The sequence below is a fragment of the Sinorhizobium sp. 7-81 genome (assembly GCF_030124405.1).
GTDB lineage: Bacteria > Pseudomonadota > Alphaproteobacteria > Rhizobiales > Rhizobiaceae > Sinorhizobium > Sinorhizobium psoraleae.
This window is the reverse complement of record NZ_JASKLT010000023.1, coordinates 1-48816: the sequence shown is the minus strand read 5'-3', so window position 1 is coordinate 48816 and position 48816 is coordinate 1. Positions and strand designations below refer to the sequence as shown.

The 48816-nt window shown below is 57.0% G+C and carries 38 protein-coding genes and 12 pseudogenes; 27 read left to right on the top strand and 23 right to left on the bottom strand.

Features of this window, described 5'->3' with window-relative positions:
- Both QN224_RS31220 and QN224_RS31215 read left to right on the top strand, forming a co-directional pair.
- Positions 1 to 182, top strand: a 182-nt coding sequence (locus tag QN224_RS31220; RefSeq protein WP_283979822.1) for a hypothetical protein, incomplete at its 5' end; no start/stop codon positions are given.
- On the top strand, positions 182 to 478 hold the full coding sequence (locus QN224_RS31215) for a hypothetical protein (protein ID WP_283979821.1): 297 nt from the start codon (positions 182 to 184) through the stop codon (positions 476 to 478). The genes QN224_RS31220 and QN224_RS31215, both read left to right, overlap by 1 nt.
- A 448-nt stretch (positions 479 to 926) precedes the next feature.
- Here the strand turns inward: QN224_RS31215 and QN224_RS31210 are convergent, their stop codons facing one another.
- From QN224_RS31210 to QN224_RS31185, 6 genes are all read right to left on the bottom strand, one after another.
- On the bottom strand, positions 927 to 2465 hold the full coding sequence (locus QN224_RS31210) for a PLP-dependent aminotransferase family protein (RefSeq protein ID WP_283979820.1): 1539 nt from the start codon (positions 2463 to 2465) through the stop codon (positions 927 to 929).
- A gap of 219 nt (positions 2466 to 2684) precedes the next feature.
- Positions 2685 to 3869, bottom strand: a complete 1185-nt coding sequence (locus QN224_RS31205; protein ID WP_283979819.1) for a CoA transferase — start codon at positions 3867 to 3869, stop codon at positions 2685 to 2687.
- Positions 3869 to 5014 (bottom strand): acyl-CoA dehydrogenase family protein, encoded by a 1146-nt coding sequence (locus QN224_RS31200; protein ID WP_283979818.1) that lies wholly within the window; start codon positions 5012 to 5014, stop codon positions 3869 to 3871. The genes QN224_RS31205 and QN224_RS31200 overlap by 1 nt, the downstream gene beginning before the upstream one ends.
- 7 nt (positions 5015 to 5021) lie before the next feature.
- Positions 5022 to 5867 (bottom strand): carbohydrate ABC transporter permease, encoded by an 846-nt coding sequence (locus tag QN224_RS31195; protein WP_283979817.1) that lies wholly within the window; start codon positions 5865 to 5867, stop codon positions 5022 to 5024.
- Positions 5864 to 6823 carry a sugar ABC transporter permease gene (locus tag QN224_RS31190; RefSeq protein WP_283979816.1) on the bottom strand — a complete coding sequence of 320 codons (960 nt, stop codon included), beginning with the start codon at positions 6821 to 6823 and terminating at the stop codon, positions 5864 to 5866. Before QN224_RS31190 ends, QN224_RS31195 begins: the two co-directional genes overlap by 4 nt.
- Before the next feature lie 37 nt (positions 6824 to 6860).
- Positions 6861 to 8105: a sugar ABC transporter substrate-binding protein gene (locus QN224_RS31185; protein ID WP_283979815.1), complete on the bottom strand. Its 1245-nt coding sequence runs from the start codon at positions 8103 to 8105 to the stop codon at positions 6861 to 6863.
- A 110-nt stretch (positions 8106 to 8215) separates the two neighbouring features.
- On the opposite strand from QN224_RS31185, the gene QN224_RS31180 reads away from it, so the two are divergent.
- The 9 genes from QN224_RS31180 to QN224_RS31140 all read left to right on the top strand — a co-directional run bounded on the left by QN224_RS31180 (position 8216) and on the right by QN224_RS31140 (position 16287).
- A complete protein-coding gene (locus QN224_RS31180; RefSeq protein WP_283979814.1) occupies positions 8216 to 9025 on the top strand; it encodes an IclR family transcriptional regulator in 810 nt (269 codons plus the stop codon).
- 70 nt (positions 9026 to 9095) lie between these two features.
- Positions 9096 to 9848, top strand: a complete 753-nt coding sequence (locus QN224_RS31175) for a 3-deoxy-manno-octulosonate cytidylyltransferase (protein WP_283979813.1) — start codon at positions 9096 to 9098, stop codon at positions 9846 to 9848.
- Positions 9845 to 10651, top strand: a complete 807-nt coding sequence (locus tag QN224_RS31170) for a fumarylacetoacetate hydrolase family protein (protein WP_283979812.1) — start codon at positions 9845 to 9847, stop codon at positions 10649 to 10651. The genes QN224_RS31175 and QN224_RS31170 overlap by 4 nt, the downstream gene beginning before the upstream one ends.
- A 59-nt stretch (positions 10652 to 10710) precedes the next feature.
- On the top strand, positions 10711 to 11787 hold the full coding sequence (locus QN224_RS31165; protein WP_283979811.1) for a sn-glycerol-3-phosphate ABC transporter ATP-binding protein UgpC: 1077 nt from the start codon (positions 10711 to 10713) through the stop codon (positions 11785 to 11787).
- 165 nt (positions 11788 to 11952) lie between these two features.
- Positions 11953 to 12702, top strand: coding sequence for an electron transfer flavoprotein subunit beta/FixA family protein (locus QN224_RS31160; protein WP_283979810.1), 750 nt, complete (start codon positions 11953 to 11955; stop codon positions 12700 to 12702).
- Between the two features lie 12 nt (positions 12703 to 12714).
- Positions 12715 to 13653, top strand: a complete 939-nt coding sequence (locus tag QN224_RS31155) for an electron transfer flavoprotein subunit alpha/FixB family protein (RefSeq protein WP_283979809.1) — start codon at positions 12715 to 12717, stop codon at positions 13651 to 13653.
- A 108-nt stretch (positions 13654 to 13761) separates the two neighbouring features.
- Entirely contained in the window at positions 13762 to 14592 is an 831-nt protein-coding gene (locus QN224_RS31150) for an IclR family transcriptional regulator (protein WP_283979808.1), read from the top strand.
- Positions 14593 to 14621: 29 nt separating this feature from the next.
- Complete coding sequence (locus QN224_RS31145) at positions 14622 to 15455, top strand: sugar phosphate isomerase/epimerase family protein (RefSeq protein ID WP_283979807.1); 834 nt, start codon at positions 14622 to 14624, stop codon at positions 15453 to 15455.
- Between the two features lies 1 nt (position 15456).
- Positions 15457 to 16287 carry a ThiF family adenylyltransferase gene (locus QN224_RS31140; RefSeq protein ID WP_283979806.1) on the top strand — a complete coding sequence of 277 codons (831 nt, stop codon included), beginning with the start codon at positions 15457 to 15459 and terminating at the stop codon, positions 16285 to 16287.
- A gap of 49 nt (positions 16288 to 16336) precedes the next feature.
- Here QN224_RS31140 and QN224_RS31135 read toward each other — a convergent pair whose 3' ends face one another.
- Complete coding sequence (locus tag QN224_RS31135) at positions 16337 to 16948, bottom strand: iron-containing alcohol dehydrogenase (RefSeq protein WP_283979805.1); 612 nt, start codon at positions 16946 to 16948, stop codon at positions 16337 to 16339.
- Positions 16912 to 17043 (bottom strand): hypothetical protein, encoded by a 132-nt coding sequence (locus tag QN224_RS34165; protein ID WP_369292625.1) that lies wholly within the window; start codon positions 17041 to 17043, stop codon positions 16912 to 16914. Before QN224_RS34165 ends, QN224_RS31135 begins: the two co-directional genes overlap by 37 nt.
- Before the next feature lie 83 nt (positions 17044 to 17126).
- Between QN224_RS34165 and QN224_RS31130 the strand changes: the two genes are divergently transcribed.
- A complete protein-coding gene (locus QN224_RS31130; RefSeq protein WP_283979804.1) occupies positions 17127 to 17384 on the top strand; it encodes a hypothetical protein in 258 nt (85 codons plus the stop codon).
- Positions 17385 to 17834: 450 nt separating this feature from the next.
- Here the strand turns inward: QN224_RS31130 and QN224_RS31125 are convergent, their stop codons facing one another.
- A complete protein-coding gene (locus tag QN224_RS31125) occupies positions 17835 to 18194 on the bottom strand; it encodes a hypothetical protein (protein ID WP_283979803.1) in 360 nt (119 codons plus the stop codon).
- 41 nt (positions 18195 to 18235) lie between these two features.
- Between QN224_RS31125 and QN224_RS31120 the strand changes: the two are divergent.
- Positions 18236 to 18631 (top strand): annotated as a pseudogene (locus tag QN224_RS31120) (ATP-binding protein); the annotation flags it as partial.
- A gap of 36 nt (positions 18632 to 18667) precedes the next feature.
- Here the strand turns inward: QN224_RS31120 and QN224_RS31115 are convergent.
- The 5 genes from QN224_RS31115 to QN224_RS31095 are packed head-to-tail and all read right to left on the bottom strand — an operon-like array spanning position 18668 to position 23804.
- On the bottom strand, positions 18668 to 19726 hold the full coding sequence (locus QN224_RS31115) for a Gfo/Idh/MocA family oxidoreductase (protein ID WP_283979802.1): 1059 nt from the start codon (positions 19724 to 19726) through the stop codon (positions 18668 to 18670).
- 55 nt (positions 19727 to 19781) lie between these two features.
- Positions 19782 to 20927 carry an ABC transporter ATP-binding protein gene (locus QN224_RS31110; protein WP_283979801.1) on the bottom strand — a complete coding sequence of 382 codons (1146 nt, stop codon included), beginning with the start codon at positions 20925 to 20927 and terminating at the stop codon, positions 19782 to 19784.
- Positions 20928 to 20964: 37 nt separating this feature from the next.
- A complete protein-coding gene (locus QN224_RS31105; RefSeq protein ID WP_283979800.1) occupies positions 20965 to 21777 on the bottom strand; it encodes an ABC transporter permease in 813 nt (270 codons plus the stop codon).
- Positions 21778 to 21779: 2 nt separating this feature from the next.
- Positions 21780 to 22688, bottom strand: coding sequence for an ABC transporter permease (locus QN224_RS31100; protein ID WP_283979799.1), 909 nt, complete (start codon positions 22686 to 22688; stop codon positions 21780 to 21782).
- A gap of 30 nt (positions 22689 to 22718) precedes the next feature.
- The gene (locus QN224_RS31095) at positions 22719 to 23804 is read right to left on the bottom strand and encodes an extracellular solute-binding protein (protein ID WP_283979798.1); all 1086 of its coding nucleotides are present in this window, start codon (positions 23802 to 23804) and stop codon (positions 22719 to 22721) included.
- A 391-nt stretch (positions 23805 to 24195) separates the two neighbouring features.
- Here QN224_RS31095 and QN224_RS31090 point away from each other — a divergent pair, with 391 nt between their 5' ends.
- From QN224_RS31090 to QN224_RS31080, 3 genes are all read left to right on the top strand, one after another.
- Positions 24196 to 25524 carry a PLP-dependent aminotransferase family protein gene (locus tag QN224_RS31090; protein ID WP_283979797.1) on the top strand — a complete coding sequence of 443 codons (1329 nt, stop codon included), beginning with the start codon at positions 24196 to 24198 and terminating at the stop codon, positions 25522 to 25524.
- 227 nt (positions 25525 to 25751) lie between these two features.
- A complete protein-coding gene (locus QN224_RS31085) occupies positions 25752 to 27092 on the top strand; it encodes an aspartate aminotransferase family protein (RefSeq protein WP_283979796.1) in 1341 nt (446 codons plus the stop codon).
- Positions 27093 to 27531: 439 nt separating this feature from the next.
- A complete protein-coding gene (locus QN224_RS31080; protein ID WP_283979795.1) occupies positions 27532 to 28050 on the top strand; it encodes a GNAT family N-acetyltransferase in 519 nt (172 codons plus the stop codon).
- A gap of 177 nt (positions 28051 to 28227) precedes the next feature.
- On the opposite strand, the gene QN224_RS31075 is transcribed toward QN224_RS31080, so the two are convergent.
- Positions 28228 to 28632: a zincin-like metallopeptidase domain-containing protein gene (locus tag QN224_RS31075; protein ID WP_283979823.1), complete on the bottom strand. Its 405-nt coding sequence runs from the start codon at positions 28630 to 28632 to the stop codon at positions 28228 to 28230.
- 1319 nt (positions 28633 to 29951) lie between these two features.
- On the opposite strand from QN224_RS31075, the gene QN224_RS31070 reads away from it, so the two are divergent.
- Complete coding sequence (locus QN224_RS31070) at positions 29952 to 30770, top strand: IclR family transcriptional regulator (RefSeq protein WP_283979794.1); 819 nt, start codon at positions 29952 to 29954, stop codon at positions 30768 to 30770.
- Positions 30771 to 31139: 369 nt separating this feature from the next.
- Here the strand turns inward: QN224_RS31070 and QN224_RS31065 are convergent.
- From QN224_RS31065 to QN224_RS31050, 4 pseudogenes are all read right to left on the bottom strand, one after another.
- A pseudogene (locus tag QN224_RS31065) lies at positions 31140 to 31370 on the bottom strand (YecA family protein); the annotation flags it as partial.
- Between the two features lie 11 nt (positions 31371 to 31381).
- A pseudogene (locus tag QN224_RS31060) lies at positions 31382 to 31816 on the bottom strand (IS66 family transposase zinc-finger binding domain-containing protein); the annotation flags it as partial.
- A gap of 47 nt (positions 31817 to 31863) precedes the next feature.
- A pseudogene (gene tnpB / locus QN224_RS31055) lies at positions 31864 to 32181 on the bottom strand (IS66 family insertion sequence element accessory protein TnpB).
- A gap of 19 nt (positions 32182 to 32200) precedes the next feature.
- Positions 32201 to 32577: pseudogene (locus QN224_RS31050) on the bottom strand (transposase); the annotation flags it as partial.
- A gap of 410 nt (positions 32578 to 32987) precedes the next feature.
- On the opposite strand from QN224_RS31050, the gene QN224_RS31045 reads away from it, so the two are divergent.
- Positions 32988 to 34652, top strand: a complete 1665-nt coding sequence (locus QN224_RS31045; protein ID WP_283979793.1) for a N,N-dimethylformamidase beta subunit family domain-containing protein — start codon at positions 32988 to 32990, stop codon at positions 34650 to 34652.
- Between the two features lie 678 nt (positions 34653 to 35330).
- Here the strand turns inward: QN224_RS31045 and QN224_RS31040 are convergent.
- On the bottom strand, positions 35331 to 36134 hold the full coding sequence (locus tag QN224_RS31040; protein WP_283979792.1) for a shikimate dehydrogenase: 804 nt from the start codon (positions 36132 to 36134) through the stop codon (positions 35331 to 35333).
- Entirely contained in the window at positions 36131 to 38098 is a 1968-nt protein-coding gene (locus QN224_RS31035; protein ID WP_283979791.1) for a VCBS repeat-containing protein, read from the bottom strand. The genes QN224_RS31040 and QN224_RS31035 overlap by 4 nt, the downstream gene beginning before the upstream one ends.
- 182 nt (positions 38099 to 38280) lie before the next feature.
- Between QN224_RS31035 and QN224_RS31030 the strand changes: the two genes are divergently transcribed.
- The 5 genes and pseudogenes from QN224_RS31030 to QN224_RS31010 form a co-directional block, all read left to right on the top strand.
- A complete protein-coding gene (locus QN224_RS31030) occupies positions 38281 to 39288 on the top strand; it encodes a PfkB family carbohydrate kinase (protein ID WP_283979790.1) in 1008 nt (335 codons plus the stop codon).
- Positions 39289 to 39486: 198 nt separating this feature from the next.
- The gene (locus QN224_RS31025) at positions 39487 to 39825 is read left to right on the top strand and encodes a hypothetical protein (protein ID WP_283979789.1); all 339 of its coding nucleotides are present in this window, start codon (positions 39487 to 39489) and stop codon (positions 39823 to 39825) included.
- A gap of 101 nt (positions 39826 to 39926) precedes the next feature.
- A pseudogene (locus QN224_RS31020) lies at positions 39927 to 41582 on the top strand (electron transfer flavoprotein-ubiquinone oxidoreductase).
- A 23-nt stretch (positions 41583 to 41605) separates the two neighbouring features.
- A pseudogene (locus tag QN224_RS31015) lies at positions 41606 to 42255 on the top strand (biotin carboxylase N-terminal domain-containing protein); the annotation flags it as partial.
- 559 nt (positions 42256 to 42814) lie between these two features.
- Positions 42815 to 43141, top strand: a pseudogene (locus tag QN224_RS31010) (type VI secretion protein); the annotation flags it as partial.
- A 171-nt stretch (positions 43142 to 43312) separates the two neighbouring features.
- On the opposite strand, the pseudogene QN224_RS31005 reads toward QN224_RS31010, so the two are convergent.
- Both QN224_RS31005 and QN224_RS31000 read right to left on the bottom strand, forming a co-directional pair.
- Positions 43313 to 43711 (bottom strand): annotated as a pseudogene (locus tag QN224_RS31005) (reverse transcriptase domain-containing protein); the annotation flags it as partial.
- A gap of 699 nt (positions 43712 to 44410) precedes the next feature.
- Positions 44411 to 44906 (bottom strand): annotated as a pseudogene (locus tag QN224_RS31000) (IS66 family transposase zinc-finger binding domain-containing protein); the annotation flags it as partial.
- Positions 44907 to 44918: 12 nt separating this feature from the next.
- Between QN224_RS31000 and QN224_RS30995 the strand changes: the two are divergent.
- From QN224_RS30995 to QN224_RS30980, 4 genes and pseudogenes are all read left to right on the top strand, one after another.
- Positions 44919 to 45498 (top strand): annotated as a pseudogene (locus tag QN224_RS30995) (ISNCY family transposase); the annotation flags it as partial.
- 398 nt (positions 45499 to 45896) lie between these two features.
- Positions 45897 to 46718: a DMT family transporter gene (locus QN224_RS30990; RefSeq protein WP_283979788.1), complete on the top strand. Its 822-nt coding sequence runs from the start codon at positions 45897 to 45899 to the stop codon at positions 46716 to 46718.
- Positions 46719 to 46827: 109 nt separating this feature from the next.
- Positions 46828 to 48159, top strand: a complete 1332-nt coding sequence (locus tag QN224_RS30985) for an aspartate aminotransferase family protein (RefSeq protein WP_283979787.1) — start codon at positions 46828 to 46830, stop codon at positions 48157 to 48159.
- Positions 48160 to 48350: 191 nt separating this feature from the next.
- A pseudogene (locus QN224_RS30980) lies at positions 48351 to 48716 on the top strand (site-specific integrase); the annotation flags it as partial.
- Positions 48717 to 48816: the final 100 nt, after the last annotated feature.

Sequence of the window (48816 nt, the reverse complement as noted above, 5' to 3'; positions counted from 1 at the left end):
CGGGCGAAAACCCATCGAGGCTCGCGGCGCTGAACATCGAGCCGCATGAAGAAGCCGGATATACGTCAGCAGTTGTGACCATCAACCGGATTCAGCCAATCTGTTGCAATCGGGCGGGGTCCATATACGTCCACATATGGAATTGGTCACCTGTTGCCGTCATCTGCGCCGAGGCGGCATGATGGCAACAGTCACTTATGTCCGCACCATCAAATATGTTGCCGAAATTCTTGGCGAGGATCCAGGGCTTCTCCAGGCGATCGTCAGCAATGATGACAACCTGACCTACGGCAGTATCACCAGCGTCTATAACGGTGAGGACGAATCCATCACCGCCCTGACAGACGACGGCATGGAGGAGTTGGAACAGATGCTCTCCTATGCTCGCCGCTCAACTCAGGAATGGAACGACTTCCTCAACAGCTTTGTCGACGACGAAGAACTCATCGCCCGCATCAAAGCAAAATCTCCGCGGTAGCAATCGGCCGGTTACCCTTGACAAGTCAGGAGGCCGCTGGAATTGGTGAGGTGCAAATGGTGTTATGGCGAACGGTCGAGCCGGAATCGGACAAACCCGATCAGTGGGTACCGCTTGAAAGCGCGTTGACCTGTCTGGGATCCGATCAGCGGACTACATCAGGGCCAGCGGCATGAACAAGCCGCAATCAAAGGCCGAATACCTGCTTCCGCGAGGGCTTGCGCACACGCCAAACCGATATTTCTTCCGCCTCCTGTCACGACGGCTGTGCGGCCTGTCAGGTCAAATTGCTTCCCATAGAATCCTTCGAGCGGCCGAGGTTTAGGTGTCTTCTTTGCGTCCGAAATCATGCCGCACTTTCCCAATGGTGTTGTCCCGCCAGTTTATTCTTGGTACAGTTCACGGGACAGGGCCGCTTGGCACCGTTGCAGGAGGCCAATTCGGTTTTTTACGCAACCGAATCTTGAGAGAGGAAGAGTCGAGCAAGCCGCGAGGCACTTAGTTTTATCTCGATCTCGCTAAACCCTGCAAACGCAAGCAAAAGGCCTCGGACGTCTTTCCGTTTGATACACATTGGACTGACAGGCTTAAGCGCCACGCCCACGTCCGCTGCTCGGCGACAAAATTCGACATCGTCAATCCGCTCGTCTCTTAGGTGCGCAAATAACTGGGTACCTTGGACTGCTGGCAATATTTCAATGTGCTCGCTCAAGAAGCGATAAATGATCTCGAAAACTTGGTCGCGGGCCTCGCGGTAAATCCTACGCATTCTGGAAAGGTGGCTCGATAGATGTCCTTCGGCTAGGAAGTCCGCCATCACCAACTGCTGAAACATGGGGGGCTGCCGGTCCGCCAGAAAACGGGCGGCAAGGAATGCCGGCATCAACCGCTGTGGCACCACGGCAAAGCCTACTCGTAGGCCAGGCATGAGCATCTTAGAGAACGTCCCTATATAGATCACCCTTGAGGCTTCATCCAGACCCTGTAGTGAAGCCAAGGGTCGGCCCTCGTAACGTATTTCACTATCGAAGTCGTCTTCTATGATCCAGCTATTGTTCTCACGCGCCCAACGCAGAAGTTCTATCCTGCGCTGTAGTGAAAGGGTCACACCAAGAGGGTACTGATGCGATGGCGTAACGAAGGCCAAACGGGCGTTCGTGCACTCAGCTACACCGAAACCTATGTCCATGCCGTCACTATCCACGGCGACGGGAAAAATCCGGCCTCCGACGCTCTCGACTGCTGCGCGTGTCGTCATGTAGCAGGGATCTTCGAGCCATATGTAATCACCCTTGTCGACTAAAACTTTGAGCGCCAAGTCGACTGCCTGCTGTGCTCCACTGACAACTACGATATTGTCCGCATCGCATCGTACTGCTCGCGCAGCTCGAAGATAGACCGCTATTTGCTCCCGCAGTTGGGGGAGCCCTTGAGGATGCGAATAGGAGGCGTGTGTTTCGCCTAGCGTTGTCAAGTGACGTTGTGCCAGTCTCCGTAGAGTTTGCAGACTTCGCGCGTCGAGGGCGCAAACGCCAGGATTGAATGGCTGCCGGCCTCCGAGCGGAAGCGACGGCCACCAGCGCTCGGCGATTTGTCCCAACTGAGACATGTCATTGGGGGGACAACTGGATCGTTCTGCGGCATCGCGGCGCTTGTCCGGATGAAATAATTCGGTCGATACGTCGGCTACAAACGTTCCCGACCCAATCCGCCCACAAATGTATCCTTCGGCCATCAGTTGCTCATATGCCTGGGTGACCGAGTTTCGTGAAACGTGGAGTTCTTCTGCGAGGGCACGCGTCGACATGAGCCTAGACTCTGTCTTCAGCCGACCGCCAATGATCGCCTCGCGCAATGCGAGATAGATCTGGCGGAAGATGGGAACGTCAGAATCCCGGTCCACCGCTAGACCGATCAATTCCGCGATAGAACCCCGCGGAGAGTATATCTGTTTAGCAGACGCTCTCGGCAAACCGGACCGGTCCATGCGGCAAACCTCTTCGCCTCTAGTTTGGCCTTAATGTCTTCGGAGCGTGATCTTACAACACGCTGGTGGCATCTTCGATTCTTGATCAAAGATTGCTGATTGCTGCACATGGCAGGCTCTCGCCGGCCACGGCCACGGCACAGCTCGGCCTTTGTCCATAACGTCGCCGACTCAGCAGATATGACGTCGCCGAGCCAGCGACGTTTTGCTTGCGGCGGTTCAGCCGACAGCCTTCACTTCGTGCGACAGGCTAAACTCAGCCAGCACCTCCTGCGTGTGTTCCCCCAAAGCGGCTGCAGGCCGGAGTGAGACGAGAGGAGTCTTCTCCATTCGGAGGGGCTCCGCGATGACTTTGTATTCGCCGCCATAAGGAGTTTTAACATCTTGGATGATGCCGGTTTCGACCACTGCAGGATCCGCTAGTGCCTCGCGAAGTGTGCGGACGGGTGCAGTCCAAGTTCCGGTCGGTTCAATGATCGACATGGCCTCCGCTTTCGTCATCGGTGCGAGGCGAGCTGCGATTTTATTAGCAATCTCATCCCGATTGAACCGGATCTTCTGCTCTGTAATGTCATCTTCCGAAAAATCTTCGATCTGCAGTGCAGCCAACAGCCTTTTCACCATAGGCACGCCACCGAACGTCGAAAGCACGATTGCCCCATCTTTTACTTGGTAGACGCCATAGGGAGCCGACTGGTTTACATGAGCAATGCCGGCGCTGCTCCGCTCGGGATTCGGATTGACGTTGAGTATATAGGACGCCTCTTGCGCCATCAAATACAACGACGACGACATCATGTCGGCGCGCAAAGCTTGGCCTTCGCCGGTCGCATCACGGTGGCGAAGAGCGGCAAGAATACCCACAAGCACCTGCATCGCTGTGAACCCGTCTATAATGTAGGCACCCACTGGAATTGGTGGCCCGTCGCCGCGCCCCGTGAGGCTCGCGATACCGCTTAGAGCTTGGATCAAGAGATCCTGCCCCGGGCGGTCGCGTGCCGAACCCTCGGGGTCGTAAGCGGAGATAGATGCGTAGATGATGCGAGGATTGATCTTCTTGACTTCTTCGTATCCGAGGCCGAGCTTTTCCATAACGCCGGGGCGATAGTTTTCAATCAGTACATCGCTCGTTGCGATCAACGCTCTTGCGGCGGTCATGCCATTCTCTGTTTTGAGGTTCAAACACACATTGCGCTGATTGCGATTCGTTACGACAAAATAGGGGCTGATGCCCTGGAGACGGCCATCCGGATCGCGCAACGCGTAGCGGTTGACGTCTTGAGCAGGGCTCTCAACCTTGATGACATCGGCACCAAGTGATCCCATATATTGGGCAGCAATCGGGCCGGCAGCGAAATGCGTGAATGCCGCAACGCGGATTCCGTCGAGTGCAGTCTTAGGCATTATGCAGCCTCTTTCTTAAGGTGACGTGCAATGATCATTCGTTGCACTTGATTGGTACCGTCCCAGATCTGGTGTATCTTGGCGTCCCGGAAGAGCCGCTCGATCGGATATTCCTTCGAATAGCAGTAGCCGCCGAAGACCTGCATGGCGTTGGTCACGTTGCGCATGCACATGTCACCAGCAAAGGTCTTTGCGAGGGAGGTCGCGTAGGTAAACGGTTGGCCTGCGTCCCTAAGCGCTGCCGCCTTGTGCATGAGAAGCCTCGCAGCTTCGATCTCGATCGCCATATCGGCAAGCATGAATTGAACGGATTGGAAGTCGAAAACAGGCTGCCGGAACTGTTGACGTTCAAGCGAATATTTGAGTGCTACATCCATGGCAGCCTGAGCGACTCCCACCGCCATTGCGGCGGCCCCCAACCGACCAGCTCCGTCAAGGCCGTGCATGACCGCGCGAAAACCTTCATCGCCTCCAAGCTGTTGGCTCTTTGGAATTCTGCAGTTATCGAAGAACACGGGGGCAGTTGCGAAGCCTCTGATGCCCATCAAATCCAGCTTCTCACCAAAGGACAGTCCTGGCGTGCCCCTTTCGACGATGTAGGTGCGAATGCCTTTGGAACGCTCTGATTTGTCGACCGTGGCCACAACGATGAAGAAATCGGCGACAAGAGCGCCCGAGATCCACATCTTCTGGCCGTTGAGAATCACGTCATCCCCATCGATGGTTGCCGTCGTGGAGACGGAGGCGGCATCGGAGCCGGCATTGGGTTCGGTCAGGCAAAAGCTGCAGAGGGATTCGCCGCTGGCAAGTCGGGGCAGATACTTCTTTTTTTGTTCCTCCGTACCCATGGCGACAAGGTAGTGCACCATCGACTCCGTGAGAGTGACGCCGTTCGCCACCGCTGAGGACGCTTTTGCGATTTCTTCAACGACTATGCACCAGGTTACGGTGTCAGCGTCGCTACCTCCGTACTCGGAGGGTGCTGTCATACCCAGCAGCCCGAGCTCTCCCAATCTCTGATGAAGAGCGCAGTCAAAAGTAGAGGTCTCGTCGATCTGGCGCGCCTTTGGCGCGATCTCTTCGCTGGCAAAGCGTCGCGCCATGTCGCGGATCGCCTCTTGTTCGGGGTTTTGTGTTATCTGCATGTTGCAATCATCCCTTTACTGCACCGGCACCAAGTCCAGCCATGAAGTGCTTTTGAATCAGGAGGAAAAGGATCACAGGCGGCAGAGTGAAGATCGTGGCTGCAGCCAGAATTTGATCCCAAGGTGTGACGTAGATCCCAATGAACGAAGCCAGCCCTACGGTGCCCACCCATTTTTCGGTCGCCGTAACGACGGTGCGTGCGAACATGAATTCGTCCCAGCCATTGATGAAAGTGAAGACGGAAACCGCTACCAGCCCTGGAAGTGCGATCGGCAGAGTGATGCGGGTCATAATGAAGAACCAGGACGCCCCATCGACTCGCGCGGCCTCTTCTATCTCGACGGGTATCGTGTCGAAGATCGACTTCATCATCCAGATTACAACGGGCAGCGAAAACGCGAAGTTGCCAATGATGAGGCCAAAGAGCGTGTCCGTAATGTTCAAACCGATATAGATCGTGTAGATCGGAATAATGAGTACAAGAGGCGGCATCATTTGAGTGGTAAGAATCACCAGCGCGAGTGTGGACTTGCCGCGGTATCGGAAACGGGACAGCCCGTAAGCCCCGGAGACGCCCGCCGCCAATGCGAGTACTGTTGATCCAACCGAAACCACGAACGAGTTCCAGAGCCAGAGAGCGATGTCCGTGTTGTTTATGACATCGGCATACGCATGAAAATCATACGACTGAGGCAGCAGCTTGGGCGGATACGTAAATAGCGCTCCGCCGGAATCCATGGACGTTTTGAACATCCAATAGAATGGGAATAGAACAGCAAGTAAAAGACTGGCGAGAATTACATAGAATGCCGCTGACCAGAGCAGCTGCTGTGCTTTGTTGGCGCTGATCATTGTTGCCTTCCTTTGCGGTAAACTAGGGCAAGATACGCTGCGGAGAATGTCAGCGACAGAAGCAGAACAATTGTGCCAATTGCGCTTGCTGTGCCTACGCGGAAGAACTTGAATGCCTCCAGGTAGCTGCGCACCACGATGGTTTCCGTGCAGCCGGCTGGACCACCCTCGGTTAAGAGAAAGATCGCCGTGAAACTCCATCCAAAGCTCCATATGGCGATAAGCAGCGTGAGCATGACGGTAACACCCCGTAGGCCCGGCAGTGTGACATACCGGAACGCTTGAATGGGCCCGGCGCCGTCAATTTTTGCTGCTTCGTAATATTCCGAAGGGATAGTCTGCAGACCTGCCAGGAACATCACTGTGCCAAAGGGGACGAGCTTCCAGATCGACAAGGCGCCCACGCTATAGAAGGCTGGCGGGCATGCCGTGAGGAAGTTGATTTTATCTGATGCAAGCCCGGTCGCATGGACGAGGTAGTTCAACACACCAAACTCATAATCATACATCCAGCCCCAGACGATACCTGCTGCTACGTACGGCACGGCCCAAGGCAGAAAGAATAGCGCGCGAACAAGACCACGCCCTGGAAAATTCCTGTCTAGCATGAGAGCAATGGCAAGCGACAAGCCGCATACAAAAACGACATTGCCAACAGTCCAGGCCACCGATGTTTTCATCACAGAAGGGAACCAGTCGCTGGCGATGATGTCGCGATAGTTCTGCCAGCCGATAAATCGCGCAGCACTCCCGATATTGTTCGAATAGAAGCTGATTACGATTGCGTGTATCATCGGGTAGAAGAATACGACCGCCAAGGCGAGGAAGCTCGGTAGAAGAAAGGTGTAAGGCACCATCGCCTCGCGCCTTTGATATCCAAACCAGGGGCGGATTTCTTCGCCCTCAGGGCTTAATGCAGCCACTTCGAGGCCGCCTCTTCGCATGTTGATATCCATTTCGTTTCCCCTGGGAAGTTGTGGTTCTCAGCAGGTCTCACTTCTTTGTCCCTATGAAATCCGTGAGTTTCTGTTGAAGGTTGTTTGCTGTTTCTTCTGGCGAAACACCCTGGAAAAGCATGTTCTCCAAGCCTTCCGAAACGATCTTGATGATTTCCGGTCCATATTGCTCCACACCTTCCGGCGCATACGAGTGAGCCGTAAGGGAGGCGGTTTCGAAAGCCTTGAACCAGGGATTCTGATCGAAGAACTTGGCGGGCAACATGTTCACGCGACCCGGATAAGCCTTACCGATCTGAGCGATCTTCAACTGAAAGTCACTTTTGAGCATGCGCATGAGCACGGCAGCAGCAGCATCCTTGTTCTTGGCGCCTTTTGGTATGCCGAGGAAGACGGTGACGGAAACCGTTTGACCACCAGGGAACGGCAAGGGGATCGCACGCAAATCCTTGTAAACTTCCTTATCGGCGCCCTCGACAACGCCGGCGATGAAGGAGCCGGCTGCGTACATGCCCACTTTTCCGTGAGCAAACATGTCTCGGTAGACGCCAGTATCGACGCCGCGCGGTATTAGGTTTTCATCGAAGAGTTGTTTGTAAAGACTAAGGGCAGCAATAGTTTCCGGCGAGTTGGCACTTGGACGACCATCCTTGAAGAACCCGCCTCCGAAGCCACCAATCAGAGGTGAGATCTCGATGAAGTTCAGGCTAGCGTTGCCCGGCTTCGAGGCAGTGGCATATCCGAATTGCTGCGCTTCTGGTTTGCGCAGCTTCTTGGCCGCTTCCAGGAACCTCGCGGCATCCTTTGGTGGTTGCATGCCGGCATCACGGAAGAGCTTGTCATTATAGAAAAGCGCACGTGCGTTAACGACAATAGGTACGGCATAAACATGGCCGCCCTTCTGACCCAGCGACGCCGTCGGCACAAAGCTGGCGCGATCGATGCCTGCAGTACTCAGATAGTTATCTAAGGGTTCGAGAAGACCTTGCTCAATGTAGGCGCGGACGTCCGGATCATAGAAAGTACCGATGTCTGGCGGGTTCCCGTTGCTGACGTCCGCAAACTGCTTGTCCCAGAACGTCGCAACCGGAATGAGCACATTGTTGATGTGGTTCTGAGGGTTGTCCTGCTCATATGTGCTTTTCAGTTCCTTCAGTGCCGGGGCCAAGCCGGGGTCCTTCCAAAGGAAGCTCGGCCATTGGATATCTGCTGCGTGACTTACAGTGGATGATGCGAGCACGAATGCCAGCGTCAGTGCTCGTGTGCGGAATGCAGCCTTCATATGGACTTCCTCCCAAAGTCGTTTCGTATGCGATTGAATGAATTGGTTGACCGATACGGAAAAGCAGTCTACGCTGAATATAGTTTCTAATAGAATGGTATTCCACGATCATGAAGGTTGTCAACTCACTCATTGAAAATTGCTTTGCAATCCTGGAACTCCTGGCCACCGAAGCCCAAAGTATGCGGCTTTCGGACCTTGCTGACAGACTCGAGTTACAGCGAAGCGGAGCCCATCGCGTCCTGACAACCCTTGTGGGGCTTGGTTGGGTCGAGCAGGACGACGCTACGGACTTTTACAGGCTGTCTCTGAAGCTTCCGGCCATCGGATATCGCTTTATGCAGGCGGCGTCGATGCCCGACGTTCTGCAGCCGATTTTGGATAAGTTGGCTAAGGACAGCCGAGAGCTCATTCGTCTGGCTGCTCTTGCCAGCGAAAACCTTACGACGATTGCGCACGCACAGGGGGCTCAGGGTAGCCTGATCTGCCGGTCCCGAACATTTCCTGTGTTGCCTCTGCATGTTAGCGCGAGCGGGAAGGTCTGGCTGGCAACGTTGCCGCGCGAGGAGGCCCTAAAGCGCGCGCTGGAGTCGGGACTAGGAAAGCCGGGCGTTTATGGCCCGCGAGAAATCAAGACTGTCGATGAGTTCATGTCCGAGCTCGATCGCACAACCACTCGCGGCTGCGGCATTGCCCTTGAGGAGGCAGAGGAGGCGGTCGGGGCAGTAGCAGCCCCCATCATTACCGCCTCAGGTCAATTCGTAGGGGCGCTCGCTATTGTCGGCCCGGCTTTTCGGCTGAGCGAAACCCGTTTGAGCGAGCTCGGCGAACAGGCCAAGGCTAGCGCAGCGGAATTGGCACTGGTGTGGCCGCTGCGCTCCGTCGCTGGCCCCGATGCACGGGATGGCGACGCAGCATGAAAAATCGGATCTCTAATCGTTTGTGCTCGGCAGTGGTCGTCCGCGGCTCCAGAGAGCAGGGGCCAAAAACATGAAGCCGGTCGTGATTATCCCTGCGCGCATGAACTCCAGCCGGCTCTACGGAAAGCCGCTTGCCGACATTCATGGTGAGCCGATGATCCAGCATGTTCTCCGCAGAGGCTTGGAAGCGGATTTGGGCCCTGTTTTGGTCGCGGCAGGAGATCCCGAGATAGCAGAAGCGCTGGCTCCGACGGGTGCCCACGTCATTGTAACGGACCCTAACCTCGCTTCAGGGTCCGATCGATCGCACGCGGCATTGGCGAGTTTCGACCCGGACCGCATTTACGATGTGATCGTCAATCTGCAGGGTGATATGCCAACGATTTCACCTCTACTGTTGCGTAAGGCAGTTTCTGTTCTCGATGATCCTACGTTTGACATCGTCACCCTGGCGACACCAATATCTGACCCACTGAACGCAGATCGAACAGCTGTAGTCAAAGTTGCGGTGGAGCCCGCGTCGGAGGATTCGGTCCCTGGCAGAGCCGTTTACTTTAGCCGCTTGCCCATTCCGCATGGCGCCCAGCCGCTTCTTCATCATATAGGACTTTACGTCTATCGACGCGAAGCACTTGATAGATTTGTCGCGGCGAAACCATCTCGACTCGAGCGCCTCGAAAGACTCGAGCAACTAAGAGCGCTGACCCTGGGTCTGACCATCGGGGTCTCCGTTGTTGATGCGTCACCCCTTGGTGTGGACACATACGAAGACTTGGAAGAAGCGCGCCGCCAGTTGGGCCTTGATGCGGGATCGGCGTCATGAACAAAGCTCTGCATGATGCTGCGCTGCGACTGGTGGCGAAGCGAACAAGGCCTTGTTGTGGCGAGGTGAGACTCACGGGCATCGATACGCTATCGGGAGCTTACGAGGTACAAGAACATACGCGCCGGCTACTGGATGCGAGGGTGGTGGGTTGGAAAGCTTCACTGCAACCCGACGACACCCTGTTGTCAGCGCCTGTTCTTGATTGTGACACCTTTAACACAGGATGCACGGTATCTGTGCCAGGGCGAATTGAGCATGGCTTGGAATGCGAGCTCGCGTTCTTGATCGACAGTTCACTCCCGCCTCGACCCAGCCATGGCTATAGAAAATCTGACGTTGCACCGCATGTCAGCGCAGCTATGCCGGCGTTCGAGATGCTCCAAAGCCGTTTAGCGGACGCGTTCAGATCACCTCAAGCGCATGTAGTGGCCGATAGCCTTGGTAATGGCGGGGTCGTGCTTGGAGTTCCCTCGTACGATTGGCAACACAGCAACCTTTGCGAACTCGGCATTACTCTCCACATCCATGGGAAGGTGATCACGTCGAAACGGTACTCACATCCCGCAGGAGATCCGTTCGATGTCCTGGTGGCCCTAGCAAATCATCTGGCCGAACGGAAATCGGAGCTCAAGCCCGGTCAGTTCGTCATCACAGGATCGTACACGGCTGCGCAGAAGGTTCCGCCGGGTTCCCACGTCACGGCTACTCTCGACGGCTTCCAGCCAATCAAGGTGCGAGTTGCGGCCGACCATGAGTCTCTGACACATTCACTGGCTGGGCAGTTTACCAGTTCGTCATGACAACCCGGCTGAGATCACTGCAAAACATCAGTACGCGACAAAAGGAAGGGAACATAACAATGGCCAATCTGAAGATAGCAAATCTGCGCAAGGCGTACGGTATTCATCCCGTCATCCACGGAGTCGACATCGACATCGCGCACGGTGAATTCGTAATCCTAGTAGGGCCGTCTGGCTGTGGAAAGTCGACGTTGCTTCGCATGATCGCTGGCCTCGAAACCATCACCTCGGGCCAGATCCGCATTGCCGATAAAATCGTCAACGACATCTCTCCAAAAGAGCGTGACATCGCGATGGTGTTTCAGAACTATGCGCTTTATCCCAATATGACGGTCGCGCAGAATATGGGTTTTGCGCTAAGACTTCAAAAGGCTCCAAAAGCCGACATAGACCAGCGGGTATCGAACGCCGCGGGCATCCTGGGGCTTGAAAAGCTGCTCGATCGCTATCCTCGTCAGCTGTCGGGCGGTCAACGCCAGCGCGTCGCGATGGGAAGGGCGATCGTTCGAAACCCCAAGGTATTCCTGTTCGACGAGCCTTTGTCCAACCTGGATGCGAAGCTGCGTGTTTCGATGCGCTCCGAGATCAAAGCCCTCCATCAGCGGCTGGGCAGCACGATTGTGTACGTGACGCATGATCAGATCGAAGCCATGACGATGGCGGATAAGATCGTCGTCATGCACGACGGCATCGTCGAGCAGATAGGCACTCCATTGGACCTCTACGACAATCCGGCCAATCTGTTTGTGGCAGGATTCATTGGCTCACCATCGATGAATTTCATTGAGGGAACGATGTCTGTCACCGGCATGAAAGATGAGAGCGGAACGATCTGGAACGTTGGTGAAGGGCACAGGGCCAGTGCCGGCAGGCCTGTTACACTCGGAATTAGACCGGAGCATATCCGGATTGATCCTCATGGATATAAAGCAAGGGTCTATGTCGTCGAGTCGACAGGCTCTGAAACACAGATCATCGCAGACGTAGGACAGGCTCGACTGACATGCCTCATCCGAGACCGAGTGGATATCAGGGTCGGCGACGAGATCGGGATCACCTTTGATCCTACGCTTGCGCACCTTTTTGATCGCCAAAGTGGCGACCGTATCGTGAGGATGGATCGGTTAGCAGCCTAGCGAAATTCGGACGACGCCCGTGCTCGCGGATCGACCGTCTGCTGATGACTTCAGCGGAGAGACGAGAGCCTGTTCGAGATTAACGTGCAGCGAGCCCGTCCGATACAGCTCGCTCAATTCGTACCAGCCGCTATTGATGATGGATAAGGACAAGAGACGTTACCGATGAAGCTTTTTGTGTGCGTAAAGCGGGTGATCGACTTCAACGTCAAGATCCGGGTGAAGCCAGATGGATCTGGCGTTGAATCGGCAAACATCAAGACAGCGATGAATCCGTTCGATGAGATCGCTGTGGAGGAGGCCGTGCGACTGAAGGAGCAGGGGAAAGCCGCAGAGGTCATCGCTGTCTCCATCGGTCCTGGAGAGTCCGCCGATACGATCCGCGCAGCACTTGCAATGGGTGTCGATCGCGGAATTCATGTTAAGACCGCTGAGCTTGTCGAACCCCTATCCGTAGCCAAACTTGTCGCTCGCCTAGTGGCGAAAGAAGCTCCGGATCTTGTTCTCATGGGCAAACAAGCCGTCGATGACGACTGCAGTCAAGCTGGTCAGATGCTTGCAGGCTTGCTTGACTGGCCTCAAGCCACCTTTGCCTCGGAACTCCTCGTCGATAATGGAACGATCAATGTTACGCGAGAGGTAGACGGCGGCCTACAGACATTGTCGCTGGACCTTCCGGCGGTTGTCACGACTGACTTGCGCCTCAACCAGCCCCGCTACGCGTCGCTTCCCAATATCATGAGAGCCAAGAAGAAGCCCATTGAGGAGACTTCGCCGGAAGCACTCGGGATCGATATAAAGCCTCACCTCAGGATTCTCAAGACGACTGAGCCGGCAACCCGCAACAGCGGCATCAAAGTTGGATCAGTCAGCGAGTTGATTGCACTGCTGCGGGCCGAACCCGGTTTGCTTTAGGAGAACAAGAACGTGTCTACGCTGCTTATCGCCGAGCACGAGAATGCTGAGCTCAAGGAGAGCTCGCATCGGGCTCTTTCCGCGGCCACCGCACTTGGGGCGCCTGTTCACATCCTGATTTCTGGTCTGCATGCCCGGCCAGCGGCCGAAGCGGCCGCGCAGTTCATCGGCGTGGAAAAGGTCCTGCTCGCCGACGATCCGCTTTACGAACATCAGCTTGCCGAGCCGATGGCGGAACTCGTCCTTTCGCTTTCTGCGTCTTACGATGCATTCGTCGCGCCTGCGACCACCACCGGAAAAAGTCTCATGCCGCGCATTGCGGCACGGCTGGATGTGATGCAGGTCTCAGACGTGATCAAGGTCATCTCTCCAGACATTTTCGAACGACCCATATATGCCGGCAATGCGATCCAGACGGTCCAGACAACTGACGCAAAGAAGGTGATCACCGTGCGCACGGCTGCTTTCCCGCCCGCGCCCCGCGGCGGCGCGGCGAGCATCGAAACGATTTCAGCGTCCGGCGATCCGCAACATTCTCGCTTCGTGCGCCAAGAGATTGCTGAGAGTAGCCGACCCGAATTGACAACGGCGCGGATCATTATTTCGGGGGGGCGTTCACTCGGGAGTGCCGAGAACTTCACCCAATTGTTGGCGCCGGTAGCCGATCAATTGGGTGCGGCTATCGGTGCGTCTCGAGCAGCGGTTGATGCCGGCTACGCTCCTAATGACTGGCAGGTTGGCCAAACCGGAAAAGTCGTCGCGCCTGATCTTTATATTGCGGTCGGAATTTCTGGAGCAATTCAGCACTTGGCCGGAATGAAGGACTCAAAAGTGATCGTCGCGATCAACAAAGATCAGGACGCCCCGATCTTTCAGGTAGCCGACTACGGTCTCGTGGCCGATCTGTTCGAGGTTCTTCCGCACCTCCAGCAGCAGCTTGCAACAGTCTAACAGTGGTTACGGGGCTGCCGTCGACAGCAATGGATTTCGCACCTTCACAATGGTATTGGAAATGAATTCCGTTTCGGAAAGATCATTGTGAAGAGCGGAGAATATCAGATGACAGTTGCGGCGGTATCGAGATGCCTATCGTTGTTGGAAATCCTGGCTGGAGAGAGTGAGGCCGTTGAACTTTCAGAACTGGCCGATCGACTTGATATGCCGGCAAGTGCGGTGCACCGGCTGCTTGCCACTCTGACAGGTCATGGTTGGGTGGTACAGGACGCTGCGAGCCAAAAGTATGCTTTGTCCTTGCGGATGAGCACGCTGGCATTTCGCAATCTCGATGCACGAAACGTTCCGGACGTTGTGCAGTCTATCCTGGATCGGTTGGCGTCACAAACTCGGGAGTATTGCCGGCTGGCCATACTTGAAGGTCAGGATCTCGTTTGGGTCGCGCGGGCGCAAGGTGCCGCCCACGGTCTGAAGTATGATCCCGACATGGGGCAGGAGATAATCTTGCACGCGACGGCGAACGGTAAGGCGTGGCTTGCGACCTTACCGGAAGAACAAGCAATTTCGATCGCATATTCGCGGGGGTTCGGCGGTGGTCGGAAGCTCGGGCCGAACAGCGCGCGCAACATCGATGCACTGCGCGTTCGGCTCGCGGAGACCCGTCGCCAAGGATTTGCAACTTCGGTGGAGGAGGCCGAAGCCGGCACCGCAGCAATTGCTGTTCCTTTTCGCGCGAGCGCCGACAGCAGTGCCGGAGTCGCTGGAACCATTTCGGTGGCCGGACCGCTAGTTCGGATAACGCCGGACCGGTGGGAAGAGCTGGCGAGCGCACTTCATCGTGCGGCCGCTGAGCTCAGCGAGATCTGGCCACTCCGCAGCCGTCAACGCGACGCAGCGCGACCCAGAGAGCGTGTGCCGTCGATGATCTCCGGCTGATAAGTGACCACCGCTGACAGATGGAGGTTATGGTCGGCATGTCCGCGAGTAAAAGCGTTTGTAGATCTATTGTCATCAATCATGCCACGGTACGAGATCGTGCTGATATGCCGACTTTCGTGCGTCTATGCGCCGAACGAGGCATCGAGACTGTTTCCATTTGGGGGGATGAGATTGAAAGGGTTGGTGAGGCCACGGCGCTTGCCGCGCTTCGGACGCATGGCATCGCCGTATCAGGCTACAACCGGATTGGCCCTTTCACCGACGAAGGTTTGGCCCGGGCGCCCTTTGAACTCGAGCGCGCAGCAAGGTTTGGCGCTGACCACGTCTTCCTGTTTACCGGCGGCCTAGCAGAGACGGAGCACGATCTTTTCGCCGCTCGAAAGCGTGCTGAAGACAGGATTGCCCAATTGCTTGAAATGGCAAGGCGCGTGGGGATCAAGCTCGCGATCGAGCCCCTTCACCCAATGCTTGTCGGCGATCGTACCGTGATTGCCAGCCTTTCCCACGCAAACAAACTTTGCGAAGCGCTCGGCTCAGGCATCGGAGTCGTCGTGGACGTCTATCATGTCTGGTGGGATGAACGGCTGGAAGCGGAGATCCTCCGTGCTGGCCAAGCTGGCCGGCTCTTCGGCTTTCATGTCAACGACTGGCTCGTCCCGACAAGACACCTTCTTACCGACAGAGGCATGATGGGTGATGGGATCATCCATCTCGCTTCCATCGACCGCATGATGCGCCAGGCAGGGTTCGAGGGCCCTGTCGAAGTGGAACTCTTCTCGACCGATTGGTGGGCGCGCGATCCCGCTGAAGTCCTGGATATCGCCCTCAGCCGTTGTCAGCGGATCTTCCGGAGCAATTAGCATGAAACACATACCCAATCTCGACGGCCGTTCGCGCGTATATGCGGTTTTTGGCGATCCCATCGCGCAAGTGCAGACGCCGCACCTCATCAATCCCATCTTTGCAGCAGCCGGCGCCAACCTTTACGCGGTGCCCTTTCATGTTACGGCTGAACATTTCGACGGTGCATGGAATGCATTTTCCGCGATGTCCAATCTCGCTGGAATTGGCGTGACGGTCCCGCACAAAGTAGCCGCGTGCGCGCGCTGTGCAACTTTGACCGCCACAGCAAAGGCGGTTGGCGCAGTCAACGCGGTCCAACGCGGCGCTGACGGGCGCATGCACGGAGCGCTTTTCGACGGGCAGGGCTTTGTCGACGGCTTGGGCGAAGCGAAGAGCCGTTTGCGCGATGCCCGGGTGCTCATGGTGGGCGCAGGCGGCGCTGGCCGTGCCATCGCGTTTGCCCTTGCAGCGGAAGGTGTCGGTCAGCTCGACATCATCGATCCCATGGGGTCCTCCCTTGTTTTTACGCTTGAGATGTTCAACGCCGTTCGAGGAAGAGAATGCGCGAGAGCGGCCGACGTTTCGGGAGGTTGGGACTACGACGTAGTCATCAATGCTTCGCCTATTGGAATCAAAGGTTCAGCACAATTTCCGATGCCGGAAGCATCTCTTCACGCCGACCTCCTTGTGGCAGATATCGCCAGTTTAACCGCCCAAACGCCCTTACTTCGCGCAGCTCGTGCCGCCGGGGCTACGACCTCCGACGGTAACGATATGCTTTCTGCTCAAATCAAGCTGATCGCGGGGTTTGCCGTCGGCCTGCCGGCAGGTACCCCTCTCGGGCAATAAGTGATCGACCCACGTCAATTTGGATCTGCCGGATGTGCCTGCAGGCATCCTATCGTTGAATTGCGAGTGGACGTCCTTGTTCCAGCGGCTGTTCAGCCTTAAAATCACGCGCAGGATTACCTTTGCGTGCATCCCACTCTTCGATTCGACGGATGCTGATTGCAATATCAGCCGCAAGAACTGGTCGGGCGACATTGCGCAGATGAGGGCTTCGGAAGCAAGCTCCTGCCAAGTCATCGATCTCTTCCGACGTAGGCGAGTCGAGCCCCATGTCGGCGAGCCGTGCAGGCAGCCCGATCTGCTGAAAGAATTCCGTCATATCGTCGAGTTCATCCTCACTGCAGCCTTCTACGGCGAGCTCAACAAGAAGTCCGTAGGCAACGTGTTCGCCATGTTGGGCATGTCGCGTTCCGCGCGTAACGAGAAGGCCAAGCATCATGGCATGGGCTATCGAGAGTCCGCCATTTTCGAAGGCAAGGCAGCTCAGGAGAACAGCGGCCTCAACTGCGGCCTCCACGTCTGCAGTGACTTCCCCGCGCTCTACCGCGCGCATTGCGGCCACACCATGAGCCCGGATCATTTTGTAGCAGCCCTCGGCAACAATCAATGCAGAACGCAGCGGCTTCAACCCGTGCTTGTTGACACCGGTTCCAGCAAACATCCGTGCGCTTCGAAGGACTTGGTTATTGCATCGCCGATGCCAGCACAAAAAAAGCGGGCCGGCGCGGCCGTGATCACGGCCGTGTCGACGATCACGCAATCAGCTACGGTTCATATGCTCAACTGCCACGAGCCGATGGTGATCATCATAGACCCCCAGTCCGCATTCCGGCAAGAAGGTGCCGATCGTCGATCGCAAGACCGGCGACATCCGCGAGGCGAAGCTGTTCCTCGGCGTTCTCGGTGCGTCGAGCTTCACTTTCGCCGAGGCCACCTGGACCCAGACCTTGTCGGACTGGATCGGTTCGCATGTGCGGATGTTCACCTTCTTCGGCGGCGTGCCCCGTCTGGTCGTGCCCGATAATCTGAAGTCCGGCGTCAAACGGGCCAGCTTCTACGATCCGGAGATCAACCGCAGCTACCGCATGATGGCTTAGAACGGCGTGCGCTTCGCCCAGTGCAGCCGATAACCAAATGAGACGCGATCTCAGCCAGATTGTCGCTCTACAGCCCAGAGCTGCATTCTCGGTCGGCTGCGCAAGCAGACGTTCTTCTCGCTCGCCGAGGCCAATGCCGCGATTGCCGACGTGCTGGAGCGCATCAACAATCATGTCATGCGCCGTTTGGGTGTCAGCCGTCGCCATCTCTTCGAGACGGCGCGCGGCGCTCGCAAGCTTGCCCGCCGACGAGTACGAGTTCGCCGAATGGCTTTGCGCGGGTCTCGACCGATTACCATGCCGAGTTCAAGACCTTCTTCTATTCCGTCCCGCACGCGCTCATTCGCCAGCAGGTCGATATCGCGATATCGGGGCGACCGCGCGGATGATCGAGATCTTTCATCGCGGCAAACGCGTCGCGGTCCATCAGCGCCGCTAAGGCGGGCCGCGCTATGAACAGACCCGGCGCACATGCCGATCTCCCACCGCCGATACGCCTAATGGACGCCGGAGCGCTTCCGGCGCTGGACCGCGTCCATCGGTCCGCAGACCGAAGAGCTGATCGTCGCCATTCTCGCCAGCCGGCCACATCCCGAGCAGAGCTTCAGAACCTGCCTCGGCATCCTGCGCCTCTATCGCGACATCGGCCGCGAGCGCGCCGAGGCCGTTTCGGCGCGGGCCGTCGAGATCGGCGGCCTGACCTGCAAGACGATTGCCTCGCTCATCGTCACCCACAAGGCCACCAGACATTCCACCGAACCCGCCGCCGTCATGGAACACGCCAATCTGCGTGGTCCCGGCTACGTTCATTATGGAGACACCAACGATGCTGACCCAATCCGACCATCGACATGCTGCGCGAACTCGGCCTGACAGGCATGGCCAGTGCCTATCAGGAACTCGAGGCGCAAACGGAAGCGAGACACCTCGAGCATGGCGAATGGCTTACACTGCTGCTCGAACGCGAGGTGACGACACGCCGCCAGAAGCGCTTCGAGGCGAGAGCCCGCGCTGCAAAGCTGCGCCATGACGCCCAGATCGAGAACGCTGACTTCCGCGCCGCCCGCGGCCTGAACCGCAATCTCTTTATGAAGCTCGCCGGTTGCGACTGGCTCTCTCAGAGCCATAGCCTGCTGTTGATCGGACCCGCCGGCATCGGAAAGAGCGGGCTTGCCTGCGCGCTCGGAAACAAGGCATGCCGCGGGGACTTCTCCGTCGCCTATCACCGCCTTCCAAGGCTGTTCGCCACCCGAGAATTCTATGTTAGGTTTCAGCGGTATAAATCAGATTTTTTTCATAGCAGACTGTAGCACCAGGTGAGCAAGTTCTAAACTTTTCACGTTGTCCTCAGCTGACGGAAAGAAGTCTTCACACTGCCCGCTTACCACCGCTGCTTGGAAGTCGGCCAGGACAGCGGCTCGACCAAACAAATCCCGGGTGGCTAATTCTTCTTCAGTGGAAGTTTCGCCGCGTCGCACCTGAAGGCGCTCTCCATTTAGTGATACGTCGCGATCTCCGCGGCTACACCAGTCCACGCATCCGTTTTCAAACTCCATTCGCCAATCGCCCGAGAAAGTCGTTTCAGGGGCCCGGGTTATCCAGCTACCGCTCCAGTTGACGACCACCCCGTTGGCAAAACGGATCAAGGCCGACGCTGACGCCGGGTCGCTATATTTACTCCAGATGGGGCTTGAGGCGAGAGCATCAACATGTGTTGGTTCAGCGCCTATAATCATGCGCATAAGATCAAAGTGATGGATTCCCATGTCAAGGAGAAGCGGCTGCACCATCGTCTGGTGCCAGCGAGCTCGAGCTTCTGATTCGAAAGTGATGCGGCGGCGAAAATCTACGCGCACGTCGCCGAGCAGTCCCAGCTCTTGTTTCCGCACTATTTCGCGTGCGCGGACAGCCGCGGGGTAGTAGCGGAAGTTTTGATTGACCATCAGGACGCGACGCGCTTCCCGGGCGATTTCTGTCAGACGACGCGCATCGCTCAGTTCGTAGGTAAAGGGCTTCTCGACGAGAACATGCAGCCCGATCTGCAGGGCCTCTGTGACAAGGTCCGGATGAGCATCGGTTGTTGTGAGGACGAGAGCGGCTTCTGCGCCAGTCGCGGCGGCCGCTTCGCTGATTGAGCGGAAGAAGAGGGACGGCAACACATTCAGACGGCTTGCTGCCTCTGCGACTTTTGAGGGCTGCCGGTTTACGAAGGCGACTATCTCGATACCCGCGACTTGCGGAACAACTGTCAATGCCCAGTTGACACCCCAGTCGCCAATGCCAACCTGGATGACTCGCATGAAATTTCCCTTGCTGCTGATGCGGTTGATCGCGCTTTGCAAATGTGTGGAACTAGTCCCGTAGGCGATTTCACGGGGCCGGCTTTGAATGGGTTGGTCAGCCGCGTGTGGCTTTTGGCACCAGAACCGCATTCTCCGTTGGGAACCGCAGTCCGACCGTCTGGTCGAGTACGAAACGACGCGACGGGCTCGGCTTCGCGAACGCTGTTACTGTTCCCACCGGCGTGTCGACCTCAATCCGCGTGAAACTACCCAGGTAGACGGACTTCGTTATTCGACCTTGCAACATGGCCTCGCTCTCGGAGCAGACCTCGACGTTTTCCGGGCGGAGCAATAGGAGATATTGCTGCGCCGGATTGATGGCGAAATCCAGGCTACAACGCAATACACTGCCGTCCGCGAGTTTGAAGTCGCTTTCGGACGACTGATTGACCGGAAGGAGGTTTGCCTCCCCCAGGAAGTTAGCCACGAATTCGGTCTGAGGGCGCTGGTACAAGCTCTCAGGTGATGAGACCTGTTCGAGCCGACCATCTCGCATGACAGCTGCGCGATCAGAAAGCATCAGGGCCTCACTCTGGTCGTGAGTCACATAAACGATCGTGAGCCGCAGCCGCTCCTGCAGGTTCAAAAGCTCCAGTTTGAGCTCCTCGCGAAGATTCTTGTCCAACGCGCCCATGGGTTCGTCCATCAGGAGCACATGGGGCTCGTAGACCAATGCGCGGACAAGAGCGACGCGTTGGCGTTGGCCGCCTGACAACTGGAGCGGCAATCGGTTGGCGAACTTATCAGGCGATAACTTCACCATTTCCATTGCCCGGCGCACGCGTATGTCGATGTCAGCTTTTGACAGGCGTCTGAGCTTGAGGGGATAAGCGATGTTGTCGAATACGCTCATATGGGGGAACAGCGCGTAGCTTTGAAACACCATTCCAATGCCTCGTGCATATGGCGGAACCGATGTGACATCCTGGTGGCCGATGTGGATTGATCCCGACGTTGAACTCTCAAACCCCGCCAGCATCATCAGTGCTGTCGTCTTGCCCGACCCGGATGGGCCGAGCAGAGAAATGAACTCTCCAGGCTCGATATCGAGTGAGACGTTGTCGACAGCGCGAACTATCCCATACTCTTTCGTGAGACCTCGCATTTGCACCCGAGAACCGGCTACTGAACCAATTTTTTCTAACACCGGAACTTCTCCTGTATAACTTTGCGACTGCACGATTGCTGATTGGATGCCCACGAAACCTTCCTTCTAAGTCAATTTGACAGACGTCGCTTCACATTGCAGGGGCGGCTTCCGCCCACCGCCGCTGCCAGCGCTGGAGGATGCCCGCCATCCACATCAGCACGACTGCAATTATGATCTGGACTGTTGAAACGGCAGCGACGACCGGCGAGGCTGCCATGGACAAACTGGAGAAGATCCGCACAGGCAGTGTCGGCGCAAGGGATCCCGACACGAAAACTGTCACGACGACCTCATCGAACGAGATCAGGAACGCGAACAGCCCTCCAGTGATGATGGCCGGCAGATTGACGGGCATCGTCACGTCGCGAATTGTGCGCCAGCGATTTGCTCCTAGGCTGAGGGCAGCGAGTTCGATGCTGGGATCGATCCGGGCCAATGCCGAAGCTACGATCAGGTAGACATAGGGGACACCCAGCACAGTGTGCAATACGGCAAGACCAATATTGGAGCCGATCATGTCCAGCTTTGCAAAAAGTGAATAGCCACCCGTTGCCAGGATGATTGGCGGAACCACCAGCGGTGCGATTGCGAGAGCTTCAACCAGACGCTTTGCTGGAAGTTTTGTCCGCGCCACGCCAAAGGCTGCAATGCTGCCAATGGTCGTAGAGAACAAGGTGGCCAGACCACCGACAAAAAGCGTCCGCAAGACCGCCTCATTCCACCGTTCGTCAAACACAAACTCCTGATACCAGCGCCAGGAAAACAGTTGCGGAGGAAATCTCAGGACGTCGTCGGTGCTGAACGACAGCCAGACGACTACCAGTGTCGGGCCGGTAAGATAGAGAGCTACCGCTGCAATGAGCAGAAAACGCATGCGGCGGATGTTTGCTGTGTCGCCCATCTCTATCTCCTGTAGTGAGCAGCGACGCTGCCGATTTTGCTGGCAATGAAAAGCAGGCAAAGGGTCACTAATAGTAGGAGAACGGACATCACTGCACCGCCCTTCAGATTGTAAAACGTAATGACCTCCGTGCTGATCATATTGGAGATCATTGCGCTTTTCGGTCCGCCGAGAATTGCTGGTGTAATGTAGAAGCCGAGGGAAATGACGAATACCAGGATAGCGGCCACCGCCGCTCCCTGCTTCGTGAGCGGCAACACAACCTTGGTAAATGTCTGCCGCCCTTTTGCACCGCATATCGCAGATGCTCGTAGGAGGTCGAGGTCAAGACTCAGAAGCGTCGTGTAAATAGGGAGGATTGCAAAAGGCAGCATAGCCTGCACCATGCCAATCAGGACGACTGGTTCGGAGTTCAGCATCGTCAGCGGCTGGTCGATTAAGCCGAACTTGAGCAGCACTGTATTGATGATGCCAAAACGACTGAACATTGCCGTCCAGGCGTACGTCCTGACGACGATGCTCGTGAAAAGCGGAAACATGATGAGGGCCAGGGCGATTGAGCGCACGGTTTGTGAACTCCTCCACATCGCGTAGGCCATGGTGTAACCGACAACAACGCTGATGATCGTGACGATCAACGCGACCCGAAATGTTCGGAACGCAACGGAGTGAAACAGATCATCTCGCATAACGTCATATAACAGTTGACCAGCGGCTCCTACTCCCTGATCGAATATTGCTAAAATCAGTGCGATAATGGGTCCGAAGAAGAATACGCCAAGTACGGCAAAAAGCGGGGAAACGCTCGCAAAGCCAATCGGCTTCGAAAGAACAACTCCCTTGTCGACTTCCGCGACGGCGCTTCCCCGCTGAGGTTTGAATTTGTACGTCGATTGCATAACAAGGTCCAATTGGTCTTTCGCCTGACTACTCAGACTAGATTATCGAGCCACGTAGGCCTGCCAGGCTTTGCCAAGTTCGACTTCCTGGTCCGACATCTTCTCTAACAGATCATCAGTCAATGTCGTGAGAACCGCCTGTGCCTCCGGCGTCACGCTGAGAAACGGCTTTAGTTCCTCTGGGAGGTAGTCAATCGCCTCCGGATTCGGCGCGCTATAGCCGACTTGCTTGGTGAACTCCGCCTGCCGCTTCGGATCCAGCATGTATTCGACGAAAGCATTAAGAACGTCCGCGTTCTTCGTTCCCTTCGTGTAGACGAAATAGGCAAAGAATTGGATGCCGCCGTTGTACTGGATTTTCCATTCCGGGTTCGCTTGCGCCGCTTGAATGATCCGGCCGTCCCAGCAGAGGCAATAGTCGACGTTATTGTCGATCATCAACTGGGCCATCTGACTTCCGTTTGTCCAGTAGGACGTAACCTGGTCTTTGATCCGGTCGAAGATCTTGAGGCATCGATCGACGTCGATACCTTTGCTGAGGTCATCGACACTGACTCCATCGCTTATCAGTGCCAGCGTGCAATTGAACGACGCTGAGCCGGCGTTCGAGCCCATGGCGCGGGCGCCCTTGATACTCGGATCAAAAAAATCTTTCACGCTCTTCATTGGTGTGACGTTGTCACCCGAGCGATAGGAGACTGTCACGACCTGATTGATAACTCCCACGCCGTTTCCATGTATCGCCGCCCTGGGAAGCTTGCTTAGGCCGGGAATGGCAGACGCGTCGATCACTTCGATCACTCCGTCGCTAACCAGCCTTGGCATGTAAGGGGCATCGACCGACGAGAGGCCGTCCCACTGGATGTCCTTCGACTTGGCCTGGGCTGAAGCCGCGGTAACCGCTTGGTCCATACTCGCCTCAACCAATCGAATCTTAGCGCCGGTCTCAGCTTCGAACGGCTTTACGTAGGCCTCCTGGAGGGCGGTCGTATATTTCCCACCCGGGCTCCAGATAACGGCTTCTCTGCCTTTAAGGTCTGCCGAAAACACGGCAGACGTCGCAAATGCAAATGCGGCAGTGATGCCGACGTAAGGCATCGGTTTCTTAAGCAATGATTTCATGCTCATGCTCTCTCTCCTTTGGTGAATCGCCCGGTGTCGTAATGCTCCCGCAAGCGGTTGCAGATCGTGTTTCTAAGCATCGTACAGGGCAGCTGCAGAAGCTCCGCTCGCAGCACGAGGCTCTGAACAAACTCAGCCTCGCGGCTGTTGATGTCTCGCCGAAACGTTAGTCGTGTTCCCCGCCGCCTTGAGGCGGTCATTGGTTATGCGGAATGCAATTCCATCTAGAACATCAATACAAAACTGTGTCAAGCTGATTCATGTCGGTGCACAAAAAGTGACGACATGCCGATACAAAACGCTACAAGTTACAAAATTTGTATCGTTCCCACTTGCGAACAGAATGTACGCAGCTTAACTTCGGGCCACTTAGATTTTTTGCGGAGCATTTGCCGTTTTGAGCAAGAGTGAAGACCTGTTAGCCACAGTTCTGGCCGACTTGAAATCGGGGCGATATCGCGTTGGCTCCAAACTGCCGCCCTTGCGTGAATTGGCTCGGCAGAACAAGGTTTCCGTTTCGGTCGCCGTCAAGGTCTACGACGAATTGAGACGGCGAAATATCATTAAGACCGGGGGGAGCCGCGGTACAACCGTCACCGCGTTCGCCACCGATCCGAATGAACATCCATCGAACGCATGGTTCGGCTCTGTTATCGATCTTAACCAGACCTATCCTTATGTGCCAGAGCTGATCGGCGAACTATCAGAGCTATTTTCCGACACTGCCCAACGTCAGGGTTATATTGGTCCGGGAGTGGCCGATCCTCGGATATTGCAAAGCGCCGGCGATCGCTGGTTTCAAATGACGCAGGTGCCGATCGTTGGCCGATCCGTGCAGGTTACAGCCAGCGGGCAATCGGCCTTGTTTTCCATTCTGCTGATGCTGCGCCGGAGATTGCGCTACGTTTATGTCGACACCTTCACTTATTTCGGCCTGCGTTTCATCTTGGAAGCTTTAGACTTGAAAGCGCTTGCCGTTGAGGGCGACGAGGATGGCATGCGGCCGGATGCCTTGGAAAAGGCGCTGAGATCTAACAAGCCCGGCGCGATTTACCTCATGCCTTCAGTTCACAGTCCAATGGCATATTCTATGCCCGCCGCACGAATCGAAGATCTTGCGAGAGTCGCGAAGAGCCACGATTGTCCAATCATCGAAGACGATCCCTTCCGCTATTTGCTAGACGTGCCGCCGCCAAGTTTCGGCGAATTCTATCCCGAAGGAACATTTAGTGTATCGAGCTTCTCCAAGGTCTATGGAGCGCAGACACCACTGGCGTTCGCCGCCGTTCCCGAGTCAGCGCGCGGGGACATCGTGCTCAATGCGCGTAGTGCCTTTTGTGAATTTGCCTTGCCCCAGTCGTGGATTATATCCCAATGGATCATGTCAGGCAGAATCGAGGAGCATCTCGCCGTGACGAAGTCGGTGTGCTCGGCGTTTCAAGCCATAGCCGCAAGAATCTTTCCCGCGCAGGCGGTTTCCGCCCAGAAACAGGCGCCGTTTATATGGCTGAAGCTGCCGCCCCAATGGGTCAGCAGTTCTTTTGTCGGATCGGCGATGCGCAACGGCGTGCACGTTGCGGGAGGGGATGATTTTTGGGCTGGCGGTGAACGTCGGGGCGACTACGTCCGGATCTCCGCCTTTCCTACTTCTGGACCGAAGCATTTGCCCCAAGCCCTTGAGATTCTCGGCACAATTTATAGCCGCGATCGCCTGAATCTGGCGTAAACAAGGCTCCGAAACAATCACGCGACACCACGTCACTGCGCTCCCTTCGTCAGGCCGCGCACTGGGAATGCTAAAGCACGCCCATACAGGGTACTTGACAACTCAATCTTGTTATGTTCATTAGTAGCAATGTTCCGGTACAAAGACAAGCTTGTACCCGATGGAGCACCTCACCCCATTCCCCGAAGTTGATTCATTGGCAATCCAACCCGATTCTAGGAGATAACATGAGTTCGGTTTTTCATCGGCAAATCCACGGACACCCCGAAACTGCCGAGTACGGTGATGGTGTTTTCGTGATTACCAAGCAGGGCAAGCGCTATCTCGACGCGAGCTCCGGGGGAGTGGCGGTTTCCTGCCTTGGGCACAACAATGCAGAAGTCATCGATGCCATTGAACGGCAGCTTCGGAAGCTGCCGTTTTTCCATGGCTTTGTGTTCACTACCGAGGCACTTGAGGAACTCGCCGAGGAACTCGTTTCAAACGCACCGTCGGAACTGACAAAGGCCTTCTTCGTATCGAGTGGTTCGGAGGCAGTGGAAACCGCAGTCCTGCTGGCGCGCCAGGCCGCGGTAGAGCGTGGTGATACGAAGCGCAAGCGTATTATCGCGCGCAGGAACAGCTATCATGGCGCGACTATCAATGGCTTTGCAGTGGGGCACAACGTGGTGCGGAGGAGTCCCTTTCTGGACATGGCTGTCGAAATGTCGCACATCGCGCCATGTTATGAATACAGGCATCGCCTTCCTGGGGAGAGCCTGAAGGAATACAGCTTGCGAGCCGCCAACGAGCTCGAAACACAAATACTTGCGTTGGGAGCTGATGAAGTTCTCGCATTCGTCGCCGAGACTGTAGGTGGTAGCGCGTCGGGCGCCGTACCTCCGGTTCCGGGCTATTTCAAACGCGTGAGAGAGATCTGCGACAAATATGGGGTAACTTTGATCCTCGACGAGGTTCTCTGCGGCCTCGGCCGGACAGGAACGCTTCACGCGTTCAGTGAGGAAGGTATCGTTCCGGATTTGGTCGCTCTCGCGAAAGGCCTTGGGGCTGGATACCAGCCAATCGGCGCCGTACTCGTGTCGTCCAGGATTCATGAGGCGATCGGAGCGGGCTCAGGCATGTTTAGGGGTGGTGGGACGTACACAGGACATGCATCGGCCTGCGCCGCCGCTCTTACAGTGCAGCGTATTGTTCGCCGTGACCGGCTCGTGGAGAAGGTAGCTGTTCAGGGGCAGCGTCTGCAGGAACTTTTGAAAGCTCGATTTGGCAACAATCCGTTTGTCGGAGATGTTCGTGGTCGCGGCTTTCTGCAATGTATCGAGTTGGTCGCGGATCAACCGACGAAGGCACCGTTCGAAAAGACACAGGCCATCAGTTCGCGCATCCGCGACGAAGCCATGAATCTTGGCCTTATATGCTTCCCCGGGGCAGGGACGGTTGACGGATTGGTTGGCGACCATATCGTCCTCGCTCCGCCGTTCATAACGACACCGGACCAGATCGAAGAGATGGTCGACAAGCTCGGGAAAGCGGTGGATTCTGCCTTGGCGCATACCTGTTCAATGTGAACTGACCTGGCATAGCCGGTCACAGACTTCAAGCGTAAACCCTAGCCTCATATTGCGGCGGCGATGCGTTCGCCCCGCTTTAATTATCGGGGCTGCGGCAAGTGCTATCGGCGCACCATCCACGCTTCCGTCGAATGCGATATTGCGGTTTCGCGCGACATATCCCGCCAGAGCACCCCCTTCGTGAAATTTTCCCACGATGACGGTGGGTGCGAATCCGCTGCCAATTCCACGGTGTGGACTGGAGTAATCAATGAGCTGCTCTCGGGCGGGAAGATGGCATAGAGATCATGCTAGGGTAAGAACTCTCCACCTTGCACTGAAATCAGCTGCTTTTATGCGCGTTCTGCAATGTAACGCCGATTCACGTAAACCGCCCATTTGACGTTGTTGGATTCAGATCGGCGCATTGTTGCAATAACTACAAGGAATTATCAGGATGAATCCGTCGACTGACATCCGTCCTGCCCGTACGTCCGACCATCCGGTCCTGGTTAAGGCCATCCAGACATGGTGGGAAGAATCTCGCACTCCTGAACAGGCACGGATGCTGTCCTTGCTGCTCCCTCGGTTGTTTCTGCAGCACTTCGCCTCCAGTAGTTTGGTGGCGGAGGATGAAGCAGGAGTCCGAGCTTTCTTGGTAGGTTTTTTCTCTCCCGATCATCCCGAGCAGGCCTATATTCACTTCGTTGGCGTGGATCCGCACTGTCGTGGACAGGGACTTGCACGCCGGCTCTATACGACCTTTTTTGACCACGCGATTGCCGCCGGACGATGCGAGGTCCACGCCATTACCTCACCCCAAAACACCGGCTCGATCGCCTTTCACAAGGCCCTCGAATTTACTGTCGATGGTGAAGACAAAGGTATATCCGTCCACAGCGACTATGACGGCCCGGGTGAGGACCGCGTGGCCTTCCGCCGTAGCTTGATACACTCTGTGCCACGTGGGACCTAACCGGAACGAAAATCCCTATTCCCTTCCGATCACTCGACCAGTTCCTGACGCTTGTGGGTGGCCTCGATAAGTGGAAGATTGGAGCAACTACGAGTTCGGAGCCCACAAGGCTTGACGGGGACGTCGAGCCATTGACGGTCCAGTTTTCAAATTTTGCTCCAATGAAGATGGTGCTGGTCATGCCAGCTCTTGCGCCTCAGGTTGCTGCGCATGCATCCAGTCTGCCGCCTGTTGCGTCTTGCTAGCGGCGATGAATATGGCTTTGGGATCGTCCTTCAACACCAGCAAAGAGGCGACATAGGCGGCATGATCGGGGCGCGGATGGTGGGCGATACCCAGATCAGCCAGGACAAGCCCATTGAGAATTTCTGTCACGTTTCTTCGGCGGCATAGGCCGCTGACCCGAAGCGGCCGGAAAGATCGCGGTGAAGCCTGTCCTTCGAACCGCGGCGTGACCGGTTCGTGGATCATACGGCATAGAATGACGCGGCGTTGCGCGGCGTCGCGAAATGAGGTGAACGGCGGCATGGTGTCGGAAGACGGGAGGTGGTAGGCTTCCGACCCGCCGAATACGGTCTTGATGCCCAGGTTCGCAGTGCATGCTTTGGCATGTGGGTGTGGGATACGTTAGGTCTCGGGCAGGTGGCGGGCGCTCGTAGCCGTCAACCTGCGCGCCGGCCGCGGCCCGCGGCCCAGAGCGCCAGCGGTAGAGTAGGCGCGAAGCACCTCTGTCGAGGCCGCGATAGCGCTTGCCGGATGAGACGTTGGTCGGACGGGCAATGGTGGTCCCAATGTGGAACCTGGGCGCCTGCCATCCACCTGTGCCTTGCTCGATGGTGGCAGTGATCTCGGCCGTGACGCGGGAATAGACGTCGGCGCGCTTGGTCCGGACAGCGTGGCTCCGGCCCGTCGCTCGTCAAAATAGATCAGCACTTCGTTGAGCGTTGAGTTGGCCGAGGCTGCGCCGGTTCTCGACCTCCGCTCAGAAGTCGGATCGGCTGGAGCCGGAATAGCGTTCGAAAGCGGCGACGGAGGCATGTTTAGACTGGATCATGCCGGTGATTGTGCCCAACGGACGGTTGGTATGTGCCATGCGATCGTGCGTCTGAACTGCCGCGTCGTGATCCGCCAACGTTGCCCACCTGGCTCGTTCGGGACCGCCGGCCTGCCGGGTGTGCCGAACAGGTGGTTGAGATGGTCGCCGAAGTGATTGAGCTGGCGGACGATTTCGGCCGAGAGGTGGTCCTTGCAAACAGGCCCTGCCATCAGAACGGGCCAGCGTTATGGGGCCTCGGGTGGATGCCACCCGGAACGACGGGCGTTCCAAAACCTCGATTGCGTTGGCTAGGGGCTCGACGGTAATCCACCCGGCAGGCTCACCGTGGCTGGATTTGCCCTTGTATCAGCAAGGCACTCCACAGTCCGGAAACGAAGAAAACAAAAGGAACGTGCTTCCCGCGTACAGTCTTGTTTGCCGTCTCCCTTGACTGCACGGTCCGAATTGCGCTGGCCGCATAGATCAGACCCTCGAAGCATGTGGAGAGACAAGACGTCCAATCGCACCGGTGGTCTGACGACAAAGCATTGTAGGTCTTCATAGATGCCAGTAGCACGGCGAGGCCGTGCATGCCTAGGTTGCCTCGCCAGTCGTGTACAACAGGCCTGAGTCGGGTCCTTCACAGGCCGCGTTAAGCGAAAACTCCAGCATGCCACAGTCGCGGCACGAGGGACGAATACCATTGCGAGTTCTCTTTGAATCTGGCCATTTCAGAGATGGATGTGCCTCAGGCCCACGGCGGACAGACACGTCGGCACCGCTCCTCTAGCACGCGTTGGCTGAGATCCATAGCACTCATTGACAGGTGCGTCTGTTGCTAGCAATATCGCGTCGGTCCGAACAAATGGAACATTATTCCACGATGAAAGTCACTAATTCATTAGTCGAAAATTGCTTCGCTGTCATTGAACTCTTGGCTCGCGAGGGACGGAGCGTGCGCCTCAGCGAGATTGCACAGACGCTTCAGCTTCAGCGCAGCGGTACACATCGGTTACTTTCGACACTTTGTGCTTTGGGATGGGTGGAACAGGACCAGAAGACAGAATTTTATCGGCTAACACTCAAGTTGTCCGCTATTGGATATCGGTATCTACAAGTGGCCCAAATTCCTGACATATGTCAGCCAATCATTGATCGCGCTGCGACTGAATGCAAAGAACTTGTTCGCTTGGCTGGCATAGTTGGAAGCGATCTGATTACATTTGCTCATGCACAAGGCGCCACCGGAAGTCTGATTTGTCAACCACGTACATTTCCGGTCTTGCCGCTGCACGTGACGGCAAGCGGAAAAGCGTGGTTGGCAACCCTTGCAGACGAGAAGGCACTCAAACTGGTACTCGACGCAGGCTTCGACTATCCGGGAGGATTTGGCCCCAATGCGCTACGTTCCGCCGACGCGTTGCTTCAAGAGTTGGCTAGAACGCGCGACCAGGGCTACGGAGTTGCAATAGAAGAGGCTGAGGTTGGAGTTTCATCTGTTGCTGCTGCCGTTATCTCCAACCAAGGAAATGCTGTTGGTGCTGTGGCGATTGTGGCCCCGGCCTTACGTCTGCATGAACGTCGAATCCCAGAGTTAGCCGAATTGGCGCGACGAACTGCCGAGGAACTCGCTTTCATGTGGCCCCTGCGTCAACTGCTGACAGAGCATGAACCTAGCAGTTAGTCTCGGGCAAAACGGCATGATTGGCTTTCATCAAACTGGCGCGCGGTGGGATCTCTTGTCAGGGCAGCCGAGGGGAAGTTGGCCTTCGGAGACACTGAAGAATAGGACTTGCCAGCACTCCCAGTACATCGGGGTGCTTTATCTGTATCGATGTAAATGCTTCAAAAGAGGTCTGTTAGTTTGCACGGAGTAAATGATCTGCGCAAGAAGTTGCGCTGCAAGGAAGATGGCTAAGGTTCTGCGAAATGCCCTATGAACGTGATTGCAGCCGAAGCCTGCGGGCTACACTCCGACGGACCGGCTGCTCACGGACCTGGGGCATGTGGCCAAGTAGTGTTGATCGCCCCACAGCTTGATCATTGATCCCGGTGTGAACCTAGGCCGATGATGTTTCGGCGTTTCGGCGAGGCTTGCCAATATCCGGTTGAATTCCGCAACGATGGTCGCACGGCCCGATGCTCGGTTGTTTCCATTGGCAGGTTCAGGGGCCTCTGGGCAGGTCAACTCCGGGATCCACTGACGTGGGTCGATAAACCCTCGGGCCGATGATGAGAGCCGTGAGATAGTAAGATAGCCGTCGAGGCCGCTCATCGACTAGATCCTTGGCTGTTCCGTGTCGTCCGCTTCACCCGGACAACCGCTGGCACGCGGTCGAGCGCCTCGCAAACCTCCCTGCCGATGCAATGAAATTCGAACGAGCAGCACGGGCAAATCTTGCTCTCCGGCTCGATGAGTTCTTCATACCGCGGGAGGTGATCGGGCAAACGACCGATGTTGCGCGACGGCGATCGCCGCTCCCGCATTGACCCGTCAGCCACGGGCGCAACGTCGTCATTTGCCGCCTCGAGAATATCGCTGAAATCGCCAAGGTCAATCGTCGCCTGCGTCGGGTCAATCGCCGTCATCCTCTCCGATTTCGGCCCAAAGAGTTGCTGCTCCAGGAAGGCAACGCGCGCCTTGAGGTCGGCATTCTCTGCATCGAGCGAGAGAATGATCCGGCTCAATTGCGCGGCATCCTGAGGTAAAGGGTCGGGTCGAAGCGGTATGGAAGACCCTCCACATGATCCTGAATCTTCAAGCAAATCCAATAAGATCAGCCCGCTTCCGATGGCCGCTTTACGGCGTTTCGCTTCACCCGAGTCAAGTCGATACCGGCCAGCAAAAGCGAGAACTCCTGGGCTACTCATCTGCATCGCGCCATCGCGGATCGGTAGCCAAACGAACTTGCCCTGCTCCAGCCAGATCATGCCAGAGCCATCCCAATAAATGGAGCGTAGGCGATCGCGTCGCTTGGCCCGAAACACGAACACGTCACCACAACAGGGATCGGCCGCAAGGGCTGACGCCACCAGTGCAAGTCGACAGGTTGCGTCGCCGTCATGATCTTTACATTCGGCGAAAGTCCAATCACCGGCGCCCTCGCAACGCCACGAGCCGATCACGGCCATGCGTGCTCCGGCAATCTCGATCTCAATTCGACTGGGGGCAACGGAAGCGATGTCCGATGACGCGCTGGTGAGGCGTTCGTTCTCCAACCACTGTCACCGGCACGAACATGGCCTGCTGTGCGCAGGCTTGCTCGGATCGTCGAGAGGTCAGCCCGGCTTCGCGGCGCCAGACATTCAGCAAACCGCGATTGACGCCCCAACGCCGGGCGACGGCCGAGATGTTCACGTCGGGTTCTGCGCTTTCGGCAAGGATCCACGCCTTCTCTTTCGGTCCAATTCCGCCGCTGGCGTCGACCGGTAATCACCTCGATCCGCCGGTAGACTCCATCATGCCTGGCTTCATCCATGACTCCAAGCATGGCACCAGCGCGATCTCCGTAGCGCTCACGATCGATGCGGCGATGGAAGCGGCCGTCCTCAGCACCGTCACCTCGGGTCGCGGGTAATACCTATAGAAGGTGTTCACCGCCCCCGAACCGCGACATCGACCCCCAATTGGAGGAAGCGTTGTCGTCGTCAGAACGATACAACCGCGTTATTGCAATGCCGTTCTTTGTGGAATAGAGTTTCACTCGCTCCGTTGCCAACTTCCAAGCTGAAGGGGCATTCACCTAGAGAGTGCGCAGTTGAGCCGCTGGAGCCATGATAAATGCCGAGTTCTGCGAGCCATGATTTGTGCGTTGCGAGCCCACATTGGAGGTTCGCAATGGATGGGCAGGTTACGCGCCAATGAATTCGGCTTCCGTAACCAATAAAATTGGAGAAGACTATGATTAGTGAAGATATAGATGAGGGACGCGAGCTTCCTCACGAACCTCTTGAGCACTGGGGCGGATTCATTCCAAGACCCCAAGGCTTCGATGCAACTCGGTCGAGGTCTTACGAAACAGTGATTGATGATGCGCGAGTAGCGCAGGTCTTCTGTTATACAAACCTCCTTTCGTACCGCCCAGGCGACGACGTACTTATCCATGCGAGCACAACTGCTACCGAGATATCCATTGAAATTCGAAGAGATGAGATTGGGTCAAACCCAGTAGATGTCATTCAGCAAATCAAAGCGCCGTTTTCACTGCTGCCGGCCGACTTTGCAGCAAACGGCTGCGGCTGGCCCGTTGTCGCTCGTTGGACTGTGCCGCGCGATCTACGAAGTGGATTCTATTTAGTGATCGCACGTGCAGCGGATGGCCAAGGGAATGTTCGCGAACACGTGCACGGGATTACAGTACTTCCCGCAAAGCGGGGCGCTCGAGCCCCTGTTCTGTTCATTCTCGCGACAAGTACCTGGACCGCCTATAATGACTTTGGCGGCTCATGTCATTACCTCGCTGATAACGAGCCGGAGGGTCTGCCCTTTGCCCCTAAACTGTCAATCCATCGGCCTTGGGCGCGAGGATTCATGTCGCTTCCCGCAGGTGCGCCCAGAAAGGGATATGCCACAGCACTTGAGGTGGGCGCGATTCCGCGCTACCCAGCAAGTGAATTCGCGACCCTGCGTGGGTATAGTAGATATTATGCCAATGCTGGTTGGGCAAATTATGACCGCCATTTTGCCCTCTGGGCCGAACAAAATGGTTATAATCTCGACTACGCCACACAAACCGATTTGCATAACGACCCAGATATTCTCGAGGCTTACCGATGCGCAGTTATTGTCGGACACGACGAGTACTGGACATGGGAGATGCGCGAAGCAGTCGATCAATATGTTGAAAAAGGTGGAAGAGTTGCTCGCTTCGGCGGCAACTTCTACTGGCAAATCCGTCTTGAGGATGGCGGCACCAAACAAATTTGTTACAAAAAACTTGCTAAAACACACGATCCACTAATGGGTTCAACGCACGCTCGAAGGATAACTGCTGAATGGGAAGATCCGTTGGTGGGCCGGCCTGGAGCAGCCACGTTTGGCCTAAATGCAACGTGGGGCATGTATGCTAATCACGGCGCCTTTGCGCCGCGTGGATCCGGCGGCTTCACTATCTATCGCCCTGAACATTGGGCGTTCACTGGAGGTAATTTCTACTACGGCGATATTCTCGGGGGAAGCGCGCGAATTTTCGGCTACGAAGTAGACGGACTTGAGTACGAGATACGCGACGGTTTACCTTATCCGACTTTCAAGGATGGTGCACCGGAAAATCTCGAAATTTTGGCGATGGGATTGGCCAACAATCGTGAGGTCCCCCATTACAGCACCGGCGAGAGCTTGTACTATTCCGACGAGACAGACACTTTCACCGTACCTAGATATGGAGCCGACACTCCCGAAAATCGCGACAGAGCGTCGCGCGGTAGCGGAATGATTGTACACTTCACACGTGGCAAAGGGGAAGTGTTCAACGCGGGTGCGGCTGATTGGGTGGCTGGATTGGCGGCACGTGAGCTAGGTACGGAAATTGTTACTAGAAATGTTCTAGATCGATTTTCTCGGTGATGCTCTATCAGGGTGACCGCTCCCACATGCGCAAGACCACCACCGGGGGCTAAAACTCCGGTGGTGGTCACAGATTTTCGTTGGATGGCGTCCTCTGCAGCGTTTTTTCAATCACATCCCCTCGCTTAATCATCTCCCGGAACATCTCCGTGGATAAATACCTCTGAAGCATGACGTGCCCGCTGCTCGGTCGTGATGTCGCACTTCGCTACGGCGCGTGTTGAGACCACCACCTCAACACCACATCCCAACAAACAGCTGATATGCCGTTGCCGTTGCCCAGGGGACCTCGAGGCTCAATTTTTGTCAGGTGGCTCCAACCGGACTATCCACTCCTCCTGTTCGTCACCCAGCCGACGCCCCATGCGGGGAAAATCGCTCAGACGACCAGCCACGTGCCTGGACTGCTACTCTGTCGAAGCGAGTCTAGGACTTCTGGTAAATCAAGAGCGGTTGTGAGGCTTGGCGCCACAGCTGATCGGCCTTGGTGGAGACTACATAGCCATTGGGAACGTGGTTGGGCATGCAGCGATCGCGCTGGCCGGTCTCACTGAAGCAATCTCGAGCTTAGTAGAGCGCGGATGGCTCGGAACTGAATACGTGCCCGAGCTGTCGGATGGTCTCACGCGTCAGAACGCTGAGCTTTTGGGTGACATGTTTCGCTCGCACCTCTTTAGTTTAGGCCCAAATTTCGCAGATGTGGTCAGCGATAAGCCCGACCTGACCGGTGATCATGTGCATGCCCGAGTGAATTTCGACGTCCTGTGCTTGCGCTTGCAACAACAGTGGTGTGATCTCTGGCTCAGCAATAACTTCAGCAACGGTCATTCCGGGCTTCAGCATGACAGGGTCGAGGGGCAGGCGATCCGCCATCTTCAGGCCAAGCGAGGTGGCATTTATAACAAGCTGCCCGGGCGTGGGCTCGGGCTTTCCGGCCTTGGCGACGCTACGTCCGAAATTTGAATTGACCGCTTCTGCTAAAGCCACGGCCTTTTCGACCGTGCGGTTCGAGACCGCGATCGTTCTTGCTCCTGCCTCGACAAGTGCGAAGGCGATGGCGACCGCGGCGCCGCCGGAGCCGACCAACAGCACATCCCGGTTCTCAAAGACGACGTTTCTAGATCGCAGGCCGCGAACGAAGCCCTTTCCATCAAATTGGTACCCGCGGAAGCTGCCATCCCGTTCGCGACGCACGAGATTGACCGCGCCGACCCGGTCGGCGACCGGATCGAGAGTGTCGCAGAGTCTGATGGCAAGCTGCTTGTGGGGCAGAGTAATGCCGAACCCCACGAGGTTCGGCATCGCCTTCAATCCTGCCCAGACCGTGGAAAGATCGGTTGGCGATACATGCAACGGCACGCATGCAATATCGGCGCCGCGCGCTGCAAAGATGGGATTGATAGCGGAGGGTGACTTTGCCTGAGCGATCGGATCACCGATCAACCCTAGCAACCTCGTCGTCCCTTTGATCTCGACGCTCACCACGAGAGTTCCTCGCGTTTCAACCAGACGATGCTGCCGTCCTCAATGCCGACTATGAGGTCGAGCGAGCCTCGGCCGGCCCAATCCACAGCTTCTGGAGAGGCTACATGCATCGCCATGGCGATGGTTTCGTTCCGAAACTTGAAAGGGACAGGCAGAGCGAAGCGTGGCTCTTCGGGTGTACCGACATTGCGGGAATAGAAAAGGCCCGCTTGCTTCGTCGTGTTGCGCGGCGCTCCTGTATTGGGATCGGGAGGTACGCAGGCGCGCGCGTGGGTCCCAAATATCAGGTCGGTGCGGTCAGTGCCTTCCCAGTCGCAGAAACACAGCTTTACACGGCCACGGCCGCCGCCGACATCGACGGTAAACCGCATGGCCTCTCCGTTCTCCCAGCGAACATGTTTTTTGTCGACCAATTCGGTATCGGACGCTTTCTTCCAGTCGCTCAAAACGCCGTCTTCATCAAGAGCGAGATAATGTAGCTGACGATTTTTCTCCCAGTCGACAACGGCTGGTCGCACTCGCCAGACGGTCTTCAGCGGCTTGCCTGCATAAGTGAGGAACACCTCTTCACTGAAGCGTGGCGGCAGGGTGTTCTCCCCTGTGTTACGATAGAGCCGGTGACGGCCGGTAACGTCGCTGACGAGGATGTCAATATGGCCGGAGCCGGTCCAGTCTGCGAGCGTCGGGCAAGAATAGCCGAACATCCTTTCGGATGGTCCCTGGATGGAGCCCGTCAAACCGGCTGCTAGCCTGATCGGCGCTCCGCCCGCTTCCAGCATGAACTCCTTGTCGAGGAAAATTTCTCCATTTTCCTCGCGACTTTGATAATATAAGAGTTCACCTGTGCTGTTACCGACGACGAGGTCGAAATGACCGTCGCCGCTGAAGTCATGAGCTGCCGGGCTTGGTAGTACGCCGGCATGGATCAATGGTTTAGTGGTCTCGACGCGTCCGCGCTTTTCGAAGCGTGGCAGGCCGTCTTTGCCGTTGCCGACATTCTTCAGAAACGTCACGTAACCGTCCTCGGCTCCGACGAGAATATCCTCAAGCCCGTCACCATCCCAGTCCACGACGCAGGGCAGGTGGATGCACTGGTCGAGTTCGAGGACTTCGTCATTCACCGTGCGGATCAGGCTGGTCGGTGCAAAGGTTCCGTCCTCATGCTGCCGGGCGATATGCAGAATATTCCAGAACTCGCCCGCGATAACAGATTGACCATCACTCCCGAAACGGCCGAATGCCGGGGCAAGCTGACCATAAACTTCGAGCGGCGTTTCTCCGGATATCAATGCCTTACCGCGTTCAAGCGACGGCGCTGTCAGCGTGCCCTTGTTCTTGAAGGCATAAAGAAATCCGCGCAACGGACCGCCGAGCCAACGGCCGGCATCGTCATAGCCACGATAGCCTTCATCGTTCCATTCGAGACCGTTCGGCCAATAGTCATCCCAATAGTCGCTGCCGACGATCAGTTCCGGAACGCCGTCGCCGTCGATATCATGGAAACGTGCCATATGGAAATATTCGTTGCCCTTGATCCAATCCGCGTCCAGATCAAGCCGCACCGGGTCAGCAAACTCCGGCGCACCTTTTTTCCCAATATTGGGAAACAAATAGATTTGCTTACGCATGCGGGACGCGGAAACCAGGTGAAAAACATCACCGTCGCGAACGGCTGTAACGTACCCTCTGACGCCATCGACCAGTTCTTCCTGACCGAGGATCGGCGTGCCATCTTCGCTCGTGCCGATCTGGCGCCGCAAGAATACACGCCCGTCATAGCAGGGATCCCAAGCCGACAGCAGGAGATCGCGGGTTCCCGTGCCACTCCAGTCGACAACCTCGACGCATGTGATGATGCGACCTGCGACGGCGGCGGACTCCACGTCTGGATGATATTCAAGCACTTCCGAACTGTAGTTAGGCCCATGCCAAACTATCGCATCGTCCTCCCATCGTTTCACACTCATCTTGCGCTTCTCCCTGCTTTCTTGAAATGGAATTCAATTCTAAAACGAAATCAGCTTACAAATCTAGTGGAAAGTGGAAGAATGGCCCGAAGCGCGCATGGTATCGTCCCGGTAATGCTAACTCCGCTCACCCCGGAGAACGTGATTGATTGGCCAGGGCTCGAGGCTCTGATTGAATGGTATATCGGACGGGGGCAGACGCGCTTTTTGCCGTATGCCAATCGAGTGAGATGCAGAAGTTGTCACTCGAAGAGCGGGTGGCGCTGGCGAAAGGGACCGTTTCGCTCGCAAGAGGAAGAATCCCAGTGATTGCCTCTGGTCACATAAGTGAGAGCCGGGAAGATCAACGGACCGAACTGAAGGCCATGGCCGAAACCGGGATCGACGCCCTCGTACTAGTCTCGAATCGGCTTGACCCCGCTAATGCAGGATCCGAAGCTTTCCAGGCCAGCCTCGAAGCGATCTTGAGTTGGTTGCCGAACGACCTTCAACTCGGACTATATGAATGCCCTGCACCTTACCGCAGGCTCCTGACTGACGACGAGTTCAGGCTCTGCCGCGACACTGGCCGAGCGTCGATCCTGATCAACGCGAAGGGGCAAAACATGATCGCGGTTGCACCAGGAGCGAATTCAGAAGCTTCGGCCGACGTCATTGACGACACGCTGCTTCGGGATGCGACAATAGTCCTAATGCAGATGGAAAACGACGTGTCGGAGATCGAGAGGCTCATCCGCCGGGCGAAGAACGTCGGAACAAAGACTATCCTAAACCTTGCACCAGCCATTCCTCTCGAGATCGGATCTTTGTCCCTCTGTGATCTTATCGTCGTCAACGACGACGAGGCTGGGGCGCTGGCCGGCTGGCTCGCCTGTGAGCCTTCCGCGCCAGCACTTTCGAGGCGGTTGAATACCGGTGTTTTAAGAACTCTCGGCGGAGAGGGCGCGGAAGCATTTTCGGATGGGCGAGAGGTGAAAGTTTCAGCAATGGCAGTCAACGTCGAGGATACAACTGCCGCCGGGGACTGTTTCGTGGGCGTTCTTGCATCGGCGTTGGATCGCGGACTTTCTCTCGAGGCTTCCATGAGACGGGCTACGAGGGCAGCAGGAATCGCATGCTCTCGCCGAGGGAGCCAGGCAAGTATTCCTTTCGCAACGGAAACCGACAGCTGGCCAGGCGGCTGATCTCTCCTGCGACTGCGGCCTTTGACTCCTCGTACTCGCGAAACTTCTTATGCCCTATACTGCTTACATTTCTGCTGTGCTCGCCCTTCTGCTAGCCCCCGGACCAACGAACACTTTGATCGGACTTGCTGCTGCCGCAATGGCATGCGGTCGGTGTTTCGGCTCCTACCAGCCGAGTTGTCGGGCTACTTCGCGACAATGCTGCCCTTGACCGCGCTTGGTGCAGAGATCGGTTTCCGTTGGCCTTCCAGCGCGATTGTTCTCAAAGCTATTGCGGCAATATGGGTGATGTATCTCGCCATCAAACTTTGGGGCGTGGGCAAGGGCTTTGGCAACAGCGCTCAGATAACTTTCTCGCGAGTCTTTGCGACCACCATGCTGAATCCCAAGGCGCTGGTATTCGCGCTCGTTCTCCTACCTTCCCCTCATGATAAAGAGTTTCTTTCGAAACTCTGCATTTTCGCCATTCTGGTCATTGGTGTCGCTATTCTTTGGAGTGGATTGGGTACCATCATAGGGAGACACGGCAGGCAATGACTCCCGGCTCCTTGTGATACAGCGAATAGCCTCGGCTTGGCTGGCGATCGGTTCAGCAACACTTATCGCCGGAATAGTTCAAGGTTAAGGAGCCGATCGAAATGAACCTACTCCTCCAGCGCGAGAGCATGGAATTCGACGTGGTGATCGTCGGCGCCGGTCCGGCCGGGCTTGTGGCGGCGATCCGGCTGAAGCAGGTCAATCCGGAGCTCTCGGTCGTCGTGCTCGAAAAGGGCGCCGAGGTCGGCGCCCATATCCTCTCGGGTGCCGTCGTCGATCCTATTGGTATCGACCGGCTGTTGCCCGGCTAGCGTGACGAGCCGGACCATCCGTTCAAAACCGAGGTCACCGACGATCATTTCCTGTTCTTGGGTCCCGCCGGCTCGATCCGCTTGCCGAATTTCCTGATGCCGCCGCTGATGAACAATCACGGCAACTACATCGTATCGCTTGGGCTTGTCTGTCGCTGGCTGGCGACACATGCCGAGGCGCTCGGCGTTGAGATCTATCCGGGCTTTGCCGCAACCGAGGTGCTCTACAACGACGAAGGCGCAGTGATCGGTGTTGCCACCGGCGACATGGGCATCGAACGCTCGGGCGAGCCGGGGCCGAACTTCGCCCGCGGCATGGCTCTTCTCGGCAAATACACGCTGATCGGCGAGGGCGTGCGCGGCTCGCTCGCCAAGCAACTGATCGCCAAATACAAGCTCGGTGAAGGCCGCGACGTTCCGAAATTCGGCATCGGCCTGAAAGAGCTCTGGGAGGTGAAGCCGGAAAACCATAAGCCGGGCCTGGTGCAGCACTCCTTCGGCTGGCCCCTCGACATGAGAACCGGCGGCAGCTCGTTCCTCTATCACCTCGAGGACAACCTCGTCGCCGTCGGCTTCGTCGTCCACCTCAACTACAAGAACCCCTATCTGCACCCCTTCGAGGAGTTCCAGCGCTTCAAGACCCACCCGGCGATCCGCGGCACCTTCGAGGGCGCCAAGCGCCTCTCCTATGGCGCCCGCGCCATCACCGAGGGCGGCTATCAGTCGGTGCCGAAGCTTTCCTTCCCCGGCGGCGCGCTGATCGGCTGCTCGGCCGGTTTCGTCAACGTGCCGCGCATCAAGGGCAGCCACAATGCGGTGCTGTCGGGCATCCTGGCGGCGGAAAAACTCGCCGCGGCGATCGCCAGCGGCCGCGCCAATGACGAGCCGATCGAGATCGAAAACGGCTGGCGCGACAGCGCCATCGGCCAGGACCTGAAGCGGGTGAGGAACGTCAAGCCGCTGTGGTCGCGCTTTGGCACCGCCATCGGCGTCGCGCTCGGCGGCCTCGACATGTGGACCAACACGCTGTTCGGTTTCTCCGTCTTCGGCACGCTGAGACACGGCAAGACCGATGCGGCGAGCCTCGAGCCGGCGGAGCAACACCAGAAGATCGACTATCCGAAGCCGGACGGTGTCTTGACCTTCGACCGGCTCTCCTCGGTGTTCCTGTCGAACACCAACCACGAGGAAGACCAGCCGGTCCACCTGCAGGTGAAGGACTGGGAGCTGCAGAAGCGCTCCGAATACGACGTCTATGCCGGCCCTTCGGCGCGCTACTGTCCGGCCGGCGTTTACGAATGGGTGGAGAAGGACGGCAAGCCGACCTTCGTCATCAACGCCCAGAACTGCGTGTACTGCAAGACCTGCGACATCAAAGACCCCAACCAGAACATCAACTGGGTGCCGCCACAGGGGAGCGAAGGCCCGGTCTATCCGAACATGTAAACGACTTCTCAGCGAGGTAGCCTGTGCCCATTTGGAAGATACTTGTTGCCAACCGCTCCGAAATAGCCATCCGCGTGTTCCGCGCGGCCAACGAACTGGGACTTAAAACGGTCGCGATATGGGCTGAGGAGGACAAACTGGCGCTGCACCGCTTCAAGGCGGACGAGAGCTATCAGGTCGGACGCGGCCCGCACCTTGCCCGCGATCTCGGCCCGATCGAAAGCTATCTGTCGATCGACGAGGTCATCCGCGTCGCCAAGCTTTCCGGCGCCGATGCCATTCATCCGGGCTACGGCCTGTTGTCCGAAAGCCCGGAATTTGCCGAAGCCTGTGCGGCGAACGGCATCACCTTCATCGGCCCGAAGCCGGAGACAATGCGCCAGCTTGGCAACAAGGTGGCGGCGCGCAACCTGGCGATTTCGATCGACGTACCGGTCGCGCCGGCGACGGAGCCGCTGCCGGATGATCCCGACGAAATCAAGCGGCTGGCCGAGGAGATCGGCTATCCGGTGATGCTGAAGGCGTCCTGGGGCGGCGGCGGCCGCGACATGCGGGCGAGCCGCGATCCCAAGGACCTGCTGCGCGAGGTGATGGAGGCCAAGCGCGAGGCCAAGGCCGCCTTCATCAAGGACGAGGTCTCGAAAAGCTCGTCGAGCGCGCCTGCCATGTGGAAAGGGGGACCTTCGACGTTCTCTATGCGCTTCCTCACCGAAGACCCACTGCCCCTCGAGACCGTCGACTACGTCGCGAAGGTGGGGCCCGTGATCGACACGAACGCGGCGCTCGTCGCGCAAGTCGCCGCGCGTTCAGAGCGCAGTGGCTGGGCCGGTTCACCGTTGTTGGCCGTGCAACAGAACCACGCGAACATTTCCCGTTCAAGAAGCCCGCCGACTGACCTTCGGCCGCTCGGAGCAGGAGCTCGCCATTGTCGATTTATCGGCGCTCGTGCCGGCGTCCGGCGGCCTGTTCGTTCGACGCGCGGCGGAGTAGGGGGCCAACGATGAGCAGCGTAGCTTTGAACGCTGGCGCGAAGCCGACGGCAGTCTTAGCGGAAAGGAGCGGGGGAGCGAGGGAACCGACCGGGCAAGGCCGCACATCGCGGCTTGGACGGTCGGTTGTATTGATTGGGTTTTCTGGTCATATGCGCACATCGTCAGCGCGAAACGTGATGTGCGCACTGGCAAATTACCCTGCTGTTACAATGCACTGCGCACCTCGCGCCGTATTTCTTGATGAATAGGGATGATGATTTCCGCGTCCGGCCTGGCCGCATCCGATCATCGAAAAGCCAGCGGGCAAGGCCCTTCATTGCCCAGGCACTTGCCGCTGTCGAGAAGGCCGGCGGTCGCGTCTCTCGACCCGGCGAGATCCGCAGGGGCTCTGGACGCGGACCGGGTTTCGCGCGCGGCCGCGTCGCAAGCGTCCGCGCCAATCGCTTGATCACCAACCGGACGCGGCCTTGCACGGTCAAGGCGCGGGTCGTGCGCAACAATGGCCGTCGTGCGCCTCTGTCGCGGCATCTCGACTAACTGCGGCGCGACGGCGTCACCTGCGACGGGTAAAAGGCGCACAGTTCGGCTCCGACAGCGACAACGTCGATGCGAGAGAGTTCGCTGAAGGGGGCGAGAATTGCTGAATGTGGAATTCACCGGCGCGCTTGGTGTCCTTGCAGTAGACGATTTCGTCTTTTCCGAATGGAGCATCAACCTGCACGCGGTGAACCGCCGTTCCAGCACCGCCCGGAGAACCACGGCTTGTCGCTCGCTGCGGCAGTGGCAGATGATGTTATCCGCATACCGTTCGAACGGTATGCCGGGAAACCCGGTTTCGAGCCAAACGTCAAACACGTAATCCAGGAACAGGTTTGCCAGCAGGGGCGAGATGACCCCACCCTGTAGCGTCCCCTTGTCCCTGGCAACCAAGCTGCCATCTGCCATCGACACCGGAGCCTTCGGCCAACGCTCGATATAGAGTACGACCGACAGGCAATTGGTGTGCTTTCGCACGGTCCTAAGCAGCAACTCGTGATCGATGTTGTCGACGAATCCTTTGATGCCAATATCGACGACCCAGTCGTATCGCCAGCGGCGCTGACGTGCGACCCGGACCGCGTCGACCGGTGGCGGCATATAGCTGCCCGAAGACAGCCGGTTCCAGAGCTTATAGAGATTATCGGCAAGCCGAGCGTCGAAGTCCTGGATTGACTGTCCGTCTACCCCAGCCGCTCCTTGGTTGGCCTTCACACTTGAATCCGAAACCTCCCGCTTCGGGATGTCGAGCGGCTTTGCCTTGTTCATGCGGCTCCTCCCGTCACCGGTTGCCGTATGCCAAGACTGAACACCACAGCCCCTTCAGTCCAGTCCCATTACAGAACCCTTCATCCCTACTACGAGCTGTTCTGTCCCTGTGCCTTGCATCGGTACTCTGGACCTCGCGGGGATCGCCCGCTCGGTCTTCTCCCTTCAGATCAGGACGACAGGTTCCCACGTTCCATGTAAAAGCCTGGTCCAGGTTCACGCCGACTTTGAGCCGGCTGTCGCCCGGGGCCGGCCTTCAGGTCTCCGCCCAGACTGATCCCAGGGTGACCACCAACCCTGACATCGTCGATACGATTTCGGCAGTTCATCATCGGTTTGCTTTCGCTCGTCTCCCTGAACCTCACCTGACGGAATCTCGTCCCGCCTTTTCCGCGTCGCTCACCACCATCGCTCTTTGCGAGAGCAGCACGCGGTGGTTTGCAGCCAGTTCCTAATCGCCGGCTGCGAAGGGCCCTCCTTCATCTTCTACACAGCTCCACACCTCCATCGTTGGTGTGTTCGTGGCACACAGTGGTCGGCGTATTGGGAGACCAGCACCTGCGCGACGGTCGCGTCCGTCGGAATGCCGCCTTCGATCAGTCGCGCGGGCGCCGGAGCCTGAACGACGACGTCTTCGCAGGCGCGGCAGGCATACTTCGTCCGGCGCATGACCAGCACGCGGAACTGGGCGGGAACAATGTCGAGCCTCTCGCTGACGTGCTCGCCGATCCGGTGAAGCGGATTCTGACAGAAGGGACAGGCATAGTGATCGATGTCGACGACCGTTTCGATGCGCGGCAGATGGGCGGGAAGCGCACCTCGGTTCGTCCGCCGTCTTGCCGCTCTGACGCTCCGCAATGGAGGCCTGCGCCCTTTCCTCGTCTGTGGCCGCTTCGATCTGTTCGGCTTCTTCAAGCAGGAGTTGGTCCTCGGGCAAGCTCTCGGCTCGGTCGTCGAAGCGATGGCGCTGCAACTCCTTGATGATCTGCCGCAGCCGCGCATTCTCCGCCTCGCGCGCAAGCACCATCGGCTGGCGCCAGGTCCGGCAGACGAGCTCTGGCAGGCCCAGGTTCGCCACTATCAACCGCCGATCACGCAGATTATCGCTCAGACCGAGCGGCCGGTGCTGGCAGGCGAAGCGGTGCCGGCCAGAAGCTTGTGAGTCTGTTCGAGCCGCATGCCGAATCATCGTCAAGAGCAGCCGCGACGTCGAATACGGACACAAGATCAATCTGACCACCGGCAGGAGCGGACTGATCCTCGATCTCGTCATCGAAGCCGGCAACCCGGCCGCAGCGAGCGGCTGTTGCCCTTACTGGAGTGCCACATCGCCTTCTATGGCGAGGCGCCGCGGCAGGCGGCCGCCGACAGCGGCTATGCAAGCCGTGAAAACCTGCGCCAGGCCAAGGGCTGGATGCGGGCGGCATGGCCTTCACAAGAAGAGCGGCCTCAGCATCGAAGACATGGTAAGAAGCCGCTGGGTATATCGCAAACTCAGAAACTCCGGGTCGGCATCTTCTGCCTGAAGCGGACCTGTGGCTTGGCCCGCTCAACCCGGCGCGGCTCGACTACTTCAAGAGACCTAGGTCTGGTCCTCGGTGGTCGACTACAAAATCGCCCCGGCGCCCGCCTCGGGCCAACTTGACCCATTGTTTTACTTCACTGAGCGTGTCCCATTTCCGACAACGCGGAGCGTTTGGGCCATCGAGCTGTAAACCATCCTATTGTTCATACATCGGTTTTCCTCTGGCATGATACTTGCGTTGTCTGGCAAGGACAGTGGCCCGGGCGATCCTCGAGCCATCCTTCTAACCTCCAAACGTCACAGCTTGAAACGAAACCTCAGAGTGTCGGTATGCATCATTTGCAACAGTACAGCCGGCCAGCTCCTGCGAAGCAGATTAGGAAACTATTCCTCCATAGAGAGGCCGCCGGCCATCGTGTCCGTTATCGGGAGATCCTATATTTGAACAACCATTGCAATAATACTCGTCGAAAATATTGGACGGGAGTCTTAATGATGTGCATTGCAGTGGCAAGCCTCAGCATCAGTGATGCCATCGCGAAAAACTTAATCGGCAGCTATTCGTCGGCCGAGATTCTGTTCCTGCGCAACGCCATTGCACTTCCAATCGCCCTTCTAATTACACTTAAGATGGGTGGCGTCGCATCTTTATGCTCATATCGTCCGTTTGCTCATCTGCTGCGAGGTGCACTCTGGCTTGGTGCTACTGCGCTTTTTTTAACAAGCATGGTGCATTTGACATTAGCCGAAGCCACTACGCTTAGCTTTATGGCGCCTGTCTTCATTACTGCTATTTCTTCGTGCTTCCTTGGAGAACGTGTAGCATGGCACGGTTGGTTGCCGGTGACGGGAGGCTTTGTCGGAGTGCTAATCGTCACGCGTCCTGGAACGGGGGCTTTCCAACCGGCATCGCTGTTGTCGGTGGGCAGCGCCTTTTTTCATGCTTTTTTGCTCATCAGCGCCCGCTTGGTCGACCCTCGCGAAAGCGTTTGGACGCTTTCGCTCTACCTTACCGGCACCAGCGCCATTCTAAGCGGCTTGATCGTGCCATTCGTGTGGTCTGCACCTCGAGTCGATGATCTCTTACTATTCATCGGAATCGCTTTGTTTGGAACCGTTGGCCAAACATTAATGACGCAGGCCTTTCGTCTCTCCCCTGCTGCCGTAGTCGCGCCCATTGATTACAGTGCGCTTCTTTGGTCGATAAGTTTAGGATGGCTGTTTTGGAGTGAGATTCCAGACCTCACCACCATTTTGGGAGCAATCGTAGTCGCTCTAAGTGGCATTCTCCTTATCTCTGGGGCAAAAACTTAACAGCGGTACTAAGAACGTTTGGTGCATGGTCGCGAAGCGTGAATGAAACAACAGCGCATTCTGATCCCAAAAGATGCAAACCGTTCCAACAACCTGAGGAAGGACCAAAATGTCAAGTGTATTTCATCGAGCTTTGAACCGGAAGCTACCTCTTATCACCTCCGGGGAGGGAATTTACGTCGTTGACGATAGCGGAAAGAGATATCTGGACGCAAGTTCAGGCGGCGTGGTGGTGTCGGCACTTGGCCACGGCAACAACGAAGTTGCTCAGGCGATTGAGGAGCAACTTCGCAAGGTTCCTTATTTTCATGGTGGAGTCTTCACCAACCAGCCCATGGAGGAATTGGCTGTCCATCTGGTCTCACGTGCTCCGACTGGCTTGAAGAAGGCCTTCTTTGTTTCTGGCGGATCCGAGGCCGTTGAGACTGCCGTTCTTCTCGCAAGGCAATACGCAGTTGAAACGGGGCAGGCCAAGCGAACACGCATAATCGCTAGACGAAATAGCTATCATGGAGCCACTCTGCACGGTCTTGCGATAGGCGCCAATATTATGCGGCGGACGCCGTTCATGGATATCGCACCAGATATCCTCCATGTGCCCACCTGCTACGCTTACCGGGAAAAACTCGATGATGAAACCGAGGAAGAATACGGCCTCCGGGTTGCAGACGAGTTCGAAGCTGCGATATTGCGCGTACCACAGGACTCGGTGCTTGCTTTCGTCGCCGAGACTGTGGGTGGAAACGGCTCTGGTGCCATGCCTCCCCCGAAAGGGTACTTCAAGCGGGTTCGTGAGATCTGCAACAAATATGGGATTCTTCTTATTTGTGATGAAGTTTTGTGTGGCCTGGGGCGAACGGGTGATCTGCATGCCTGCGCCGCTGAAGGGATCACGCCTGATATTCTTAGCGTTGCCAAAGGACTTGGTGCTGGTTTCGTGCCAATCGGCGCGGTTATGACCACCGATGCCATCCACGAGGCAATTCGAAATGGATCGGGAGCGTTTCGTGGCGGGTTTACGTATTCTGGTCAGGCCGTCGCCTGCGCGGCGGCATTAAAAGTACAGCAAATAGTTGAACGCGAAAATCTCATAAGCAACGTGCGCTCGATGGGGGAGGCCCTTCGGCAGGCTTTGATAAGCCGATTTAGCAACAATTCTTATGTCGGAGACATCCGCGGTCGGGGCCTATTGCAATGCATTGAATTAGTTTCGGATAGATCAAGTAAGGACGCTTTTGATTCAGCTCTTGGTGTAAATTCTCGAGTTCGCGATGCGGCGATGGCGCGAGGACTGCTTGTCGTTCCCTCCGGTGGCACCGTCGACGGCCGTAAGGGCGATCATGTTGTGATTGCTCCACCGTTCATTGTGACCCACGATGCGGTGAACGACATCGTCGAGCGTCTAGGAGATGCTGTCGATAAAGCGCTTGAGTCTTTATAATGGATCCAACACGAGACGTGATCGTGTCCCGCCAAGTGATGTAGGCCCTGATGATTAGAGTCGGTCAGCTTTAGCTGAATCGCTCCAGATTTAACTGACCCGCTGACGCGGGAGAGGTGGTATTTGGAGGCGCGGTCTCCTGATGGGATGTTGGGGTGTTGACAACCAACCCCTGACCAGGAGACCGACCGATGACCGACGCCCCGGCAGCGGTGAAACCGCTGCGCCGCCGCATGATCGACGACATGACGCTCCGCAACCTGTCGCCGGCCACGCAACGATCCTACCTGCATGCCGTGACAAAGTTCAGCCGTTATTTCGGCCGCTCCCCGGATCGTCTGGGGCTGGAGGATGTGCGCGCTTTCCAGGTGTACCTGGTGTCGCAGGGCATCTCCTGGCCGGCGCTCAACCAGACGCTTTGCGCCCTGCGGTTCTTTTACGGCGTGACGCTGGATCGGGCGGAGATACCCGAGCGGATTGCCTATGCGCGCACGCCGCGCAAGCTGCCGGCGATCTTGAGGGCCGACGAGGTCGTGCGGTTTCTCGAAGCGGTGCCGCGTTCGCTCGCGCCACTCGCGGACAACATTACGGATCCGGGCTGCATCATAGTCGAGGGTCGCCGTGCCGAGCTCTGGTAAAAGCTTTTGCAGGTGGCGA

What these genes read in the sequence shown, in the direction of transcription:
- QN224_RS31215 (WP_283979821.1), top strand. Translation starts at nt 182, where the DNA reads ATGGCAACAGTCACTTATGTCCGCACCATCAAATATGTTGCCGAAATT.
- QN224_RS31210 (WP_283979820.1), bottom strand. Translation starts at nt 2,465, where the DNA reads ATGGACCGGTCCGGTTTGCCGAGAGCGTCTGCTAAACAGATATACTCT.
- QN224_RS31205 (WP_283979819.1), bottom strand. Translation starts at nt 3,869, where the DNA reads ATGCCTAAGACTGCACTCGACGGAATCCGCGTTGCGGCATTCACGCAT.
- QN224_RS31200 (WP_283979818.1), bottom strand. Translation starts at nt 5,014, where the DNA reads ATGCAGATAACACAAAACCCCGAACAAGAGGCGATCCGCGACATGGCG.
- QN224_RS31195 (WP_283979817.1), bottom strand. Translation starts at nt 5,867, where the DNA reads ATGATCAGCGCCAACAAAGCACAGCAGCTGCTCTGGTCAGCGGCATTC.
- QN224_RS31190 (WP_283979816.1), bottom strand. Translation starts at nt 6,823, where the DNA reads ATGGATATCAACATGCGAAGAGGCGGCCTCGAAGTGGCTGCATTAAGC.
- QN224_RS31185 (WP_283979815.1), bottom strand. Translation starts at nt 8,105, where the DNA reads ATGAAGGCTGCATTCCGCACACGAGCACTGACGCTGGCATTCGTGCTC.
- QN224_RS31180 (WP_283979814.1), top strand. Translation starts at nt 8,216, where the DNA reads ATGAAGGTTGTCAACTCACTCATTGAAAATTGCTTTGCAATCCTGGAA.
- QN224_RS31175 (WP_283979813.1), top strand. Translation starts at nt 9,096, where the DNA reads ATGAAGCCGGTCGTGATTATCCCTGCGCGCATGAACTCCAGCCGGCTC.
- QN224_RS31170 (WP_283979812.1), top strand. Translation starts at nt 9,845, where the DNA reads ATGAACAAAGCTCTGCATGATGCTGCGCTGCGACTGGTGGCGAAGCGA.
- QN224_RS31165 (WP_283979811.1), top strand. Translation starts at nt 10,711, where the DNA reads ATGGCCAATCTGAAGATAGCAAATCTGCGCAAGGCGTACGGTATTCAT.
- QN224_RS31160 (WP_283979810.1), top strand. Translation starts at nt 11,953, where the DNA reads ATGAAGCTTTTTGTGTGCGTAAAGCGGGTGATCGACTTCAACGTCAAG.
- QN224_RS31150 (WP_283979808.1), top strand. Translation starts at nt 13,762, where the DNA reads ATGACAGTTGCGGCGGTATCGAGATGCCTATCGTTGTTGGAAATCCTG.
- QN224_RS31145 (WP_283979807.1), top strand. Translation starts at nt 14,622, where the DNA reads ATGGTCGGCATGTCCGCGAGTAAAAGCGTTTGTAGATCTATTGTCATC.
- QN224_RS31140 (WP_283979806.1), top strand. Translation starts at nt 15,457, where the DNA reads ATGAAACACATACCCAATCTCGACGGCCGTTCGCGCGTATATGCGGTT.
- QN224_RS31135 (WP_283979805.1), bottom strand. Translation starts at nt 16,948, where the DNA reads ATGTTTGCTGGAACCGGTGTCAACAAGCACGGGTTGAAGCCGCTGCGT.
- QN224_RS31125 (WP_283979803.1), bottom strand. Translation starts at nt 18,194, where the DNA reads ATGAACGTAGCCGGGACCACGCAGATTGGCGTGTTCCATGACGGCGGC.
- QN224_RS31105 (WP_283979800.1), bottom strand. Translation starts at nt 21,777, where the DNA reads ATGGGCGACACAGCAAACATCCGCCGCATGCGTTTTCTGCTCATTGCA.
- QN224_RS31095 (WP_283979798.1), bottom strand. Translation starts at nt 23,804, where the DNA reads ATGAGCATGAAATCATTGCTTAAGAAACCGATGCCTTACGTCGGCATC.
- QN224_RS31085 (WP_283979796.1), top strand. Translation starts at nt 25,752, where the DNA reads ATGAGTTCGGTTTTTCATCGGCAAATCCACGGACACCCCGAAACTGCC.
- QN224_RS31080 (WP_283979795.1), top strand. Translation starts at nt 27,532, where the DNA reads ATGAATCCGTCGACTGACATCCGTCCTGCCCGTACGTCCGACCATCCG.
- QN224_RS31070 (WP_283979794.1), top strand. Translation starts at nt 29,952, where the DNA reads ATGGAACATTATTCCACGATGAAAGTCACTAATTCATTAGTCGAAAAT.
- QN224_RS31045 (WP_283979793.1), top strand. Translation starts at nt 32,988, where the DNA reads ATGATTAGTGAAGATATAGATGAGGGACGCGAGCTTCCTCACGAACCT.
- QN224_RS31030 (WP_283979790.1), top strand. Translation starts at nt 38,281, where the DNA reads ATGGTATATCGGACGGGGGCAGACGCGCTTTTTGCCGTATGCCAATCG.
- QN224_RS31025 (WP_283979789.1), top strand. Translation starts at nt 39,487, where the DNA reads ATGCTGCCCTTGACCGCGCTTGGTGCAGAGATCGGTTTCCGTTGGCCT.
- QN224_RS30990 (WP_283979788.1), top strand. Translation starts at nt 45,897, where the DNA reads ATGATGTGCATTGCAGTGGCAAGCCTCAGCATCAGTGATGCCATCGCG.
- QN224_RS30985 (WP_283979787.1), top strand. Translation starts at nt 46,828, where the DNA reads ATGTCAAGTGTATTTCATCGAGCTTTGAACCGGAAGCTACCTCTTATC.